This is a genomic window from Hymenobacter humi (genome assembly GCF_042665855.1).
GTDB lineage: Bacteria > Bacteroidota > Bacteroidia > Cytophagales > Hymenobacteraceae > Hymenobacter > Hymenobacter humi.
This window is the reverse complement of the sequence record NZ_JBHTEK010000001.1, coordinates 2,593,817-2,648,508: the sequence shown is the minus strand read 5'-3', so window position 1 is coordinate 2,648,508 and position 54,692 is coordinate 2,593,817. Positions and strand designations below refer to the sequence as shown.

Sequence of the window (54,692 nt, the reverse complement as noted above, 5' to 3'; positions counted from 1 at the left end):
CCTGCAGAACTACGACTACGCCATCAAGCTGGGCGGCGACCGGCCCCTATTGCGCAAGATATTCTCCGACCGCGCCGCGCTCGAAATCGAAGTAGGCCAGCCCGACGAGGCGCTGCGCAGCCTGCAGTACGCCGGCCCCTCCTACCAAAACGCCCTCAACCGCGGCCTGATTCTGGTGGGCCGCGAAGGCTACGAATCGGCCCTGGAGCAGTATAAACTAGCCCAGACGCTGCGCCCCACGGCTGCCGCACCGGTATACGGCATGGCCGTGGTGGCCGCCCGCCAGAAAGATGAGGCCACCATGGGCCAGCTGCTCAAGCAGGCCGTGGCGCTCGACCGCAACTACGCCCAGCGTGCCGTGGAGGACCTGGAGTTTCAGGATTACGCGCAGGGCAAGGTATTTCGGGAGGCGCTGCGCTAATCGTTGCCCATCCGCCCGGCTCATCGTAGCTTTGCCCAACGGCTCAAAACCGCTGTTTACCTAAAGAATATCATGCGTCAAATTCAATTTCGTGAGGCCTTACGCGAGGCCCTGTCCGAGGAAATGCGCCGCGACCCGCGGGTATTCCTCATGGGCGAAGAGGTAGCCGAATACAACGGCGCCTACAAAGTGAGCCAAGGCATGCTCGACGAATTCGGGCCGGAGCGAGTGATTGACACCCCGATTGCCGAGCTCGGCTTTGCCGGCATCGGCGTGGGTGCCGCTGCCAACGGGCTGATTCCGGTCATCGAATTCATGACCTTCAACTTCTCGCTGGTTGCCATCGACCAGGTAATCAACTCGGCCGCGAAGCTCTATTCGATGTCGGGCGGGCAGTACTCCTGCCCCATTGTGTTCCGCGGCCCTACCGGCAACGCCGGCATGCTCTCAAGCCAGCACTCGCAGAACTTCGAGAACTGGTACGCCAACTGCCCCGGCCTCAAAGTAGTGGTGCCTAGTAACCCCTACGATGCCAAAGGCCTGCTGAAAGCCGCCATCCGCGACCCCGACCCCGTGATTTTCATGGAGTCGGAGCTGATGTATGGCGACAAGGGTGAAGTGCCCGAAGAAGAATATATCCTCGAAATTGGCAAGGCTAACATCGTACGTCAAGGCAAGCACGTGACCTTGGTGAGCTTTGGCAAAATGATGAAAATTGCCTACGCCGCCGCCGATGAGCTGGCTAAGGAAGGCATCGAAGCCGAAGTAATCGACCTGCGCTCGGTACGGCCGATTGACTACGACACCCTGGTGGAGTCGGTGAAGAAGACCAACCGCATGGTGGTGATTGAAGAAGCCTGGCCCCTGGCCAGCATCTCGGGCGAGCCTGGCCTACATCGTGCAGCGCCGCGCCTTCGATTTCCTTGATGCCCCCGTCATCCGCATCACCTGTGCCGACGTGCCCCTGCCCTACGCTCCTACGCTCATCGAGGCCTCGCTGCCCAACGTGGCCCGCGTGGTGAAAGCCGTGAAGGAAGTGACCTACGCGAAAGCCTAAGCTTCGCATTTAAAATTAAAAAGCCCCATCCGATTAACCGGATGGGGCTTTTTCGTGCTCAATAATTGAGCTGATTTATTCCTGTGGCGCCTCGCTGGGCGGGCGCAACTGCCGGGCCGTATCTTCGGATAAGTACCAGCAGCCCCACAACCATCCCGCGGCCAGCCCCAGCACGGCCAGCCGCCTGACCGGCCTTCCGAGCTCTTTCCACCAAACCGTTGGCTGCCAGCTAGCGGCAACGGCGGTGAGCACCAGCAGGTGCAGCGGCAGCAAAAACCGACACTCCATGAGCGTGGGCAGCACCAATATGCATGGCAACAGTAACGCCAGCAACACCGCAGTGGCTGGCGTACGGCTAAACCCGCGTGGCTGGCCGCGGCGCCGCGCCGCCACGGCCAGCCACGCGCCCAAGCCCAGCAACGCATAGTTGAGCAGCCGGAGCGCTGCCTGTCCCGGCGGGTGCAGCTGCGTGGGATAAGGCGTGGGAAACCGGATATCCAGGCCGTTGAACAGATGACGAAAGTATCGCCAGGCCGTTGCCAGAGGGTGGTCTACCACAAAGCCGAGGTAAAAACCATAGTTCTTAAACACGCCATTTGGCTCAAGCGCCATTGCCCATTGGCCCCAGGGGTCGGCATACACCAGCGAGCGGGGGATTTCTGGAATCAGGCTTGATTCGTAGCGCTGAAATCTGGTGCCCCAGGTTAGCTGCTTTAGATATAGTGGCCGGCTCCCGGGCAGGCCCGCCAGCACCAGCGGCGTGTTTTGCCGGAAGTGGTGCTGGTTGATGCGCCACTGCGGCAGCAGGACCAGCGCGGCGCCCGCTACCACGGCCGCGAAGCGCAGCCCAAGCCGCCCGCCAGGCAGCGGCATCCGCCAGAGCAGCCACAGGCAGCCCGGCACACTGGCAATGTAAATCGGCCGTATGTTAATGGCCGCCGCCAGCAGCAGCCCGGCGAGCCCGGCCCAGGCCCAGCCCGAGCGCATAAGAGCGAGCATTCCCAGTCCTAGTAAGGTCAGGGCTGGCATGTCGCTCAGGGTGAAGTTGAAATAGTCCCGCCAAAAGAGAAACGAAAGGCCCACCACCATCAGCCACCGGCCCCCGCTCAGGGTGCGGCCCGAGGCATTGCTCCATAGCTCCGGAATAACCAGTCCAAAGAGCAGCGCGGCCCAGCACGCCCCAAGCACGCGGGCTCCGGTCAGCATCGACAAGCCCGTGAAGTGGCACAGCACCCGCGCTGGCAGTATGAGCAGCGGCCCCAGGTAGCCGCGCAGGGGCTCGTCGAACCCCAGCAATGAAAACCCTCCCGCCGGGGTGAACTTGAGCGAAAGCTCCCAGTATTCGGCGGCGTCGAACCTGAAATGGGCCTGGGTGTAGCCACTGAGCGGCAGGTAGACGGCATATAGGGCCAGCACCGCCAGCACCCGCCAGGGAGCGCGCCAAGGGGCACGTAGAATCGGTAAAATTTGGGCCATACCAGGCAAAACTAGGTCTGCCAGGAATAAGAAGTTCGTATAAGTAGATGGTGCAGGGTATGAAGACCCAAAGCACAGACGGAATTAAGCGGATTCCCGTACCTTTTGGCCCTGGCTCGGCAGTGGGCCCACCTTATCCTCCTACCCCCATGAATCACCGCCTCCATCTCAAATTTGAACAACTGGAACGGGCCACCGAGCGGTTGCTGGCGTCGGCCGAGGCGTTGGGGGCTGATAGTACCAAGGCACCCGCGCCGGGCCAGTGGTCGGCCGCCCAAGTGGTGCACCACTTGCTGTTTATCGAAAGCAACATCATTCAGTACGTGCAGAAAAAGCTGCACGCCAACGAACAGCTCCCCAAAGTGGGGCTGTTTACGCGGCTGCGGGCCCGGTTTGTGCGGCTGCTGCTGCGGGTGCCGGGCTTCAAATTCAAGGCGCCGCGCGGGGTAGCCACGCTCACCGACACCGGCCAGGTACCCACGCTGCCCGAACTGCGCCACACCTGGGAAGCCTCGCGCCGGCAGCTCGAACGCCTGCTCAACGAATATCCGGGGCGGCTGATGAACCGGGCTATTTTTCCGCATCCGCGCTCCGGGCGGATTACCATCGGGCAGGTGATGGAGTTTTTGCTCGACCACTTGCTCCACCACCAGCAGCAGTTAGACCGCATCACCGCGGCACTGCAGTCCCGTGCCGCGGCTCCTTCCCTGGCGAAGAAATAGATTAGCCGGCCGGGGCCACGTAATGAGGCAGGCAGTTGAAGGCGTCGGCCAGTTCGGCGGGTGGCACCGTGAGCTTGCGGCGGTCGAGGTCCAGCCACGCGCCGTCGACGGTGACCGTGGCGGCCACGCGGCCGTCGGCTTTGTAAATGGTGTGCACAATGGTCCAGCGGGAGCCATCGGGGGCGGCAGAAACCAACTGGCCGTCGACCCGGATTTCTTCGCCCATGTTAACTTCTTTGAGGTACTTGGTTTCCTCCCGGAACAGGATGGGCCCCATGCGCAGCTGCGCAAAGCGCGCCGCACCGTAGCCCCACGCCGCGAGCAAGGCCACACGCTGGTCGGCGGCATAATCGGCGTAGGCGGAGTGGCGCATGTGGCCATTCGGGTCCATATCGGCCCAACGGGTGCGGTAGCTGACAGCGTTATTCAAGGAAAGGGCTTCGTTATAAGGTGGAATTGGTGACTTAACGGTCGGTAAAATGCCTACGAAAACCGGCCAGCCTCGGTCATTTTTAAGGCCCGGCTCAACCACTATTTATACCCTTGCTAGCCCTGGGGTGTGAGGCGCACCAGGTACTGCTCGTCGTCGTCTTCGCCCAGGAATTCGGCGGTGTACCCGGCGGTTTCGGCGGCATCGTTGAGCAGGGCAGCATCCACAAACAGCCAGGGAAAAGAAGCGCCCTGCTGGCCCGCAAAGCTCAGGGAGTATTCTACTTCGCCGTAGTACGGGCCGTTGAGGTTGAGCATCAGGGCGCCGTCCTCGTCTTCGTAGAGGTAGCGCACGTCCGACGACGTCGCCAGAATCTGGCCGCCGGGGCCGAGCAGTGTGCGCGCGTGCACCAGGAATTTATCGAGCCCTTCGAGGGTGCCGGTCAGCCCCAGGCCGTTCATGAGCAGCAGGATGGTGTCGTAGGGCAGCTCGGTAGCGGGCAGCGGGTCGAACAAGTCGTGGCGGGCCACGGTGCGCACCCCGCGCTCGGTCATGACCTGCACGGCGCCGGCCGATACGTCCACGGCTTTCACGTCGAAGCCCCGGCTTTGCAGCTCCAGGGAGTGGCAGCCGGCGCCGGCGCCCAGGTCGAGCACGCGGCCCCGGCTTTCGTCGAGGGCCAGGCGCTCGAGTTCCGGCATTTGCAGCAGGGAGCGGAAGAAATAGGCGGCCGGCAGGGGCTCGTCGTCGGCCACGTTGCAGTGCACGGTCAGCGCCGCGTCGGGGTGGCCGTGGTGGTAGGCCAGCAGGGCCTTGCCCAGAATATCGGGGGCGTTGGTCGTCGTCATGAGAAAAAGGTCGGCGTGGCCGGAGCAGTTGGAGAAGGCAGGGCAATGCCTGCGCGGGTACGCAACCGCTACGGACCCGAAAAGTACCCAAAACTTCCCGGTGGTGGGCGGCGTTTGGGTAGCGGCTGCACTGCGCCTGCTCCCTTATGCTCCCCAAAAACTTCGCAAAGGGCAGCTGCCCACCAAAATCTGCGCTACCTGCGGCCGTCCCTTCGAGTACCGCAAAAAGTGGCGGGCCAACTGGGCGGAAGTGAAATACTGCGGCGAGAAATGCCAGCGCAACCGCCCGGCGGCCAGCGCCGCTGCCCCGGCCGCGTAAGCAGAGCCAAGCAAGGCCCGTATCTTTTCGGCGCCGTCGTCCGTTTTGGCAGCGGGCGGCACTGCTCCGTTTCTTTACTTATCATCCCTCCTCACCCTTGCATGGCTTCTAATCTCGACTACCTTGACCCCGCGTTGATTCCGCTGGAAGATAAAGTAAAGGCATTTCTGGAAACCGAAAAGGAATTGCAAAGAGCCAACGCAGCCCTCAAAAATGAGCCCTTGCAGGACCTGGAGCAAGCCCGGTCGGCTGCTCAGTTTGAGCAGCGCCCGCCCACCGGCAGCTTCGACCAGGACGAGTTTGAGCTCACCCAAACCATCGAGAATCTGCGCACCAACCTGGCCCGGCAGGAGCGCGAAATCATTGCCATGCTGCCCACCCGCAACGAATGGGTGAAGGTGAACCTCGGCTACGGCCCCAGCCGCGTAGGCGCCTGGCACGTGCCGGCCATGGCCGGCGCCCCCGAGCGCTACGAGTTGCGAGTCATACACTAGACGCAGCGCTAAAGCGCTGCTTAATGAAGAATTGGGAATGAGGAATGAGGAATTGAGAACAGCCAAGTTGAGCCAATTCTTCATTCTTCATTCCTCATTAAGCAAAGCGTCTAGTGGCCGGAGTCCCAGTCGTAGCCCAGTTCAGCCCAATAATCTTTCGGCCGGGTATCGGCGAAGGCGATGGTGCCGATACGCTTGAGGTGTTTGGTGCCGTATTTGAGCGGGGTAACGAGGCGTAAGGGCGCGCCGTGGGTGGCCGTGAGGGGCTTGCCGTTCATTTCGTAGCACAGCAGCGTTTGAGGGTGCAGGGCGCTTGGCATGTCGAGGCCCACATAATACTTATCGTCCGGCGTGCGCATGCCCACGTAGGGCGCGAGGTCCTGGGTTGAGCTGAGCGGGTCGGCCAGACGGCCGCTGCGCGTGGCCAGCGGATAGCGCGCCAGAAAATCCGACAGCCGGGCGCCGCCCCAGTGCACCACCGTGCTCCACCCTTCGATGCATTTGAGCTCGGTTACCATCTCCACCCTGGGCAGGGCTTGGATGTCGGCAAGCGTGAATTCCTGGGTTTGCCCCGTGCCGTAGGCCTGCACGCGCAGGCGCCAGGCCACCGGGTCCAATTCTTCAGCCAGCCCAACTTTCCCGTTTACCCGGGGAGTACGGGCGCGGATGCGGGCAAACTCTGGCGCGAGGCGGGTGGACTTGAAATACGCGCTGGACAGGCGGGCATTGGCGTCGAGCACCTTGCGCAGCGGCCGCGCAATGCCCTCGTCGTTGGGCTGCGAAACCAACCAGCCCCAGCCGCCGAGGCCGGCCAGCCCCGCCAAGCCCAGCCCAATAAATGCCCGGCGCGACCGCCGCCGGGCCTCGGCCAGCACTTCGGCTTCGGACGGCAACGGGCCGGGCGGGTTGGGGGAGCGGGATTGTGAGTCATACCGTACAAAAAGCGTTAATTGGGCAACAGGGACGAGTCGGCGGCCGGCAGCGAGGTTGAGTGGCCTTCATTTCGGGGAAGCCGGCGGCACTTCCACCACTTCAAACCCCGCCACCATGGCCCGGAAGTTATTCCAGCCCGCGCGCACGACCTGCGCGATGTGCACCACAAAAAACAGCACGTACCCAATAGTGAGCGCAAAGTGCAGGATGCGGGCAAACTCGTAGCCGCCCAGCAGGCCAGTGAGCCAGCTAAACTGCGTGGGCTTGTAAATGGCCAGCCCTGTCAGCAGCGAGCCCACCCCCATGAGGATGACGCTGGTGTAGGCAATTTGCTGGGCCCCGTTGAACTTGCGCACTGGCAGCGGCTCCTTGCGCAGCCCCAAATCGTGCAGCGTGACCTGAATGGCTTCCTTGAAAGAATGCCGATTGGGCAGCAGGTAGCGCCATTCGCCCGAAAACAGGGTGTACAGCACGTACAGCAGGCCGTTGAGAAAGAAAACCCACATCAGCACGAAGTGCCAGGCCATGCCCTGGGCCAGCTTGTGGTCGATGTGAAAGGCTTGGTAAAACGACTGCGGAAAGAACTTGAACAAGGTGGTGTCGCCCCAGCCCAAGCGGTACACGTCGTTGGCCCAATAAATCCACACGCCGCTCCAAATCATCAGGCTCAACACCGGGAAGTTTACCCAATGAAACCAGCGAATGGCAAGGGAGTGTTTTTCAACAAGTTGCTTCATACACTGCGGAGTAACCGGTTAATGAGCGCAAGGTACGCCGGGTGCCCCGCTCGGCGCAGGCCTTTGCTTGGCGCGCAGGACGAACATCTCCGGTGGGATAAAAGTCCAGAAGCAGGTAAAACGGCCATTCATTCCTTGCCTGGCAAAACCCATATAACCGCGTGGCGGGGCCACAACCGGGGTTTGTGGTTTCGGAAACTGAATAGATGCCTGCTTACTGAGCTATAACCGTTAATTATGGCAATAAGATTTAGCCACAAGGCCGTATAGTATATTATCAATATTATTTTATATATTTGGTATCACCAGTTACGCTGATAAGTTAACCAACCATAGGTTGACGATTACCAGAATTTCTCAATGGATGCCTGCACGGGCACCCATCGGCCGCCCCACATTTCTCCGCATTCTTTGAAGCGGAGCGCATTGCTTAATTTTTAAAGCAGAACTGAATGTGGAACAATTATAGTCTCCTGCTGCTCCTACTTGCCGGTAGCGGTGTGCAGGGTTGCACAAATGCCATCCCAGCCTTCGGCAACGTGAGTCAGGACAGAATAGGTTTGTCCCAGAGCAACTCCGGACGCCCAGGAAGCAAGCGGCATCGGTGCACTTATTGTGGTAAACTGTCAGAAGAAAACGCCTTCCCAAACGTGGAGATGTGCCCCCATAACACCGGGACTTTCAACTCAAGGCACTCATGGGGAGATGCGAATGATGCCGATGAGGCTAAGCTCACCTGCATACATTGCAACGCGCCTTTATTCAACACGACTGGCTCAATTGATAGCAGATGCCCAAAATCCGAAGCCGGGCACCGGTGGGGAAGCCGTCTTAGCGGCCTTTGATTTAGGACGATGCCCTTACTCACGAAAAAGGCTTACCACTCGGTAAGCCTTTTTCATTTGAGCCCTTTAGCCTTCAGGAAATTCTTGAATATTAAGCCACAAGCTTACGGCCAAGGCCCCGCGCCTTATGCGAAATTGTGCTGTTTTTCCGGGCAAACGGCATAAAAAAACAGGCCGGGAGAAACCCCGGCCCGTTCCATACCAAAACACCTTAAAAAAACTATTCTTTCACGGAGATAGCAACAACAATTGCTCCAAAAGATTCCGCGAAGAATAAATTTCTTAAAAAATCTTCTGTACTAAATAGCTAACGTTGAATACTTTCCTTGGCGAATAATGTATTATCGCTAATCTTATATTCATCAGCAAAAGGCGTCATTAAGCTGGTTTCTCCCATTTCCAGCGGTAGCTAAATGAGGCCTGAAACCGCCTTGGGCAGTGCCAGCGTCTGGTACTTTATTCCTTACGGCTTCTTCGCGGCGTGCGTCGCTATGGGGCAGCCTAACACTTCGGTGATGCGCAGCCAGCCAGCGCCGGTTGCGCAGGCAGCTCATTATTCAAAACATCAGGCAAAGCAGCTGTACTACCGCCGTTTCCACCGTGACCACGGCGGTCCCTTTCGTGGTGCACTACCCCACCGACAAGTTGGAAATGGGCTCCAAAAAGCCTGACCAATAGGACAGGCTTTTCCATTTTATGGGATACAACTACGCCATTGCCATGAGCCTACAGCAGCCCCGCCAAGACATTGATGCTCAAGGCAAGAATGGCGGTATTGAAGCCAAAGGACATGATGCCATGAAACAGCACCAGGCTGGCGCATGCGCAGCGTGGTTACCCCTACATCGGCCGTTTGGGCCGTCGTGCCAACCACAAAAGCGAAGTACACAAAATCCCAGTACACGGCCGGGGCTTCGCCTGCAAACTCCAGCCCCCCTGCCGGCGCTCGGGCACGGCACCCAGCAGCGGCATGAAATACATGTGGGCGTAATGCAGCGCAAACAGCGTGTGGAGCATCAGCCACGTGCCCACGATGGCCACGGCCGACACCAGAATATGCTCCAGGCGCTCCTCCAGCGGCAAAGTAAAAAGCTGCCGCAGCATCAGCATCACCGCCAGCAGGCTGATGGCCACCCCGATGAACGTAACCACGAGCAGCAGGCCCCAGGTGCGATTGGGGTGCAGCACCCGGGCCACGCGCTCGATATCGGCGGTGCTGGCCTGCAGGATGGTGAGCCAGGTGAGCAATAAAATGCTCACCAGAAATCCGTCCCAGGCCAACAGCAGGCTGGTGATGCGCTCGAAATCGGGCGGGGCCAGCCAATAGCAAAAGCTCCCCGCGGCCACCGCCAGCGCCACGCGCAGAAAGCGCGCCGGCAAGCCCAGCCGGAACAGGGCCGGAATAGCAGGCCTGGCGGGAGGATGTATTTCCATGGCGTAAGCAGCTTCTACACTGCTTACTACGCCCGGCCCGGCCCGGCGTTGCTTAGCGCATCATGCCGCCGGGGCCGCCCTTCATGCCGCCCATCATCTTCTGCATCTGGGCCATGCCGCCCTTGGTCTGGCTCATTTTGTTCATGGTGCGCATCATTTTGCGCATGTCATCAAACTGCTTCATCAGCGCGTTTACCTGCTGAATATCAGTGCCGGAGCCCTTGGCCAGGCGGCGCTTGCGCGAGCCGTTAAGGATGTCGGGATTGGCCCGCTCCTGCTTGGTCATGCTCTTGATGATGGCCTCGACGGGCTTGAAGGCGTCGTCGTCGATTTCCACGTCCTTCATGGCCTTGCTCATGCCCGGAATCATGCCCATCAAATCCTTGATGTTGCCCATCTTCTTGATTTGCTCGAGCCTGCGAGAGGAAGTCGTCGAAGTTGAACTGGTTTTTCCGGATTTTGGCGTTGATGCGCTTCGCTTCGTCCTCGTCGAACTGCATCTGCGCCCGCTCCACGAGCGAAATCACGTCGCCCATGCCCAGAATCCGCTGGGCCATGCGGTCGGGGTAAAACAGGTCCAGCGCGTCCATCTTCTCGCCCGTCGAGATGAACTTGATGGGCTTTTCCACAACGGCCCGGATGCTGAGGGCCGCACCACCGCGCGAGTCACCGTCGAGCTTGGTGAGCACCACGCCGTCGAAATTGAGCCGTTGGTTGAAGGTTTTGGCGGTGTTCACGGCGTCCTGGCCGGTCATGGAGTCCACCACAAACAGGGTCTCCGAGGGGTTGATGGCCGCCTTCACGGCTTCAATCTCGCGCATCATCTGCTCGTCGACGGCCAAGCGGCCGGCGGTGTCGATGATCACCACCTTTTTGTTGTTCTTTTTCGCATACTCAATGGCGTTGCGCGAGATTTCGACCGGGTTTTTGTTCTCGACTTCCGAGTACACTTCCACACCGATTTGCTCACCCAGCACCTTGAGCTGGTCGATGGCCGCGGGACGATACACGTCGCAGGCCACGAGCAGCACCGTGCGGTTCTGCTTCTTCACGTAGCTGGCCAGCTTGCCCGCAAACGTGGTTTTGCCTGAGCCCTGCAGGCCCGAGAGCAGGATAACGGCCGGGTCACCCTTGATGGTAATGTCCTTCTTCTCGCCGCCCATGAGCTCGGTCAGCTCGTCGTAGACGATTTTGACCATAAGCTGGCCCGGCGACACGGCCGTGAGCACGTCGCGGCCCATGGCAGCCTCCTTAATCTTGTCGGTTACATCTTTGGCAACCTTGTAGTTAACGTCGGCATCGACCAGCGCGCGGCGGATTTCCTTGATGGTGGCCGCGACGTTGATTTCCGAGATGCTGCCCTGGCCTTTGAGGGTCTTGATGGCCCGGTCGAGCTTGGTGGAGAGATTATCGAACATGAATCGCTGAGTTGAGCGGAATAAACAAAGGAGGCCGATTCGGGAACGGACGAGCCGCCCGCAATCAGGCTGTTACGGAACCCCAAAAGTAACCATAAATGCCCGAAAACCGGCAAACGGCGTACCTTCGCGCCCCGTTAGTTATCCGCTGCTTACGTGCCCCCCACTAGACCGCTCCGTCTGCTCGTTATCACCTACTACTGGCCGCCTTCGGGCGGGGCGGGCGTGCAGCGGTGCCTCAAGTTTGTGAAGCACCTGGGCAGCTTCGGCGTGGAGCCCACCGTGATAACCGTGGACCCGGCCGAGGCCACGTACCCCGTGCGCGACGAAAGCCTGCTGGCCGAAGTGCCCGCTGGCGTCCGCGTTATCCGCACCGGCACCTCCGAGCCGTTTGAGAGCTACAAGAAGCTGACGGGCCGGGCCGTGCCCTACGGCGGCTTTGCCAACGAGGGTAAGCCCGGGCTGGTGCAGAAAGCCATGCGTTTCGTGCGCGGCAACCTGTTTATCCCGGACCCGCGCCGGGGCTGGAACCGCCACGCCCTGGCCGCCGTGGAGGAGCTGCTGGCCGCCGGCGAAACGTTTGACGCCGTGCTCACGTCCTCGCCGCCACACTCCACCCAACTCATCGGCCTGGAGCTGAAACGGCGCCACGGCCTGCGCTGGCTGGCCGACCTGCGCGACCCCTGGACCGACATCTACTACTACAAAGACCTGCGCCACACGCCCATGGCCGCTTGGCTCGACGCGCGCTACGAGCGCCGCGTGCTCACGCAGGCCGACGCCGTGCTGGTGACGTCGCCCGAAACCAAGCGCCTGTTCCTGGCCAAACTCTCGGACCTGCCTTCGGCCAAATTCCACGTGCTGCCCAACGGCTACGACGAGTCGGATTTCCAACGGACCTCTGCCCCGCCCACCGACTGCCTGCGCATCACCCACACCGGCACCATCACGGAGCTCTACCACATCGAGCGCCTGCTCGAAGCGGTGGCCACCTGCGCTGCCCGCCACCCCGACGTGCCTTTACGGTTGCGTTTCGTGGGCCAGGTTTCAGCTCAATTACACGCCCAGATTGAGCGTGCAGGCCTGCTCTCGGTCACCGAATTTTTGCCGTTTGTGCCGCACAACGAATCAGTAGCGCACCTTTTGAATGCGTCGGCACTGCTGATGGCCATTCCCGACGTGCCGCGCAACTTCGGCATTCTTCCGGGCAAGGTGTTCGAATACCTTGCCGCCAACAAGCCCATTCTCTGCGTGGGCCCCGCCGGCTGCGACGCAGACAACCTGCTGCAGGAATGCGCTGCCGGCCACGCCCTGCCCTACCAGGACTACGCTTTGATGCTGGAAACCCTCGAAGGCATGGTAGCGCAATGGCGCCAGAATCCCAACCTGGACCTGCCGGCCATCAGCCACGAGCGGTACTCGCGGGTGTCGCTCACGCAACGGCTGGCGGAGTTGGTGCGCGCCAAGTGACAGATGCCTTCTGTCGGTCAGCTTCACCACTGTAGAACCTCACCCCCGGCCCCTCTCCCTATTAGCCTTTCTATCAGCAAGCCAGCCGTCAGAATCTAAAGCCGCTTTAAATCCCTGGCCAGTTGCTGACTGAATGCTTTACTCGCGGCCTGCTGCAGGTGGTTGCCATCGGTGGTAGCGTAGGGCTGCGTGCTATAGTCAAGGTAAGGCACTTGGGAGCTAGACGCCGTTTCGCGCATGAGCTGGTCGAAGCCGGGCTGATAAGTTTGCTCCAGCTGCAACAAGCCGGGCCCAACTGGGAGGCGTACCAGGTAGACGTGGCCGTGCGGCTTAAGTAGCTCAATAAGCTGGCGCAAGGCCTGCATGCGGCCCGCTGACAGGTGCTGCTGAGCGGCTAACCGGCGGTAGTCCTGCAATTTGCGGGCGGTGCGGGCGCGCACCTGGGCGCTGTCCGTGCCGATGTTAACTTCGAGCCAGCCGTCGGGGTGCAGGCGCTCGGTGGCGGTGGCATAGTCGAGCAGCAGGCGGTAGAGGGGCTTGGTTTGGTAGCGCGTGAGGTACGGCAGGTTGGGATTCTGGCTGACTTGCTTGAGCTGACCGATAAAGGAATTGTCTTCGGGATACGTGCCCTCGGGCCCGGTCAGGGAGAGCGACCACGGGTCCACTGCCACCACAAAAAGGCCGTTTTTTACCTCCGGGCGAAGCTTCCGCTGGATGCTGCGCACATAAGCCGGGCCATAGGGCGAGTGCGTGAGCGTGAACGCATAGTTGAGCAACGGCCCTTCAAAGTGCCCGTCCAACTGGGCGGTGAGCACGGCCGGCTGAATGCCCTGCGCCGCCCGCGAGGTCCCGAGCACCAGCGAGCCGGCCGGTGGGCTGGCAAACCGCCCATAAAACGCATCGACCTGCCCCTTAAGCACCACCGGCGCCAACGCCAGCAAGCCCAGCAGGGCCGAGCCCGCCAGCAGCAGCAGGCGCACCAGCAATCGAGACACAGCAGCTACCACGGGGCCATCAGAATTGAAAGTAAATGAAGCTGGTGCTGTTGAAAATGCCCAGGTAAAGGATGAGTAGCGTGAGGCCGATGTAGGCGGGCCAACGCACCCGGGCCGGTTGCGCCACCACCCAGTCCTGCAGGCTGCGGTTGCGGCCGAAATATTCCACCACCAGCATCATCCCCGTGGCGAAAACCGCCATGGCCAGCTCGGGCCGGTAATGCTGAGAGAATTCCAGGAGCAGCGCTCCGATTTTCCGGCCATTTAAATCATTCCACCCGCTCAGCAAGTGCTGGCTGATGTACAGGGCATCGCCGAGGGTATTGGCCCGGAAGAAAATCCAGGCGTAGGCTACCAGCCCAAACGTGACCAGCACGCCCAGCCCATGCCGCAGTCGCGGATGCGCGGCCAGGCCCGTGAATTGAGCCAGCCGCTCGCGGGCGGGCTTGGCCCAGGTGCTGAGCACCAGGTACGCTCCATGCAGGCCGCCCCAGACCAGGAACGTCCAGTTGGCCCCGTGCCACAGTCCGCTGATGAGGAACACGGCCATGAGATTAACGTAGGCGCGGGCCGGGGCCACGCGGCTGCCCCCAGCGGAATGTACACGTAGTCGCGGAACCAGCTTGAGAGCGAAATATGCCAGCGCCGCCAGAACTCGGGCACCGAAGCCGATAAATAAGGTTGTCGGAAATTCAGGTTGAAGTCAAACCCCAGCACGCGGGCTGCCCCCGGGCCATGTCGGTATAGCCCGAAAAGTCGCCGTAAATCTGGAAGGTGAACGCCAGCGTGGCCAGCACCAGCAAGGGCCCTTCGGGATGCTGCTGGGGGTTATTGAACACGGGGTTGACGAAGGGAGCCAGCCGGTCAGCCACCACCACTTTCTTAAACAAGCCCCAGGCCATCAGGCGCAGCCCGCTCACCACCCGCTGATAATCAAACCGATGGATGCGTCGGTACTGCGGCAGCATGTGGCCGCCCCGCTCGATGGGCCCAGCCACCAGCTGCGGGAAGAAGGCCACGAACAAAGCAAACCGACCAAAATTCTGTTCCCCTTCCAGCCGCCCCTGGTACACATCGATGATGTAGCCCACCGACTGAAACGTGTAAAACGACACCCCCACCGGCAGCAGCAGTTCCAGGGCCGGCCAGGAGGCGTGCGGCAGGTGCAGCGCGCCGGCCAGCTGCAAGGTGGCGTCCCGGAAAAAGTTAAAGTACTTGAATATGAACAACGTGCCGAGGTTGCTCACCAGGCTCAGGTAGAGGTAGGGCCGGCGCTCCGGTTTGGTGGGCAGCTGGCTCATACGGTAGCCGCTGTAGTAGTCTACCAGCGTGGTGGCCAGCAGCAGCAGGGCATAAGCTGCCCGCCAGCTCATGTAGAAGTAGTAGCTGGCCAGCAGGAGCATTGGCCCGCGCCACCGCGGCGGGAGGCCGTAGTAGAGCCCGACCACCACCGGGAAGAACACCAGAAAATGAAGGGAATTGAATAGCATTCGCAACGCGGAAGAAACTCCGGCGGCCAAAGGTCGGGAATGTAGCGTGGACTCTGCGAGTCCGCGCCTAAGCGCAGTTACCGAACCATGCGCGGACTCGCAGAGTCCACGCTACATTCCTGCAAGCTACTTTTGTGGTCCTATTCGGCTTCCCTTTTTCATGGCTCTCGACCTCAACCACAAATCCATCCTCGTTACGGGCGGCACCGGCTCGTTCGGCAAGCAGTTCGTGCGCACCGTTTTCGAAAAATTTCCGCAGGTGAAGCGCCTAGTCGTGTTTTCGCGCGATGAGCTGAAACAGTACGAAATGAGCCAGGAGTTTTCGCCCCTGAAGTACCCGGCCATTCGCTATTTCATCGGCGATGTGCGCGATGGCGAGCGCCTGCACCGCGCCTGCGAGGGCATCGACATCGTGATTCACGCCGCGGCCCTCAAGCAGGTGCCCGCCGCCGAGTACAACCCGATGGAGTGCATCAAGACCAACATCTTCGGGGCCGAGAACGTCATCAACGCCGCGCTCGACTGCGGCGTGAAGGAAGTAGTGGCCCTGAGCACCGACAAGGCCGCGGCCCCCATCAACCTCTACGGCGCCACCAAGCTCTGCTCCGACAAGCTCTTCGTGGCCGCCAATAACATGAAGGGTGCCCGCGACCTGCGCTTCTCGGTGGTGCGCTACGGCAACGTAATCGGCTCGCGCGGCTCGGTGGTGCCGTTTTTCCTGCAGCAGCGCCACACCGGCGTGCTGCCCATCACCCACCCGGACATGACGCGCTTCAACATATCGCTGGAAGAAGGCGTGGATTTGGTGCTGTATGCGCTGGAGCATTCGTGGGGCGGCGAAATCTTTGTGCCGAAAATCCCGAGCTACAAAATCACGGAAGTGGCCCGCGCCATCGGCCCGGAGTGCGAGCAGAAGATTGTGGGCATCCGCCCCGGCGAGAAGCTGCACGAAGCCATGATAACGGAAACCGACGCCCTGAGCACGGTTGAGCTGGACCGCTACTACGTCATCCTGCCGTCGATGCCCACCTGGGACGTGGACAAATTCATTGCCGAATTCAACGGCAAGCGGGTGCCCCTGGGCTTTCAGTACGACTCGGAAAACAACGAGGAATGGCTCAACGCCGAGCAGATTCGGGACGAAATCCGGCTCCACGTCGACGCCGACTTTGAGGCCTAGCCGCTAGCGGCGCACCTCCACCCAGCCTTTAATTCGCTGGCCGGTGGTGCGGTGGACGAGCTGGTAGAAGTACACCCCGTCGGGGTGGCCCTGGGCGGCCCAGGTGTTGTCGTACGGCTCCTGCCGGAAAACCTCCTGGCCCCAGCGGCTGAAAATGTGCACGTTCCAGTCGGGCGCATGGAGCCCGCGGAGCACGAAGTGCTGGTTGGCCGCGTCGCCATTGGGGGTGATGATGTTGGGCAGGGCGAGTCCGCACAAGCGGGTGCTGACAAGCACCGAGTCGCGGGCGGTGCAGCCTGCGGGGGTCGTTACCTCCAGGGTGTAGCGCCCGGGGCGCAGGGCACGGTAGGTGGAGTCGGCGCTGCCATCCTGCCAGCGGAAAACGGTACCCGGCGGCTGGGGCGTCGCGCTTAGCCACACGCCCTCCTCTTCGCACCCCAGCGTGTCGCGCGGGCTTAGGCGCACGCTTGGCGTTTCGCCGACCATTACTTCCTGGGTGCGGCGCACCACGCCCAAGCTGGTAGCCAGCGTCAGGGCCACGGTGTAGCGCCCGGCGCGGGCATAGCGGTGGCTAACGGGGTTGCCGGTGGCGTAATTGGCTGGGCCGGTAGTGGGGTCGCCGAAATCCCATTCCTCATTGCTGCCGGTTACCAAAAAGCCTTCGGCGCGAAAGGTGGCCGCCGTGCCGGCGCACAGCACGCGTGGAGGCACGATGCGCGTGGGCCGGGCCGGCTGGTTGGGAAGATTGGGAAGTCCGTAGAAGCTGCGACGGCCGCCCAGGTCCTGGCCGCCGGGCTGAAATAGGCAGCCCAACCCCACTACGTTGGGAAACGCGATTACGCCCAGAGCCCGGCTCTGGTATCGCGCCACGTAGATGCGGCTGTCGGGCCCGCGCTGCAGAAAGCAATAATTATCAGCCCCCAACAGAACGGAGCTCAGATTATTAAACAAGTCAATCTGATATAACCTGCTGGTCTCGGTAGCATACAAGACGTTATTATCGGCCGAAAATTCGAGCCCGTAGCCGCTGAATCCCGAAGCCAACGGCACCGGGATGGTGCGAGGATTGGAAACGCGGCCGGTAATGTTGTCGAAGCTGAAGAGCTCAACGCCCTGGTTGGGCACGCCGGCCGCCAGCCGCCGGCCATCGGGCGAGGCCCGCAGCGAAACCCGCCCATAAGGTGTTGCGGGCGGCCCCACCGGGCCGTGGGCGCTGCCCACCTGGCTGCGCACGGGCACGGGGTCGAGGCCGCTGGGCAGCAGCCGGTAGCTCAGAAACTCGTTGTTCTGCCAGCCGTGCACCACCACCCAGTAATCGGTGCCGTTGGCGTGCCGCACTCCGGTAAGAGCTTCGGTGAGCACGTAGTTTGGCGTGGGACCGGGCACCGGCAACGAGTTGGGCAACAGCACGTCGCCGAGCCCACCGTTCTGCGCCATGTCCACAATGGAGTAGCGCAGGCCCACACTAAAACTCAGGGCCGCATCGACAGTGAAGAGGAAGTAGCGGCGCCGGTGGCCGGGGTCCTGCAGCAGCAGCGGCCCCTGCGCCGCGTTGCTGCTGTTGCCGCTCAGCAACTGCCCGTTGGGCATTAGTCGGCCCTGGCTGTTCCACACCTGCTCGCCGTTGGTAGAGCATTGCAGCGTGCCCGCTGAGTCGGCCATTGACGCACAGCCTTCAATGGAATATGTGTTGTTGGATACTGCCGCCGGCGGGCCGTTGGCGGGTGTGGACGGAAACTGGAGGCCGGCCCGTTCGCCAAATCGCCAGGCGCTGAATTCGTACTGTGCCCAACTGCCGACGCTATGCCCCATCAGCAGGGCCAGCAGGAGCATTATTTTTTGAAACATTGGTTGGAAAGCTGGCCGTGCGAACTTCGCCGCGTGGGCTAAGGTAGCCCGGTTTATCTTTGCCCTTCATGCCTGACACCGCCTTCCAGCCCACCCGCCCCCTGCCCTACGGCCGCCAGAACATTACCGACGCCGATGTAGCAGCCGTTACGGCCGCCCTGCACGCCGACTACCTGACGCAAGGACCCCGCGTGGCTGAGTTTGAAAAGCAGTTTGCCGCTTATGTAGGAGCTCAATACGCGGTGGCCGTAAGCAACGGCACCGCCGCCCTGCACCTGTGCGCCCTGGCGCTGAATGTGCAGCCGGGCCAGCGTGTCATCACCACGCCGCTCACGTTCTCCGCCTCGGCCAACTGCGTGCGCTACTGCGGCGGCGAGGTGCACTTTGCTGACATTGACCCTGCTACCGGTCTCATCGACCTGCACAAGGTGCGGACGCTGCTGGAAGCACATCCCAAGGGCCATTTCACGGGCCTTATCCCCGTAGATTTTGCCGGCCTGGCCGTGGATATGGAAGCCGCCCGCCAGCTGGCCGACGAGTTTGGTCTTTGGATAATTGAAGACTCCTGCCACGCGCCGGGCGGCTTTTTCATGGACTCCCAAGGCCGGGAGCAGCGCTGCGGCAACGGCAGGTTTGCCGACCTGGCCATCTTCAGCTTTCACCCCGTGAAGCACATTGCCACCGGCGAGGGCGGCATGATTACCACCAACAGCGAGCCGTTGTATCACCACCTGCTGCGCCTGCGCACCCACGGCATCACCCGCGACCCGGCCGACCTGGTGCACGAGTCCGACGGCGGCTGGTACATGGAAATGCAGGAATTGGGCTACAATTACCGCCTGCCCGACCTGAACTGCGCCCTCGGCCTGAGCCAGCTCGCCCGCGCCGACGAAGGCCTGTCCCGCCGCCGCCAGGCGGCCGCCCGCTACGATGCGGCTTTCGCCCAGGTGCCCGGCGTGACGGTGCTGGCGCCCGGCCGCCCCGGCCACGCCTACCACCTCTACGTCATTGAGGTAGCCGACCGCAAAGGCCTCTACGACTTCCTCAAAACCCGGCAGATTTTTGCCCAGGTGCACTACATCCCCGTGCACCGCATGCCTTACTACGAAGGCCTGGGCTGGCGAGCCGGCGACTTCCCGTTGGTAGAAGAATACTATGCCCATTGCCTCAGCATCCCGCTTTTCCCAACCTTGACGGATGAAGAGCAGGACTACGTGGTGGCGTGCATCATTGAATTTTTGAGTGTTGAGGGGTGAATATTGAGTTTGCCAACGCTCAACGAGAGCCCAGCACTGAACTTCCCATTAATTCAACACTCAACCCTCAACACTCAAAACTCTTAAGCTTTGCATACCCAACAAGAGGATTTCTGGTCCGGCGATTTCGGCCGGGAATACACCGACCGCAACTCCCGCCCGCTCGATGAGTGGAACGAGTTTTACCGCGACCTCTACGGCCACACCAAACTGGAGATGAACGCCGAATTCCTCGGCGACCTGCCGCGCGACGCCCGCATTCTGGAAGTGGGCTGCAACACCGGCATGCAGCTAGTAGGCCTGCAAGCGGCCGGCTTCACCAACCTGTATGGCATTGAGCTGCAGCAGTACGCCGTGGAGAAGGCCCGCGATTTTGTACGGGGGTGAACATCCTGCAAGGCAGCGGCTTCGACTTGCCATTCAAAGACAATTACTTCGACGTGGTGTGCACCAACGGCGTGCTCATTCACATCGCGCCCGAACACCTGCCGCGCATCATGGGCGAAATGGTGCGCTGCTCGGGCCGCTACATCATGGGGTACGAGTACTACGCGCCCGAAACCACGCCCATCAAGTACCGCGGCAACGAAGGCTTCCTTTGGAAAACCGACTTTGCCCAGGTTTTCCTGAATAATTTCCCGGAGCTGCGCCTGGTAAAGCAGAAGCTTTATCCCTACATCAACGACGCCGAGCGTGGCAACCAGGATGTAGTGTACCTGCTCGAAAAAACCACTACCTGATGCAGCGCGCCGGTATCATTTCGCAGGTGCGGATGGGGAGCACCCGGCTGCCAAGCAAGGTGCTGCTGCCCGCCGCGGGCCGCCCGCTGCTCGACTACCACGTGGCCCGGCTGCACCAAAGCGGCCTGCCCGTAATTCTGGCCACCACCACCGAGCCGGCCGACAACGTGCTGGCGGCTTACGCAGAAACGCATAATCTCCCTTACCACCGCGGCAGCGAGGCCGATGTGCTGGCCCGCTACTACGAAACAGCACAGAAATTCGGCCTCGACGTAATTGTGCGCGTCACCAGCGACTGCCCGCTGGTAGACGGCCCCCTGATTGGGGCCGCCGTGGCGCGCTACCTAGAGGAAGGCAACCCGCTGGTGTACCGCTCCAATTCCATTGGGCGCACCTTTCCGCGGGGCTGGACTTTGAGATTTTCTCGATGGAGCTGCTGGCCGAAGCTTACGCCAACGCCGCCCTGCCCTACGAGCGGGAGCACGTGACGCCCTACATCAAGGCCAATCCGGCCACAGCCGGCCGGGTGATTTACCGCGACGAAGTATGGCCCGGCGGCGACTTCAGCCGCTTCCGCATCACGCTCGACACGGCCGAGGACTACGAGGTGCTGCGCCTGCTGATTGAGCAGCACCACGCCGACCAGCTCAACGTGGCCGACCTGCTGGCCCTGCTCGAAGCGCACCCGGAAATCATGGCCCTGAATGCGCACATCGAGCAAAAAACCACATGAACCTGCCCGATACCCTACGCCTGAACGAGTTTGGCTTTTACGAAATCAAGCAAAAGCCCACGCCAGAGGAGCTGAGCGACTACTACGCCCAGCGATACTACCAGGAAAACCTGACCACCTACCAGGCCAGCTACCCGCCCGAAGAGCTGGAGCACATAGAAGGCAAGCTGAAGCTACGGCATTGGGTGCTGGGGGATTTGCGCAGCCAGAGCACCAGCGCCACCGATTCAACTGCTGCTGAAGCAACGAATTTAGCTCAACTTTCCGGCGGGACTTTCCTCGACATTGGTTGCGGCGAAGGCTGGGCGCTGGATTATTTTAAGCGCCAGGGCTGGGAGGTACTTGGGCTGGATTTCAGCAGCTTCAGCCTGGAGAAGTTTCATCCGGCGCTGCGGACGCGGCTGCGCACCGGCGACCTATACGAGGAGCTGGAAAAGCTAACGCAGGCAGGCCAGCAATTTGACGTGCTGTGGCTCGACAACGTGCTGGAGCACGTACTCGAACCAGCTGATTTACTCCGCCTCTGCCGGGCGCTGGTGACGCCCAACGGCGTCTTGATGGTGGATGTGCCCAACGATTTTTCTGCTCTGCAGCAGCACCTGCTAGAAAGCGGCCACATCGACCGACCCTTCTGGGTAGTGCTGCCCGACCACCTATCTTATTTCAACCAAACCGGTCTGCGCAACCTGGCAGCAGCTACCGGCTGGCGTGTTTCGAAAATCATTGGCGACCAACCTATTGACCTCAACTTACTGAACCCGGCTACCAACTACGTAATGGACCGCGCGGCTGGTAAGGCTGCCCACCGTGCCCGGGTTGAACAGGACAACCTCCTGCTCCGGACAGCCTCCCTGCGCGCCATCGCTGCCTACTACGAGGCCATGGCCGGCGTGGGCCTGGGCCGCAGTATTGTCGCATTTTTGCAGCCTGAGTAGTTGTCAGTTGCTCGTTGTCAGTTGTCAGTTTGTGCTGATGAATGCTGACGGCGGAACGCTAACAACTGACAACTAACAACCAACAACTAAGATGTCAGCTATTTCCGTCCTCAGCGGAGCCTCCGCTCCCGAGCAGGCCCGCCGCGAAAACTTCGCCCAAACCCTGCGCGAGTCGCCCATTCCCAACACCGAGCCTGCTCAACAACCTGGGCCTGTACCTGAACCGGCAGACGTTTTCGCGCCTGCTGTTTTTCACCGAGCTCTACCAGCAAATCATTCCGGTGCACGGCGTGGCCATGGAGTTTGGCGTGCGCTGGGGCCAGAACCTGGCTTTGATGCACGCGCTGCGCGGCATCTACGAGCCCTTCAACTACAACCGCAAAATCATTGGTTTCGACACCTTCGGCGGCTTTCCGTCGGTAGACCCCAAGGACGGTGACCGGGTGAAGGAAGGCGACTACGGCGTGACCGAAAACTACCAGGAATACCTCACCCAAATCCTGGCCCTGCACGAAGCAGACAGCCCCATTCCGCATAAGCGCAAGTTTGAGTGGTGGCCGGCGACGCCTCCGAAACCGTGCCCCGCTACCTGAAGGACCACCCCGAAACCGTCATCGCCTTCGCTTACTTCGACTTCGACATCTACGCCCCCACCAAGGCCTGCCTCGAAGCCATCCGGCCCCGCCTGACCAAGGGCGCCATCGTGGCGTTTGATGAGCTCAACTGTCCGGAGTTTCCCGGCGAAACGCTGGCCTTTGACGAGGTGTTTGGCGTGGCCAACTACGCGCTGCGCCGCAGCCCGCTCAACCCGCTGATTTCGTATTTGGTTGTCTGATACTAATTAGGACGTCATGCTGAGCGCAGTCGAAGCATCTCGCGTGTGGTAGTAACTCAATCGATTGGATTACTGCTTCGAGCGAGATGCTTCGGCTGCGCTCAGCATGACGGCATTTTTACGGCCACGAATCTACCTTTTGCTTTGACTATCTACCGCCCCCTCCCCCAAGCCGAATACCGCTGGGAAAACTACCGGCTCATTCCCATTCGCTACGAAGACCGGGAGCCCATCCGGGCCTGGCGCAACGCCCAACTGGAAGTGCTGCGCCAGGCCGAGCCGCTCACGGCCGAGCAGCAGGATGCCTATTTCCAGCGCGTGGTATTGCCGCTGTTTGAGCAGGAAAAACCCGGGCAATTGCTGTTTTCGTTGCTGCACCACGATGGTGGTGGCCTACGGCGGCCTGGTGCACGTCTCCTGGCCCGACAGCCGGGCCGAAGTCTCCTTTCTGACCGAGCCGGCACGAGCCGCTGAGCCGGAAACCTACCGAAACGACTTTCTGGCGCACCTCCGGCTTCTGGGCCAGGCCGCTTTCGTTGGGCTGAAATTTAACCGCTTGTTTACGGAAACTTACGATATCCGCCCAGCGCACGTCGCCATTCTGGAAGAAGCGGGCTTTCGGCTGGAAGGGCGCCTGCGCCAGCACGTGCGCCTGGCTCCGGATACCTTTGCCGACTCACTGATGCACGGCCAGCTGGCCGCCGACTATGCCACAGCCTTTGGTTCTGCCCTTTAAACGAATTTTCATCAGCGGCGGCGCCGGCGTTATCGGCCAGGAAATGGTGCGCCGCCTGGCTGGTTTGCCCGCTGATATCCAGGTTTTGGTCGGCGACATCAAGCCCCGGCCAGCCGATTTTCCGGCCCGCTTCCAATACCGCCAGGGCGACCTGAACTTTCTGACTGAACAGGAAATCGGCACGTTCGGCCCCGATTTGTTTATCCACTTGGCGGCCACATTCGAACGCTCGACGGAAACCTACGGGTTCTGGGAGGAGAACTTTCAGCACAACGTGCGCCTCAGTCACCACCTCATGACGGTGCAGAAGGACCTGCCGTCGCTGCGGCGGGTGGTGTTTGCCTCCAGCTACCTTATCTACGACCCGGCGCTGTACAACTTCGCCGAGGTGCCGGCCCAGCCCGCTCGCTGCGCGAAGACGACCCCATCCTGCCCCGCAACCTGACGGGCATGGCCAAGCTGGCGCACGAAATTGAGCTGCGATTCCTACAAACCTTTCGGGCCGAGCAGTTCAGCACGGCCATTCCGCGCATCTACCGCGGCTACGGCCGCAACGGGCGCGACATCACCTCGCGCTGGGTGCGCATGCTGCTGGCCGGCGAAGAAATCACCGTGTATGGCGCCGAGTCATTCTTTGACTATCTCTACGCCGCCGACACGGCCGAGGGCCTGCTGCGCCTCGCCGCGGCCGAGAGCGTTACGGGCATCATCAACCTGGGCACCGGCCGCGCCCGCCGCGTGAGCGACGTGGTGGAGGTATTAAAGCAAAACTTCCCCGACCTGCGGGCCAAATACGTGGCGTCAGACATTCCTTTTGAGGCTTCGCAGGCCGATATGACGCTGTGGTCGAGCCAGATTGATTGGCTGCCGCCCACCACGTTGGAAGCGGCCATCCCGGAAATCATAGCCTACGAGCGCGCCCGGGCCAATGCACCAGCCGCGGCCAAGGCCCCGGGCCACGTGCTCATCAGCAGCGCGGCGGCCAAGGTGCCGCTGGTGCAAGCGGTGCGGGCAGCGGCCCAGCGCCTGCACCCCGACATGAAAGTGGTGGCCGGCGACATGAATCCAACTTGCCTGGCCCAACATTTCGCGGATGCTTTCTGGCAAATGCCCGCCACGACCGACGAGCATCTGGCCGACATCCTTGGATACTGCCACGCGCACGGCATCGGCCACATCATCCCGACCCGCGATGGCGAGTGGCCTTCTGGAGCCGGCACCGGGCCGCGCTGGCCAACGCTGGCATTGCCGTGCTGGTGAGCGCGCCCGAAGCCGTACACCGCTGCCTCGACAAGCTGGAATTCTCCACCTTCGGGCAGGAAGCCGGCCTGCCCATCATTCCAGCCTCGCTCAATCTGGAAGCACACTACCTCTTTGGCAACCAGGAAGCGGAAGTCAACAGCAGCTTTGTGGTGAAGGAGCGGTACGGCGCCGGCTCGCTTAGCCTTGGGCTAAACCTGCCGGAGGCGGCTGCCTTGGCCCATGCCCACACCTTGCAGGAACCTATCTTCCAACCTTTTGTGCACGGCCGGGAAATCAGCGTGGATGCGTATGTGGACCGCCGCGGCAACGTCCGGGGCGTCGTGCCGCGCACCCGCGACGTGGTAGTGCGCGGCGAATCGCAGGTGACCACCACGCTGGACGACCCGGCGCTGGTGGACCGGCTGGTCCCCATCGTGGAGAAATTGGGCCTCTACGGCCCGCTGGTGCTGCAGGCGCTGCTCACCGACGATGGCGGCCTGCACCTCATCGAGTGCAACTGCCGCTTTGGCGGCGCGTCCACCCTGGGCATCGCGGCGGGAGTCGACTCCTTTTTCTGGTTTTTGCAGGAAGCCGCTGGGGCTGATTTGGACCAGTTTCCGTTCCAGCCGGCAGCGGGGCCGTTGCGCCAGGTGCGGGCGGCCGTGGATATCATAATGAGGAATTTTGAATGAAGAATGAGGAATTAGCTCAACTACCAATTCCTCATTCCTCAATCTTCATTCCTCATTAAGCGCAGCGCCATGCCCGTTCTCGTTTTCGACCTCGACGACACGCTTTACCCCGAATTGAGCTATGTGCACAGCGGCTTCCGGGCGGTGGCCGAGTTCTTGAGCCCGCTGCTGGACGTGCCGGCCGAAACTCTGGCCGCCGGCATGATTGCGGAGGAAGCCACCCAGGGCCGGGGCCAGGTGTTTGATAACGTGCTGCGCCAACACAGCCGCTGGAGCAAAACCCTGGTAGCGGCTTGCCTGCGCACCTACCGTCAGCACCTGCCGCAGGCTGGCCTTGTACCCCGACGCCGAGCGCTGCCTTGCCCGCTTTGCAGAGTGGCCACTGTACCTCGTCACCGATGGGCACAAGGAAGTGCAGGCCCGCAAAGTGTTGGCGATGGATGTTGCGGCCACTGTGCGCCACGCGTACCTCACCAACCGCTACGGCCGCCACCGGGCCAAGCCCTCGCCGCACGTATTTGAGCTGATTTGTCGGCGCGAGGGCGTGACGGCGGGCCAAGTGATTTACGTGGGAGATAATCCTCGGAAGGATTTTGTGGGCATCAAGCCGCTGGGCTTCCGCACGGTGCGCATTCTGCGCGGCAACTACGCGCACCTGGAAGCCGATGAGGCCCACGAAGCCCACCGCCGCATTCACTCGCTGGATGAGCTGACGGAGGAGTTTGTAACCTCGCTCTGCATGCCCCCGCCGAGGCTGGCTAACTAAAGCCTATGGTTGAGGTGTGTGTTTAAATTACCGTTTCTTTGAACCCTCGCGCTTTCGTGCAGCAATGAAAATCCTCTGCTCAGCCGCCCGGTTTCTTTGCTTCCTCCTCCTGAGCGCGTGTTCTCAACAAAGACCCACAGAGGTGACCGTGGAGCCACCCAGCCCCCAGCAGACTCCCCCTCGCGGCCCCTATTTCCTCAACCGCACCGACTCGACCTGCCGCGCCGAACTCCAGCACGCGCAGGCCGATGCACAGCAGGGACAGCTCACCTATTTCCTCTTCCAGAAGGCCCGGTACGCCGCCGATTTGGACACGTTACTGCACGGCCACGGCATCCGTTTTCGCTACAACCCCATGAACTGCACGCAGCAGGAACGCTGCTACGCCCACTACATGGACAGCGTCATCACCCGGTTGCACGGCCCTGCCTTTCTGGAGCGAATCAAACAAGCCACCAGTCAGCGCTTTGTGTCGGCGTGGCGTACGCGCACCTACCGGGAGTGGGACCTCGATGTTCCGCCGCATGGGGGCATCCAGGACTTGGACGCGTACGTTACCGCGAACTTACCGCGCCCCCAGGGGTGGGACACGCGACCCAAACTGGGGATGTTTCAGGGCATTGCCGAGCGGCAGTTCCTATTCGCCGCCCTCACCGTGGAACGCAGCGGTCAGCTGGGAGAAATCAGCTTTCCCGCCGATATGCCCAGCAATGTCAACGCAACTAACCGCCGGTACCTGCCCTCCGTCAAACAAGAAATCCGTCGCTTGCTTCGCGCAGCGGGACCCTGGCAGGCAGGCCGACTCGCGGGCCAAAGGGTGAGCGCGACGCTCTATGTGGACGTGACGCTCAACCCAGAGCAAATGCCATGAGTGGCCATGGCAAGCGAAAACAAGCACTATGTATTCATTGAGTCTCCAGGAACCCTCGTTTAGCGATTCCGACCGTGGCTGTTGCAGAACGCGGCGAGTGCACGCATCGCCGAGCAACCGCAAGGGCGCTCGGCCGAAAGCGGGGCGCCAGGGGCTTATCCCAGTTGTTGATGAACCAGGAAACCGGTGGGGAGTGCCCGCTTCGGGAGTTCTGCAACAGCCACCACCCTTTCGCTAAACCGTGAGAGGCGCGTCGGATTAACGGCGGTGGCGGTTGAATGGCTAGGAAGTGTTAACAGTCACGGAGCCACAAAACGGTCGCCGCCAAATGAACAAAGGCCAAGAAATGCGCATCGAGCTTGTCGTAACGGGTGGCCACGCGGCGAAACTGCTTGAGGCGGCTGAAGAGTCGCTCGACGGGGTGGCGCTGGGCGTAGCGGGCCGCGTCGTAAGCCCGCGGGGTGCGGCGCTTGCACCGGGGCGGAATCACGGCGCAGGTGCCGCGGGCGGCGAGCGCGGCCACGAGCGGGTCGGAATCGTAGCCGCGGTCGGCGACGAGGTGCGTCGGGGCCAGCCCCTCGAGCAGCGGCAAGGCCTGCGGGGCGTCGTGGCGCTGGCCGGCTGTCAGCCGGCAGCGCACAAGCCGCCCCTGCGCATCGGCGGCCACGTGCAGCTTGCTGGTCAAGCCGCCGCGGCTGCGCCCGAGGGCTTGCGGTCCGTTTTTGCGCGCGCCGCTCGCGTGCTGGTGGGCCCGCACGGTGGTCGAATCGACCAGCAGCGTGTGCAGCGCGTCGTCCTGCTGCACGGCCGCCAGCACCCGGGCCCACACGCCGGACGCGGCCCAGCGCTGGAAGCGCGTGTACGTCGTGTGCCAGTTGCCCCATTCGGCCGGCAAGGCCCGCCAGCGGCAACCGTTGCGCGTCAACCAGAGCACCGCCTCCACGAAACGCCGGTTGTCGTGGCCCCGGCCCCCGCTCGTGCCTTCTCGACCCGGCAGCAGGGGCGCGATGCGTGCCCACTGCGCTTCCGTTAGCAGAAAATCCATGCTCCAATTTACTTCTCACTGTTAACACTTCCTAGGTAGTCTTTCTGGCAACGCTACCTTTTGCGGCCTTATGTTCTCCCCCGCTAAAACCATCGTCGTCCTCTTGGTGAGTCTGGTGCTCGCGGCCGCCCTTCTCACGCTCCCCACCGGAGATGCGCTACCGCGTCAGATGAGATTCACCTACAACTTGTTCTATAGCGTCGTATTCGGCTGGGCGTTCTACGTGCCCTTCGTTGCCGCTTACGCCGCCGCCGCTCGTCGCTGGCAGCTGACGCCTTGGTCGGCGCCAGGGCTGGGCTTAGTTTTAGCGGCGGGGGTCACGTCCCCGGTCTGGGCGAGCCCAAGCTTCCCGGCCTTTAGCGGCGTGCGCTTTTTTGATGGGCTGGGCTGGGCAGTTGGCGGGGCGTGCTATGCCTTGCTGCACCACTTCTGGATTGTACCCTCCCGCAGTCGATAGCCTAGTGCGTGACGATGCTAGTATAATTGGCTGACCCTTTGGCTGAACGCAGCTCTATAACTTGCGGGCACGATGAAAATAGTCTTGAGTGGCCTGTTGTTGTCCAATCTGCTGTGTTTCCTGCTCTTCGCCTGGGACAAACGCAAAGCCCAACGCGGCCAGCGGCGCATTGCCGAAAAAACGCTGCACTGGGCGACGCTGCCGGGCGCTGCGCCCGGCGCGTGGGCGGCGATGTGGCTGCTGCACCATAAAACCCGCAAAGCTGCTTTCTGGGGCGTGACCCTGGGGCTGACGCTGCTGCAAGGAGCGGTACTCTATTTCACGTGGCCTTCCTTCAGCTGAACGGCGTGCGTTTATGTTCATACCGTTTGGGTAAACTTCTAGGAGCAGGTATTACCGCTTAGCCAGTACTTTGGCTATAATAAATCTTCCTCACTTGTTTCCACTATTCCGTGCGCCCTCTATTCGGTTTGCTACTTCTGCTGCTTTTTATTGGTAACTCCGATGCCCTGGGGGATGCTGGGAAGCCACCACGCGCGCGGTTGCTTTCTCCGCCTGACACATTGGAACTGCCCCCGTCTTATTGGCGCAAAGCTGCGGCCTTGGTCGAACGCGCTGTCCAGGAAGAGGGCTGGCTGAATTTTAAGTACGCCGACACCGGGGGTTTCATTCCCTGAAGCAGTACCGCCGACAAGGCAGCTGCCGCATTGTTCCGGTGGCATACTTGTCGGCCGGACCGTTTCAACGCTACCAACCGGGCGAGGACCTCGGACAGTACTGGCGCTGGGACACGCTGCACTTCCAGGCCGTGGCGTATCAACGCCGCCGGCCCGTTGGGCTCTTGAGCTTCCGCGCGTCCCCTGAGATGTCCAGCGTCTTCTTCTCGTGCGCCGAGGTACCCGGCCCCGGCATCGCCCGGTATAAGCAGGGGCTGTTTCGCTTGTACGTGACGGCCTCTGTGGGGGCGTACTGCGTTCGGTCCAACGGGCGCGTGTGGGTGCTGGACCCGCGAACTGGTGGGCTGCAGACGGTGGACGCGTGGATGCAGGAACAAGGCGGGGTGGTAGCCGTCAAGCAGAAGGTGGCCTATTATTATTCTGATAACTAAAAACCTCCTTTCAGCGATTCAGACCCTTTCGATAAACTGCGTTTCCATGGCCTTATCTTGGCTAACCGTTGCCCGGTTCGTGCTTCGGATGAAGTGCTCTCGCGATGGAAGCTGCCAAAAAGGATAGGAACGACGTCCTAGCCTCCCACCTGCTCCTTACAGGGCTGGTGGCGATTTATCTCCTGCTGCTCGCCCGGTGGATGATGGGCTTTGCCCCGCTCAGGTCCACGCCGTGGCCTTACCTAATCCACCTCAGCACGGCCCTTTCCTTTGCGTTGATGGCGGCCCCCTACTACGCCGTGCGTTCTGGCAAGCGGTGGAGCCGAACCGTGGTCTTGGCGGTGGTGGCCGCAACCCTGTGGCTGAATTTCACCCAGCGCGAAAAAATCGCAAGCGACCCGTTGAATGTGCTGAGCTGGGTGGTGTATGCCGTCACCCACATTGGGGGCTTGGTGCTGCTGTTTTGGCGGCGGCAACGACGGCCTATCACTGACAGGCACCACAAGCCTATGTAACCAAACGCTTCTTCCGCCACACGGAGCTCGTTTCGGTTTCTTACCCTTTTAATAGACATGATTACTTTAAGCGGTTGGAGTCCCGGCCCGTGGCGGGTTAGGCGTAACGCCTTAACCTCGCTTACACTCCGGTAGCACCACCGTTAGCGCACGAGTACCAACCCAAGTGCCGACTGGCCGCTTCAGGCGCTAGTGGAGCGTTTTCTCAACCTGCGCGCTCCCCACGTAGCCAGCATCGCCGCGGTCATAAGGGCAAAGCACAGGCCAAAGGAAATGAGGTGGTTGAGGCGCAGGGTTGCCCCGGCTACAGCGAGCAGCGCGCCGACGACATTAAGCAGCAAAGAAAGCCGGGCTGGGTGCATAGTGCGAGGCTGAAGTGACAAAGGCGGAACGCAGCGTGCCGAAAGGTACTGTATTAGCCCGAACAGAGGCACCAATAACGCTCCTTCCAGCGGATCTGACCGTTTCGCTGAACGTAAGGGTGGTACCGCTACTTTCGCCTTTCCTCCTGCGGTCTTTTCGTGAAAACAACTCTTGTGCGGCTCGTTTACCTGCTCCTATCCGGGGTGCTTGCCGCTTGCGGCTTCTTGGGGGCGGGGTCGCACGTGTACTGCGAATCCGTGGTGGTGGCCTGTCCCAGCGAGGGCATTACTCAACGGCTCACGGCGCTCAAGGCCACGGGCCGCTTTGACGATACGCGCTCGTTTCCGGACGGACTAGGGGAGGAACCGAATGCGCCCCATTACTTTTATTTCTACGACCCGGAACACCAGTTTTTGGTGCTTTTAGAAGTGCCCCGTAACACTCCCACCCACACGGACGTGCACATAAACGCCATCAAGGACTTCACGGCTAGTACCGAATGGCAAGGCTTCAACAAGGACGTGGCGGAAGCGAAGAAAGAGGAGGTCTTGGCGTGGTTTGAACGGGTCATTCGGCCAAACTTGGCGTGCGCGACCTTACCATCGAAATCCAAGAGGGACGCCGTTTCGAAATAAGAATATCCTCGTTTTGTGATTCGGGCCCTTTCAGTAAACACTGGTTTCGCTGCTAGCACCTTGATTTGTGCCGTGGAAATAAAAACGAAGGAGTTGCTCCAAATCATGGTGCACCAAGCCACTACCTTTCTTACCGAAATGGAGGGGTTTTGGCCCTTTGGCGGGGTAGTCAACGGCGAAGGCTTCGTGGTCCCGCTAACAGCCTACCCGGGAGGGAATCAGCCCGATTCGGCGGACGTGCTGGCACTGCTTGAAAAAGGGATTGCCGCAAAATTTGGGAACGAAGAGATTACGGCCGCGGCGATCGTCTCGGACACAGATTATCGGGAAACGCCTGCCAGCGAACGCGCCCAAGCCTTAAAGATCAGGTTGTTGGTGCCCCCAGCCGCGCCAGAGGACCACTACTACCTCTACCGAGTAGAAGTTGGCCAGGTGGTGCTGTATGACTACATCATTCACCGCCCGGTATCTGGACCCTTTCGCTAAACTAGAAACAGGCCTTATCTACCTTTAGCTTAAGGCATCGTCCCGGTCCTATATGCCGCGCCTGCGCTGGCTTTTCTTGTTTCGCTCCTCGGCAGTTTTGGGGCCGTTGTACCAAGCGGCCTAGCATGGTCGCTAGGTCCACGTTCTGTTCCCGCACACCCGAAAGGAAAACACCGCCGGACCAAGCACGTAGCGCAAGGGAAGGCAGCCCACCCCTCTCCTTAAAACAATGAAGCAATTCGTACTTCTTTGGCTGGTGCTCAGTTGGTCAACGAGTCGCCTTTATGCCCAGCAGAAAACCATTACAGGACGATTGATTGATGATCGTCTTAGGACTTTATCATACTTTCCGATAATGATTAATGACACCATTATAGTTGGTAAAACAGATTTAGATGGGGCTTTTCAAATAGACGTCCCTGTTTCCGTGAAAAAACTATTGTTAATTGATATTGGAATGGAGCCAGCATCCATCGAACTTACCGCTGATTGTGATGACGTTGAGGTGGTCATGCTGTTAAGAAGTACTCATGATTTTATAACGCCCAAGCAGGTCGTTAGACGCCGAAGGAAAGAATTTAAGAAGTTACCGAAATTGCATAAAGCAGCCTTCGAGAAAGGACTGTTTAAGAAAGACAAGGGGTGTTACACACAGGAGTTTATTCCTTAATTATAAGAAAAAAGGCATCGCTGGACGTAGGCGGTACCTACGTCTTGAAGATTTCAACAAGAAAAGCTCATTCTATGAAGAACGGGCTTTCTTGTTTTTACCCTCCTTTCCCTGAACCGCAAACTAAACGGCCTGCAAGTTCCGTGAGGGCTTAGAATCGTCTTCCACCGCGTGTATTGAGTTTACGAAACTCGTCTACCAATCAAAGTTTACGAAACTCGTTTAGGCGATGAGTTTCGTAAACTCGGAACGGTTGCGCTAAACGTACCCCTTGCGTTGGTACATCTTTGGCAAAAACACACCTGGAAAGCCTCCTTCCGCGAAGGGCTACGAGTAATTGTCAGGCCTTGCCTGCGCGGAGCCCTACCTTTGCCGCCCTACTTCGCTTCCCGTCAAACATGACCGAAATTACCATCGGTGGCCGTCCGGTTGGCCCCGCCCACAAGCCATTTATCATTGCCGAGATGTCGGGCAACCACAACCAGAGCCTCGAGCGCGCCCTGGCCCTGGTGGATGCCGCTGCTGCCGCGGGCGTCGATGCCCTCAAGCTGCAGACCTACACCGCCGACACCATCACCATGGACACCGGCTTTGCCATCGACGAGGAAGGTCAGTCGCTGTGGGAAGGCAAAAATCTGTACAAGCTTTACGAAGAGGCACACACGCCCTGGGAGTGGCACGCCGAGCTGTTTGCCCGGGCACGGCAGCACGGCATGCTGGCCTTCAGCTCGCCGTTTGATGAGACGGCGGTAGACTTTCTGGAGCAGCTGGACGTGCCGGCCTACAAAATTGCCTCGTTTGAAAATGCCCACTGGCCGCTGCTGCGCAAAGTAGCCGCCACCGGCAAGCCCGTGATAGTGAGCACCGGCGCCGCCACACTGGCCGAAATAGACGACGCCGTGCGGGTGCTGCGCGAAGCCGGCTGCCGCGAGCCTGGTGCTGCTAAAATGCACCAGCACCTACCCCGCCTCGCCGGCCAACACCAACCTGCGCACCATTCCGGTGCTGGCCGAGACCTTCGGCTGCCCCATCGGCCTGAGCGACCACACCATGGGCGTGGGCGCGAGCGTGGCCGCCGTAGCGTTGGGTGCCTGCGTCATCGAAAAGCACTTCACCCTGAGCCGCGCCGAGGGCGGCGTAGACTCTGCCTTTTCGCTGGAGCCGCACGAGTTGAAAATGCTGGTGGAAGAAACCGAACGGGCGCATCAGGCCTTGGGCACGGTGCAGCTCTGCATCCAGGCCGGCGAAGAAAAAGCCGGCTCTACAAGCGCAGCATCTACGTGGCCAGGCCCATCGCGGCCGGCGAGGAATTCACAACGGAAAACCTGAAAATCATCCGGCCCGGCGACGGTCTCTGGCCCCGGAATTGGGAAATTGTACTGGGCCGCAAAGCCACCCGCGACCTGAAGCCCGGCACGCCCCTGACGTGGGAGGCACTATAAGCTGTTAGCTGTTGGCTATTAGCTAATAGCCTCTTTTTCAGGATGCGATTAGTAAACCGATTTGGTTAGCCCATTGTTATGATTTTAAAGTTAACGGCTATCAGCTAATGGCTAATAGCTCAATTCTTGCCCGCCTGCGCGATATTCTGCAGCTGCGCTTCACGGCGGTGTTTGCGGCGCTGCCGCCGGCCGCGCTCGCCAGCATCTCACCGGCCAATCCGCTGAAACGACTGGCACGGGTGCTGGGCTACGCGGGCCTGCGGCTGGTGGGCAACATCTTCCAGCCTATTAAAAACCGCGAGGACCTGCACGGTAAAGTGTGGTTGTACGTGGTAAGCGCCAACAACTACGACGCGCTGGAATTCATTAAACTAGCCCGGCCCGATGCGGTGCTGGTAGCGGGCCAGGCCAAGAACATTGGCCGGTATACTGCCACGGTAAACCGGCTATCGTTGCGCCGCAAGCTGCTGTACTACTGGCAATTTCCGCTGGCCTTTATTGGGCTTATTCGTACAGTCGGCAGCCGAGCCTGGCGGTTCTTCGACTTCATTTTTTACGCCATCGGCTACTACGAGGTGTACCGCCGCGCGCTGCGCCACTACCGGCCGCGGGCGGTGGTCTTTTCTAATGACCACAACGACGACACCCGTTCGCTGCTGCTGGCCTGCCGCGCCGAGGAGTGCCCACAGCCTACGTGCAGCACGCCAGCGTAAGCGCCAACTTCCCGCCCCTGGGCTTCGACCTCAGCCTGCTGGAAGGCCAGGACGCGCTCGACAAATACCGCCTCTGCGGCCCCGTGCAAGGCCAGGTTGAGCTGGTGGGCATGCCCAAGGCGGACGCCTACCTCGCCCGGCGCAACACCGCGCCGGCCGTGCGCCGCGTGGGCGTGGCCTGCAACATCCACGACCCACTGGGCCCGCTGACCGAGGCGCTGGTCTATCTGCTGCGCGAGCTGCCGGAGCTCACGTTCACGCTACGCCCCCACCCCAGCGACGGGCGCGACTTTGAGCCGCTGCGCAAGCTGCTGCCGGCGCTACAGTGGTCGAGCGCCCGGCAAGAAAACGTGTTTGACTTTCTACTGCGGCAGGATGCGCTGGTAGCCGCCGACACCTCCACGCACCTTGAGGCCACGCTGCTGAACGTGGCCAGCATCTACTACCGCTTCGGCACCAACCCGCTGACGGACGATTATTACGGTTACGCGGCCCAGGGCTTGGTTGAACGGGCCAACAGCCCAACGGAACTAGCCGAGGCGCTGCGACGGTACGCCCGCCACAAGCCCGCCGACCTCTACCGCCGCGCCGCTTACTACAACGCCACCCTGGGTACGCCCGACGAAGGCCGCAGCCAGCTCCGCACGCTGGCCTTGCTCAACCAATGGCTCGAAGCCCGGCCCTTGCCCAAGTGAGCACGGGCAAGCCCCGCCGTACTTTTACCGCAATGCCCGCCGTTGCTCCCTCGTCTTCCCTGCCGCCGCTCGTGGCCGCGCCCGTCTCGGTCGAGGCGCGACTAGCCTACGTGCTGCAGCATTTCAGGCTGGCGTATGACAACGTATCGGCGGTAAGTATTGGCTACGCGGCCACGCAGCCAGCCATTGAGATAAAGGACGGCGCCGGCGATTTTTTCCGCCAGGACCAGCCTTATCCACCGGCGCCCAATTGGCGAGAATGGCAGGGCACGGACGTACCGTTTTTCTTCGATGCGGCCCCTGAGGCATCGCTAATTGAGATAAAACCCGGCCGCGCCACCATCAACGCCGACATCATTTCGGCCGCCTTCTACCTCCTCAGTGGCTGGCAGGAGTTCTACTCTGATGGCCGTGACCGGCACGGGCGGTTTCCCTATGCGGCCAGTGTGCAAAAGCAGCATGGCTTTGTAGCACTGCCGGTGGTCAATTACTATTTCGACGTGCTTAAAACCGCCATTGAGCACGTAACCGGCCAGGCGGTCCTCCCTCGGTATTGGGCTGAAAAGGCCCCTTTTGCAGCCTTCATCAGCCACGATATCGACAACCTGCGCAGCGCCTGGAAGGCACCTGCCAAAGCTGCGCTGCAGCAGCGGCAACCGGCAAAGTTCGGCCAGCTGTTGTGGCGACATCTGACGGAGGCCGATGCCTGGGACAATTTAGAAAACGTAGCGGCCGCCATGGCTCCATACGGAGCGAAATCCACATTTTTTATCCTTCCAGCCCACCAACCCGGAGTTGATGGCACACCTAATGCCGATTACGAGTGACTCCAAAGCTGCAGCAGCGCCTGGCGGCGCTGCGGGCGCAGGGCCACGAGGTGGGCCTGCACGGCAGCATCGGCACAGCCACTGATGCCCAGCGCCTGGCCCAGGAGCGGCACATTTTAGCTCAAGCAACGCAAGGACTGCGCTTTCACTACCTGCGCTGGGAGCCCAGAAACACGCCTGCTTGGATTGAGAAGGCTGGCTTTCAGTACGACGCTACGCTGGGCTTTGCCGAGCATTTCGGCTTTCGCAACTCCTACTGTCATCCGTTTTATCCCTTCAACTTTGGCACCGGCACGGCCCACGATTTCCTGGAAATACCGCTGAACGTGATGGATGCCACGCTGCACCATCCCAACTACCTGCAGCTGGGCGCCCACGAAATCCTGCCCGCGCTAACCCCGTTATTTGCCGAAATTGAAAAGTTTGGGGGCGTGGCTTCGGTGCTGTGGCACAACGAAAACTTCGACCCCGCCAATACCACTACCGGCCCCCGGCAGTTTCACGAAATCATGCGGCAGTTGAGCCAGCGCGGGGCGGCTTTCCTCACGGGCCACGAAATTTCGCGGCATTACCCGGCCTAGCCCACCTACTTCACTCAGTCACTCTCCCACTCAGTCACTCTTTTGGGCATCGTTCAGCGCCAGGGCATTCGCAACACCCTGATTTCTTATGTCGGCCTGGCCATTGGCTTTGCCAATACCATTCTGATAATGCCGCGGCTGCTCTCGCCAGCGCAGATTGGCCTGACGGGGGCCGTGCTGGTGCCGTTGGCTACCATTGCCGCGCAGGTGTCGTCGTTTGGGTTGGCCAGCACGGGCATGCGGTACTTCCCGTTTTTCCGGAACCAGGGCCGCAACCACGCCGGTTTTTTCCCGCTGCTGCTGGGGCCGCCCGTGGTCGGGTTTCTGCTGGTGGCGCTGCTGCTGTGGGCGGGCAAGCCGCTGGTGCTGCAGTGGTACGCCAAGGGCGACGATGCCGCGCTGCTATCCTCGCACTACCTGGTGGCCATTGGGCTGGCGGGCTGCATACTAATGGGCTCGTTGCAGGACGCCTACCTGCGCTCGCTGTTTCATACCTCGTTTTCCTCGTTTTCGCAGGAGATTTTGCTGCGGCTGATGCTGGTGGGGGCCGCCGTGGCCTATAGCCAGCACTACCTCAGCTTTCACGGGTTTGTGCTGGCATATGCGGGCGCCTACGCCGTGGTGGCGCTGCTGCTGGCGGGGTACCTGGCAGCCATTGGCGAGCTGCACCTGCGGCCCACACGCGCGTCGCTGCGCATCAAACCCCTGGGCGAAATGCTAGGCTTTGGCGCGTTTATGCTTTTGAGCAACATTTCCGGCACCATCCTGCTCAACATCGACACCATGCTGGTGGGCACCAAGCTGAGCCTTGCGGCGGCGGGCATTTACCTCATTGCCACCAACATCAGCACAGCCCTGGTCCTGCCCTTTCGCGCCCTTTATAAAACGGCCTTCTCGCTGATTGCCGAGTACTGGAAAGAAGGCGACATGGCCAAAATGGCCGATTTTTACCGGCGAAGCACGCGCATCAACACCTTGCTGGGCTGCTACCTGGCCCTGGGCATCGGCCTGAATCTGGACTTCATCTACGGCCTGATTCACCGGCCCGAATACGCCGTGGGCACCACGGCGGTGCTGCTCCTGCTGGCCGGCCGGCTCGTCGATGGTATCACAGGCGTCAATGGCATCATCGTGGCCACCTCGCCGCGGTTCCGGTTCGATTTGATATTCAATATTTCCCTGGCCGCCGCCGTGGTTGGGCTGAATTGGGTACTGATTCCGCGGCTGCAGCTAGCGGGCGCGGCCCTGGCCTACTGCATCGCGCTGGTCAGCATCAACGCGGTTCGCACGTGGTTTGTGTGGCGCAATTATGGCCTGCAGCCGTTTGATGGCAGCATTGCGCGCATTCTGGCCGTGGCGGCCGTGGCCGGCACCCTCGCCTGGCTGATGCCCACGCTGTCCAACGCCTGGCTCACACTGCTGCTGCGCGGCGGGGTGCTCACCCTGGTGTACGGGGCGGGTGTGCTGCTCACCCGAACCGCGCCGGAGCTAATGCCGATTATAGCTGGCATTAGGGCCCGTATTGCTAAAAAATAAGGGCAATGAAAAACGGTCATGCTGAGCGGGGCAACCTCACCCCCGGCCCCTCTCCAAAGAGAGGGGAGCCACGGCACACGGTTTGGCTCAATTCATAACAACAGGAAGGTCCCGGCTCAATTGAGTGGGACCTTCCTGTTTGTCGGTAAACGTCAGGCTCCCCTCTTTTTGGAGAGGGGCCGGGGGTGAGGTTCCCGCTGCGCGCTGCTTGAGCGTTCTTTTATCAGGCACCGACGCTAGCAGCAGCCGCCACTGGCCGCTTCTCCCGAGGCTTTGGCTGCTGCGGGCACCGGGCCGCAATCAAACAGGCCGAAGTGCCGGCTCTTATCGCCCACCACCTGGAAATAAGGCGCGTAGCGCGTTCGGCTCAGCATATCGGCGGTGTTGCCGCACACCAGCATGGGCCGGCCGGTTTCGAAGGTGTGGTGGTCGTCGAGCACAAACTGCGTAGGCTGGCCGGGCACGGTGCCCAGGTAGGTAGCCACCTGCCCGTGGTCTTCGCAACGGTCTTCGAGGTCGAGCTTGAAGGCGCGCACGGTGAATGAATAGAAGCCGATGTTGCCCACTTTTGCTTCAATCTCGGGGTTGTTGATGGTGAGGCGGCGGCTGGAAAACAGGCGGTAATCGTGCACGCCCAAGCTTAGCAGCAAGCGGCGGAAATCCTCGGTGTACATCGCCCCGCTCAGGCATTCGCCGTAGAGAATGGGGTCCTGACGCAGGGCTTCGGGCACGCGGCGGTCGGCAAATACGTCGGCGATGAACAGCTCGCCGCCGGGCTTCAGCACCCGGAAAATCTCGCGGTAGGTGGCTTCCTTGTCGGTGCTCAGGTTGAGCACGCAGTTGCTCACCACAATGTCCACGCTGTTGTCGGGCAGGCCCGCGGCTTGCAAATCCTCGATGTAGCCGTGGCGGAACTCCACGTTGGGCTGGGCGTAGCCAAACTTTTCGGTGTGGAAGGCAATGTTTCGGCGGGCTACGTCCAACTGAGCCTCGGTCATGTCCACACCGATGACGTGGCCGGTTTCGCCCACCAGCTTCGAGAGCAGGAAAGCATCGCGGCCCGAGCCGCTGCCCAAATCCAGCACCGTGCAGCCTTCGATGGCCTCGGGAATGCACACGCCGCAGCCGTAGTATTTGTCCAGCACTTCGGGCGCGAGTTGAGCCAGAATACGGCGGTGCGCCAACGGAATGTCGTCGGTGCAGCAGGCGTTGGTGAGCAGGTCCTGGCTGGTTTGCAGCTGGGTGCCGTAGTAGTCTTGCACCTGGGCGTGGGTTTCGGTATGGGCCATGGGGAGGGTTGAGAAGTCTGGAACAACCGGGCGTCCGGCTCGATGTTCCGGGGCGCGGCTGCGAAGGCATGTACGGGACTCAGGACTTACCCCGATTGCTGAAAGAGCCGGGATATTTATTTTGGACAGCTCGTCGGTATTGTAAAGGGCCCACCTGCCCGCTGCATCCTTAAAAAAGCCGGGCCTAGTCGTCCTCGTAGTCCAGGCCGAGGCAGCTGTTCAGGGCCTGCAGCAGCTCGCTGGCGGCGTGCTGCTGGCCTGCCGACCGGGCCACTTTCAGGCCGGTGCGGTAAACCTTTTCGGCTTCGTCCTTCTTATTAAACTGCTCCAACAGCTTGCCGGCGTGGTAGTACGTGCCCACGTAGTCAGGGTGTTCGCTCAGTAGTTTTTGATAAAATTCCCAGGCCCGCTCCGGCTCCTGGGCCCGGTATTCAGTAGCCAGGGCATATATCGTGAAGGCATCGGTTGGGTCGTCTTCATAGAAAGCCAATAACTGCTGCAAACGGGTGGCCGGAGTGTTCATCAGGGAGGGAGTTTTGTTTACCTTTGGGGCAAAATTGCGGCTTTTCCAGCGTATATCTGTTTATAGGGTTCGCTGCCCAAAGCCGGAAGGTTCCCGCAGGTTGTTATGCATGCAGCCTTTTTCCTGATTTTCGCTCACACTAAGCCCGTTTAGATGAAGTTTCTGGTTTGTATTTCCAACGTGCCCGACACGACCACCAAAATTACCTTCACTCCTGATAACAAGGAGTTTAACAAGGCCGGGGTGCAGTTCGTTATTAACCCTTGGGATGAATACGCCCTCACCCGCGCCATTGAGCTGAAAGAAGCCGCCGGCAGCGGCACCGTTACCGTCCTCAACGTGGGCGAAGCCGACACCGAGCCCAACATCCGCAAGGCCCTGGCCATTGGCGCCGACGACGCCATCCGGGTGAACGCCGCGCCGCAGGACGCCTACTTTGTGGCCGAGCAAATTGCGGCCATCGCCAAAGAAGGCGCCTACGACGTGATTCTGATGGGCAAGGAAAGTATCGACTACAACGGCTTCCAGGTGCACGGCATGGTGGGCGAAATGCTCGGCATCCCCACGGTGGCACCGGCCATGAAGCTGGACATGAGCGGCAACACCGCCACGCTGGAGCGCGAAATCGAAGGCGGCAAGGAGATTGTAACCGTGAACACGCCCTTCGTGGCCTCGTGCCAGCAGCCCATGTGCGAGCCCCGCATCCCCAACATGCGCGGCATCATGACGGCCCGTACCAAGCCCTTGAAAGTAGTTGAGCCGGTAGGAGAGCCCGCCCGCACCCAGGTTACCGAGTTTGCACTGCCGCCCAAGAAGCAGGGCGTGAAGCTCATCCCGGCCGAAAGCGCCGGCGACCTGATTAAGCTGCTGCGCAACGAAGCCAAGGTTATCTAATGAAGAATGAAGAATGAGGAATGAGGAATTGGCGTTAGGCCTGTTCTTCCGTTTGCTCATTCTTCATTCTTAATTCCTCATTCTTCATTAAGAAAAGATGTCTGTATTAGTTGTAGTTGAATGCGCCGACGGCGAAGTAAAAAAGTCGTCGCTGGAAGTCGCCTCTTACGGCGCCGAAGTGGCTGCCATGCTGGGCACCACCGCCACGGCCATTGCTGTGGGCGAAGCCACCCAGGCTAACCTGGCCACGCTGGGCGAGCAGGGCATCACGAAGGTGCTCTACGATGCCGAGCCCCGCCTCAAGGATTTCGTAAACAACGCCTACACCAAGCTTATCGCCACGGCGGCCGAGCAGGAGCAGGCCAAGGTGATTATCCTGGCCAATTCCAACATTGGCGCGGCCGTAGGCTCGCGCCTGTCGGTGCGGCTCAAGGCCAGCCTGGCCACCAACGTAGTGGAGCTGCCCAAGTCCACCGACGGCCAGTTTATCGTGCGCCGCGGTGCTTTCTCGGGCAAGGCGTTTTCGGACGTGGTGCTGAGCGGCGACCGCAAAATCATTGCCGTCAAGAAAAACTCGACCGAAGCCAAGCACGAAGCCGGCAAAACTGCCGAGGTGGTGAGCTTCACGGCTCAACTTTCGGACGCTGACTTTGCCGATGCCCCCACGCAGGTGGTGATGCAGGACCAGGCCGGCGGCATCCTGCTGCCCGAAGCCGACCGCGTGGTATCCGGTGGCCGCGGCATGAAAGGGCCCGAGAACTGGGGCCTAATTGAGGACCTGGCCAAAGCCCTGGGCGCGGCCACGGCCTGCTCCAAGCCGGTGTCGGACGTCGACTGGCGCCCTCACCACGAGCACGTGGGCCAAACCGGCATCACCGTGTCGCCGAACCTGTACATCGCCTGCGGCATTTCGGGCGCCATCCAGCACTTGGCCGGCGTGAACAGCAGCAAGGTGATTGTGGTCATCAACAAAGACCCGGAAGCGCCCTTCTTTAAGGCGGCTGACTACGGCATTGTGGGCGACGTGTTCGACGTACTACCCAAGCTGACGGCGGCCGTAAAAGAACTGAATTAATATTTTTTCAAGCATTTGGGGACTTAGACGTCGGGTTTTCGTAGGGAAATCTGACGCCTAAGTCCCCAAATCTTTTTAAGGCGGTGCGCAGCAACTCAATTTCGCGCCGGTTAGCCGGACATTTGTTTAATTGCACCTACATCCACCAGCCCGACAGCTCCGGCGTGCCGCCCTTTTCAACCTCGTCTGTAAGACACCCACTCCCCTAGTACCTTGAAAAAATCCAGCTTGAAATCCTGGGCCTTTCGTCCAGCCAGTCCCAATCTGGCTCCTTTGCGCTGATTTTGGGCGAAAAGGGCGGCAACCGCCGTTTGCCCATCATCATCGGCATGTTCGAAGCGCAAAGCATTGCCATCCAAATCGAGAAAATCAGCCCCAACCGTCCCCTCACCCACGACCTGTTCAAATCGTTTGCCGAGCACGTGCACGTGGTGATTCTGGAAGTGGTGATTTCTGATTTGAAAGAGGGCGTGTTCTACTCGCGCATCGTGTGCTCCGATGGCGCCACCACGTTCGACATCGACGCCCGCCCTTCCGATGCCATTGCCATCGGCCTGCGCTTCGGCGTGCCCATCTTCACCGTCGAGAGCGTGCTCAGCGAAGCCGGCATCATCCTTTCTGACCTGGACGAAGCCGAAAGCGAGGCCGAGGAAGAGGAGGACGACGAAGACGAGGATACCGACAGCGACTTGCCGCGCCCCAGCCGCTCCCAGCCCGAGGCGCGCGAGCCCAGCGGCCAGGTGTCGCTCGACGAGCTGACGAAAATGCTGGCCCAGGCCCTCGAAAAAGAAGACTACGAGAAAGCCGCCAAAATCCGCGACGAATTGAACAAGCGCAACGGGTAACGCGGCGCTTTGCTCAATGAGCAATGAAGAATGAGGAATTGGGAATTTGCTTCCAATTCCTCATTTTTTTGTGGTCAAGCCTGCTGCTTCATTCCTCATTCTTCATTCGAAACAATGGACCTCAGCTATCCCATCGGGCATGCCCAATTGCCGGAGGGCGCCCTTTCCCTGACCGAACGCACGGCGCTGATTCAGCAAATTGCCGAGCTGCCAGCCCACCTCACGGCCGTGGCCAAAGCGGTGGGCGGCGTGGCCCTGGAGCGCCCATACCGCCCGGGCGGCTGGTCGGGCCGCCAGGTTATTCACCACCTCGCCGACTCGCACATGAACTGCTACTTCCGCTTCCGGCTGGCCCTGACGGAAGAACACCCCACCGTGCGCCCCTACGACGAAAAAGCCTGGGCGGAGCTGCCTGATGTGGCCGCCACCCCCATCACGGTGTCTCTGACGCTGCTTGAGGCCCTGCACACGCGCTGGGTCACGCTGCTGCACCACCTCAGCGAACAGCAATGGCAACGTACGTTTTACCACCCCGGCACCAAGCGCGATTTTACCCTGGACCAGGCCCTGGCCCAATACGCCTGGCACGGGCAGCACCACCTGGCGCACCTCCAGGCTCTGCAGGCATAAAAAGGCCCGTCCGGCAATGCCGGACGGGCCTTTGAGTTAGCTGGCCTGATGTAGAGACGCTTACTTGCGTCTCATAGTTGAACGACGCGCGCTGGACAGTTGCTATTGGGAATCAACCATGTGGCGCGGACACCGAGACGCAACTATGCGTCTCTACATTACTCCAAAAAACAGCTCAACCGGCTTCAGGGTGGCAGATTGGGCTAAATGCCGCCGCCGTAGGTTACGCCTTCGGTAATGGCGGCCAGGCCGCCTTCCGACTCGTCGTCTACTTTCTTGGCGGCGCGCACCAAGGCGCTGCTGAAGATAAACTCTTGCAGCTCGGGCACCTCGGCGTTCAGGATTTCATCCTTGGTGCCGTCCCACAGCTTTTTGCCCTGGTGCAGGAAGATGATGTGCTCGCCAATCTCAATCACGGAGTTCATGTCGTGGGTCACGATGACGGTGGTGATGCCGTACTCGTGGGTGATTTCGCGAATCAGGCTCGTCGATTTTGATGCTGGTGGCGGGGTCGAGGCCGGAGTTTGGCTCGTCGCAGAACAGGTAGGTACAGTGCGGGGCAATGGCCCGGGCAATGCCGACGCGCTTTTTCATGCCGCCCGAAATCTCGGCGGGCATCTTATCGCCGGCCGCTTCCAGCCCAACGCGCTTGAGACAAAACTCCACCCGCTCGCGCCGCTCTTCGGGCGTCATTTCGGGCGTGAGCATCTGCAGCGGAAACTCCACGTTCTGGGCCACCGTCATCGAGTCGAACAGCGCCGAACCCTGAAACAGCATGCCGATTTTGCGGCGTATTTCCTGCCGGATGTCAATCTTGCTGTTGGTGTACACCGTGCCGTCGAAGGTGATGGAGCCAATGTCGGGCTTCATCAAACCCACGATGCACTGCAGCAGCACGCTTTTGCCCGTGCCCGAGCCGCCGAGCAGCAGGTTGCACTTGCCGGTTTCAAACACGCACGAGATGCCCTTGAGTACCGGCGTGCCGTCGAACGATTTTTCGATATTGGATACTTCTATCATAAGAGTTTCTGGTTTCTGGTGGCTCGTTTCTGGTTGTCAGTCCGGCTACAGGGCAAGCAAGTAACGAGAAACTAGCAACCCGAAACACAATCACAGCAGCAAAGCGGCCAGGGCAAAATCAGCGATGAGAATGGCAATGATGGAATTGGTAACGGCACCCGTGCTGGCCGCTCCCACTTCCAGGGCGCCGCCGGTGGTGTAGTAGCCTTTGAAAGCCGAAATGCCCGACACCAGGAAGGCAAAAACCACGGCCTTGATGAGGGCAAATACTATGTTGTAGGGAATAAAATCGGTCCGGATGCCTTCGATGTAGTCCTGCGCCGTCATCACGCCGGTGAGCGTGCCGGCCAGGTAGCCGCCCAGAATGGACAGGCCCATTGCCAGAATAACCAGCAGCGGGAACATGAGCAGGGCCGCAATAATGCGCGGCAGCACCAGGTATGACGTGGAGTTAATACCCATTACTTCCAGCGCCGAGACCTGCTCGGTGATGCGCATGGTGCCCAGGCCGCCGGCAATGCTGCTGCCCACCTTGCCCGCCAGCACGATGCTGGTGATGGTGGGGGCCAGCTCCAGAATGGTCATTTCGCGCACCATGTAGCCGATGGTGGACTGCGGAATGAGCGGGTTGGTGAGGTTGTAGGCAATCTGCACGCAGGTTACCGCCCCAATGAACGCCGACACGATGGAAACGATGACGATGGAGTCGACCCCGATGAGCATGGCCTCTTCCATGGTCCGGTTCCAGAGCACACTGAAGCGCTCCGTGCGGGACACCATACCGCGCAGAAAAAGGACAAACGTGCCGAAAGTTTTAAGCATTGGGGAGTTGTTGGGAATAAAAACCGAAGTTTGGGCGGCCGTGTTGCTACAGACGAGCATCTGCTCAACGCGCCACCTTACGTAAAATAACCCTAAGACAGTGCAAACGAGCGAAAAATTAATTGTTGTGACTGGCGGCAGCAAAGGTATCGGACGCGCCGTAGTGTCGCGCTTCCTGCGCGCGGGTTATCCGGTGGCCACCTGCGCGCGGTCGGCGGCCGATTTAACTGCTCTCACAACCGAATTGACCGCCGATGTTCCCGGCGCCGTGCTCCACACCCTGCCCGCTGACCTGAGCCAGTACGAAGACTGCGCCCGCTTTGCCGCGTTTGTGCTGGGCCTGGGCCTGCCGGTGGAAATCCTGGTAAACAACGCCGGTGCCTTTATCCCCGGCCGCCTGCAGGACGAACCGCTCGATGGCTCGCAGCTGCGCCAGATGCTGGCCGTGAACATGCTCAGCGCCTACGACGTCACCTTGCCCCTGCTGCCGGGCTTAATCGCCCAGGGCCGCGGCCACATCTTCACCATCTGCTCCACCGCCAGCATCACGGCCTACCCCAACGGCGGCTCCTACGGCATTGCCAAGCACGCGCTGCTGGGCTTCACCAAAAACCTGCGCGAAGAGCTCAAGCCCAGCGGCGTGCGCGTGACGGCGGTGCTGCCCGGCCCCACGCTCACGGCCAGCTGGGAAGGCGTCGACTTGCCCACTGACCGGTTTGTGCAGTCCGAAGATGTAGCGGACGTGGTGTTTTCGGCCTACTCCCTCTCGCCGCAAGCCGTGATTGAGGAAATCCTCATTCGGCCGCAGGCTCGGTGACTTAGGGTAGCTCAATTTTCCAGCTCAGAAGCTGTTTAGAAAGTCGCCTATTTCCAGCAGAACGTCATGCCGAGCGTAGCCGAGGCATCTCGCTCGCGCCGCCAGTCATGCTCATCTGGCGTCCCGAAGGAAGCGTCTTATCTGGTCAGAACCACTCGTTGAGCCGTGAGAAGATGCTTCGCAGGCGGACGCTACATGAGCATGACAGACGATTGAGTTACCACCACACGCGAGATGCCTCGGCTGCGCTCGGCATGACGGACTTCCTAAACCGCTTCTCACTATTAAATCGAGTTACTTCCTACTCCGCTTTCGCCTGGCCTTTGCCCGTCAATTTAATGTCGGTATAAACAGGATTGCCGCTGTAATAGAGGGTGCCGGTGCCGCCCACGGTGCCGCCCACGGCCTGGCTGGCCCGCACGTGCGCATCGCCGTCGCTGTCGCGGGTCAGGTTGAAGTAGCAGCGGCGGGCGTTCAGGTTCTGAGCATATAGCCGGCCGGCGCCACCCAAGGTGAAGACCATCTCCTCGGTGCTGCCACGCAGGGTCACATCGCCCAGGCTCGTATAAGTCCAGGTGAACCTGCCGGGCCTTGACGGTCAGGTCAAAGTCGCCCGCGCCAATCAGGTGGAAGAAAATAGTATCCTTTTCAAAGTGCCCAACAGTGCTCACGTTGCCCTGCCCGCGCAGAAATACATTCGTGATGGTGGGCAGGTGCAGGGTGACTTCGCGGGGCGAGTCGTAGCTGCGGGCCCAGTTGCAGCGGCTGGTGTTGGCAATTTCCAGGTGGTTGCCTTTGCGGGTAAATTCGATGTCGTCAATCAGGTTTTTGCCAGCCCTGACTTCGGCGTAAGTCTGGGTATCCTGCACGATGCGCACGTCCACGTTGTCGTACGCCGTGACGGTGAGCAGGTCGGGGGCCACGTCGCGCCGCTGGGTAATAATTGCGCCGGTGCTTTTGAGGCAGTCGCCCCCGTGGCCCGGCCCGCAAGTACTCAGGCCCGCGGCCAACCCCAGTCCCAGGCCGGTGCGAGCCACTACATTCAACACCCCGAACCACCCCTTGCCGCTAACTTGCGGCCGCAAACTCGTATAGCGCATTTGCAATCTTACTTTTCCCAAAGATAAATGGACCTCACCGGTAAAGTCGCCGTCGTTACGGGCGCCAGCAAAGGAATCGGGCGCGCCACCGTAGAAGCCCTGCTGGCCCGCGGGGCTACCGTAGCAGGCTGGGGCCGCACCGCTCCCGAAGGCCTGGAGCACGACCGTTTTCAGTTTTTTGAGTGCGACGTGCGCGACGAAATTGCCGTGGCCGAAGCCCTCACCAATACCCTGCGCGAGCTGGGCCCCGAAATCCACGTGCTGGTGAACAACGCCGGCCTGGGCATCGCCGGTCCCGTCGACGGCTTCAAAAGCGAGGACTGGAAGCTGATGTTTGACACCAACGTGCACGGCACCTTCTTCTGCTCGCGCGCCGTGCTCCCGCAGATGAAGCGCCAGCAGCGGGCCACATCATCAACATTGCCAGCATCGCCGGCACCACCGGCATCGAGAACATGGCTGGCTACTGCGCCAGTAAATTTGCGGTGCGCGGTTTTTCGCAGTCCTTGTTTAAGGAGGTGCGCAACGACGGCATCAAGGTCACCTGCCTGTATCCTGGCTCAACCCAGACCAATTTCTTCGACGACATTCCCGGCAGCGCCGCCAACGACTCGATGATGAAGCCCGAAGACATTGCCAGTGCCATTATCTACTCTATCGAAACGCCTTTCAACTTTCACATCGTGGATATGGAAATGCGGCCGCTGCAGCCAAAAAGTAGGAACCCGCCTTGGCGCGTTCTGTCGTTGAATGAATCTTAGAGTGAGTAAGCCTGCCGTCGAACGCGCCAAGGCGCGTTCCTACAACTAATACATGGTAGAAATAGAGCACCTGACCAAAACCTACGGCACCCAAAATGCCGTGGACAACATCAGCTTCACGGCGGGCAAGGGCGAAATCGTGGGTTTCCTGGGGCCGAACGGCGCGGGCAAGAGCACCACGATGAAGATTGCCACCGGCTACCTGCCTCCTACTTCCGGCACCGTGCGCGTGGCTGGCCACGACGTACTCACCGAGAGCCTGGCCGTGCGGCGCCACGTGGGCTACCTGCCCGAGCACAACCCGCTGTACCTCGACATGTACGTGCACGAGTACCTCGAATTCATCGGTTCGGTGCACGGGCTGCGCGGCTCCGGCCTGCGCACCCGCGTGGCCGAGCTGGTGCGCCGCGTGGGCCTGAGCCGCGAGCAGAACAAGCAAATCGGCGCGCTCAGCAAAGGCTACCGGCAGCGCGTTGGGCTGGCCCAGGCCCTCATCCACGACCCGGACGTGCTCATTCTCGACGAGCCCACCACCGGCCTCGACCCCAACCAGATTCTGGAAATCCGCCAGCTAATCCGGGAAGTGGGCGAAGACAAAACCGTCATTTTCAGCACCCACATTCTGCCCGAAGTCACGGCCTTGTGCTCCCGTGTGCTCATCATCAGCCGGGGCAAGCTGGTGGCCGACAGCCCCGTGGCCGAGCTGGCGGCCCGCGCCGCCGGCGAAACCGTGGTGCGCGCCGAGTTCGAAGGCGCCGTGGACACGGCCAAACTAGCCCAGCTGCCCAACGTGCGCCACGTTGAGCTGGCCCCGGACGGCGCCGTCCTGCTCCGCACTGCTCCCGGCACCGATGTGCGCGCCGCCGTGTCGCGTCTGGCCGGCCAGGAGGGCTGGATACTGCTCGGCCTGCGGCAGGAGCACCAGAGCCTGGAAGAGGTGTTTGGGGAACTGACGAAATGAATAGTGACAAGTTCCGTGACAGCAGGCAAAAAGAAAGTCATGCCGAGCGGAGCCGAGGCATCTCGCGTGTGATAGTGACCCAATCGTTCAACGACGCGAGCGAGATGCTTCGGCTCCGCTCAGCATGACGTTCGAGTGAGTCTAATAAGACGGTTAAAAAACCATATGCTAACCATCCTTCAAAAAGAATTCAACTCCTTTCTGAACTCGCCCGTCGCTTACGTGGTGCTGGGCGTGTTCCTGATTGCGACCGGCCTGTTCGTGTGGGTGTTCCCCGACAGCAGCGTGCTGGACTACGGCTTTGCCGACCTGCAGACGCTGTTTACGCTGGCGCCGTGGATATTCCTGTTTCTGATTCCGGCCATCACCATGCGCACGTTTGCCGAGGAAAAAAGGCCGGCACCATTGAGCTGCTGCTAACCCGCCCGCTCACCGACTGGCAAATAATTGGCGGCAAATATTTTGCGTGCTTTCTCTTGGCCTTGCTGGCCCTGATTCCCACGCTGCTCTACTACTACTCGGTGTACAAGCTGGGCAGCCCGGAAGGCAACATCGACTCGGCCGCCACGGTGGGCTCCTACCTGGGGCTGGCTTTCCTGGCGGCGGTGTTTGCGGCCATCGGCATCCTGGCATCGGCCCTCACGCGCGACCAGATTATTGCCTTTCTGGTGGCCGTGGTGGGGTGCTTCCTGATTTATTCAGGTTTTGATTCGCTGGCCTCGGTGCTGGAAGGCAGCCCCGCCTACTACGTCAGCCAGCTGGGCATTGCGGCCCACTACCGCGACCTGAGCAAGGGTTTGGTTGACTCCCGCGACTTAATTTATTTCATCAGCGTGGTTTGGCTGGCTTTGCAAGCCACCCGGCTGGCCTTACGTAGCCGGAACTGGTAATGGAAAACACGCTCACGAACTCGCCGGTGGCTCCCCTGGCTCCTGCCTCGCGCAAGCGGCACGACTTAACGGTATTTGCGGCGGTGGTAGCGGGGCTCCTGCTGCTCAATTTTGCGGCCCAGCGCTTGTTTTTCCGGCTCGATTTAACGGAAGAGAAGCGTTACACCATGTCGCCGGCCACCAAAACGCTGCTGCGCGACCTCAAGCAGCCGGTCACCATCACGGTGTATCTCACGGGCGACTTTCCGCCGGCTTTCCGCCGCCTGGAGCAGGGCGTGCGCGAAACCCTCACCGAATTCCAGGTCTACGGCGGGGCCAACCTGAACTACATCTTCATCGACCCCAGCGCGGCCAGCACCGAAGCCGCCCGCAACCAGTTCTACGCCTCGCTCTTCAAGAAAGGCCTGAAGCCCACCAACCTGGGCGCCACCGAAAACGGCAAGCGCGTCGAGAAAATCATCTTTCCCTGGGCCGTGGTGAGCGTGGGCGGCCAGGACCGCAACGTGCTGCTGTTGCGTGGCAACCAGGCTGCCCCGGCCGACGTGCGGCTCAACCAGAGCATCGAAGGACTGGAATACGAGCTAGCCAGCACCATCCGCACGCTCACGCCCAGCCTGCGCAAGCGCATCGGCGTGATTGAAGGCCACGGCGAGCTCACCAACGCCCAGGCCGGCGACATGCTCAGCACCTGGCAGCAGCAATACGACGTGTATCGCGTGACCCTGAGCAAAGTACCCGACCTGCGCGCCCTCGACGCCGTGGTGGTGGCCCAGCCCAAGACGCCCTATTCTGAAACCGACAAGTTCAAGCTCGACCAGTTTATCAATCAGGGCGGCCGGGCCCTGTTCTTCGTCGATGCGCTGCGCGTGGACCTCGACAGTGTGAGCCGCAACGGTGTGGCCCTGGCCACGCCCTACAACCTCAACCTCGACGACCTGTTATTCAAATACGGCCTGCGCCTCAACCAGAACCTGCTGCTCGACCTCAACTGCGGCCAAATTCCGCTCGTGACCGGCATGGACGGTAATAAGCCCAAAATTGAGCCCATGCCCTGGCAGCTGTACCCGCTCATCAACAAGTTCAGCGCCCACCCCATCACCCGCAACCTCGACGCGGTGTACCTGAAGTTTACGGGCAGCCTCGACACGGTAAAGGCCCGCGGAATTCGCAAAACCCCGCTGCTGAGCACCTCCCGCTACACCCGCGTGCTGCCCGCGCCCGTGCCCATCAATTTCAACGACGCGCGCCTCGAGCCCAATCCCAAGCTGTATAAAAACGGCTTTCAGCCTGTGGGCTACCTGCTCGAAGGCCAGTTTACGTCTTTGTTTGCCAACCGCGCCCGGCCCGGCACCCTGAAGTTTCAGCCCGAAAAATCGCCCAACGCCAAGCCCTCCAAAATCGTGGTGCTGGCCGACGGCGACTTCATCCGCTCGGAAATCGACCCCAAAACCGGCAACCCCTTCCGCCTGGGCTTCGACCGCCTCGCCAACACCGAATTCGCCAACCGCGAGCTGGTAATGAACGCCACCGACTACCTGCTCGACGAAACCGGCCTCATCGCCGTGCGCGGCAAGCAAATCACCCTCCGCCCCCTGGATAAGGTGAAGCTGGCCGAGGAGCGCCGCCGCTGGCAGTTGCTCAACATCGGCGCGCCGCTGGTGCTGCTGGGGCTGTTTGGGGCCGTGCGAGCGTGGCGGCGCAAGCGGCGCTATGCCAGTTTTGCTGCCTAACAATTAGCTGCTTCATTGTTTGCTTGAGCTGGCTAAGGGACGACACAACCGTGGCTTCGGCCCACTTAGCTCAACTATAAAATTCGCCTTTTTGAGATACACCCGTTGGGCCTTCCAAAGCCCAACCCCGCCGCGTATCTTTGCCCTCCCTCACCCAAAACCTAGCCTTGCACCATGAAATTCATTGTTTCGTCTTCCGCGCTGCTCAAGCAGCTGCAAAGCATCAACGGCGTGGTTACGAACAACCCCGTGGTGCCCATTCTGGAGAACTTTCTCTTTGAGATTGAGGCCGGTAAGCTGACGATTACGGCCTCGGACCTGGAGACCAGCATGATTACCGAGCTGCCGGTAGAAGCCCGCGATACCGGCCGCATTGCCGCCCCGGCGCGCATCCTGCTCGATACCCTGAAGAACCTCCCCGACCAGCCCGTGACCTTCACGCTGGACGAGGAAACCTACACCATCGAAATCAGCTCGGCTAATGGCCGCTATAAACTGGCTGGCGAGAATGCCGCCGACTTCCCCCGCGTGCCGGTGGTGAAAGGCTCGTCGCCTATTGAGATGCCGTCGTCGTCGCTGGCCCGGGCTATCAACAAAACCATCTTCGCGGTGAGCACCGACGAGCTGCGCCCGGCCATGACCGGCATTCTGGTGCAGCTGGCCGATAACCAGGTCACCTTCGTGGCCACCGATGGCCACCGCCTGCTGCGCTACCGCCGCCAGGACGTGGGCGCCGGCCAAACCGCCAACCTCATCATCCCGCGCAAAGCCTTCAACCTACTGAAAGGCACGCTGCCCTCCGAGGCCACGCCCGTGACCATGGAGTTCAACCAGAGCAACGCCTTCTTCAGCTTCAACCAGATGCGCCTTGTGTGCCGCCTGATTGACGAGCGGTACCCGGACTACGAGAACGTAATTCCAGTGAGCAACCCCAACAAGCTCATCATCAACCGCGCCGAGCTGCTCAACTCGGTGCGCCGCATCAGCATCTACTCCAACAAAACCACCCACCAGGTGCGCCTGCGCCTGGCCGGCTCGGAATTAGTGGTTTCGGCCGAGGACCTCGACTTCAGCAACGAAGCCAAGGAAACCCTCACCTGCCAGTACGACGGCGAGGACATGGAAATCGGCTTCAACGCCCGCTTCCTACTCGAAATGCTCTCCAACATTGACTCCGAGGAAATCACCCTGGAGCTGAGCACGCCCAACCGCGCCGGCCTGCTCATGCCCACCACGGCCGATGAGAACGAGAACATCCTGATGCTGGTGATGCCAGTGATGCTCAACAACTACGTCTAACCACTGATTAGCGCGGATTTTAGCGGATTTCACGGATTTTGTAGCTGGCATTTTCACGGGCCAGCTACAACACCTGATTTGCTGCTCCGCGTTGAGCTGTTACGGCGCCGTTACGTCCTGAGCCCGGACAACCTCATCCTTTGAAATCCTGGCGAAATCCTGGCGCCAACCCACCCTATTATTCAGACGAAAGCCAGGGAGAATACCTCAATCGTCTACAAAATCCGTGAAATCCGTTAAAATCTGCGCTAATCAGTGATTAAGAAATCAGAAATCCGCTTCAGCATCGCCCTCGACGAGAACAAAATCCCGGAGGCCATCAGCTGGTCGGCCACCGATGCGGGGCCGGACATTCACTTCGCCAAGGCCATCAACATTGCGCTGTGGGACCGCGAGCAAGTGGGCACCATGAAAATTGACCTTTGGACCAAAGACATGCCCGTGGACGAAATGAAGCGCTTCTGCGTGGACAACATCGGCTCGATGGCCGAAAACATCGTGACGGCCACCGACGACAAGGAAATGGCGGCCAAGATGCGGGCCCTCTGCAAAGAGCTGTCGGAGTACCTGGACAAGCAGGAACAGGGCCGCTAAGCAGCTCAACTTCTCAAAAAAAGCCCCGTCGCGATTTGCGACGGGGCTTTTTTGTGTGGTGTTATTCTAAAAACTAGCGGGCATTCCGGCCAAGATTACCAGCCGGGGCGTTAGCCGGCTTGGGCTTCGTGGGCCCGACAGTAGCATCGTTAGCCCGGGCCGGAGCGGGATTCTGCACGGCATCGGCTAAGAGAATGCTGGCCGATTGCGAAGCGTAGTCCTTGTCAGCCTTGTAATACGCAGCACGCGCGCTGAAATAGCTGCTGTACTGGTCGTTGCTGAGCACGGAAACCAGTTCCTTGTCGCGCTCCTTGCAGACGCCGGCGCATTGCTCATCGATAAGCTTCTGGTTGCCGGCGTTCTTGCGTTCGATGGCGGCCATCTTGGCAATTTTATCGGCGTTGATGGCGCGGAGCTTGGTAGTCTGGTAGCCGTTGAGGCGCAGGTCGCGCGACATCCGGTAGCTCAGGCGGTCGGCCCGGGCTTCTACCGGATTGAGCCGGGGCTTGATTGCGTTTTGTCCCGCACTTCAACGATGGATGCGCGGGAAGCTTGCTGAGCAGAAGCAGCGTTGGCAAGCAAGGCAAAAGTCAGGGCAGCAAAAGCGGTTTTCATAGTCATCGTCGTAGGAGTTTTGGTAACGCACTTACGCAAGGACCGGGCCAATCGAATGGGCCTCAGTTGCCAGGTTAAACGCAGAAAAGAGCCTTACGGTTCGAAAAATGCAGGCCGAATAGCTGCCGCAGCTCAGGCTACCACTTGTTTTTCCACATCATCGACTCCACCGGTTTATCCGTCCGGTCGTTGTATTTAGCGCTCTGCTTGCGGTTGTACATGGTGGCCACGTCGCCCTGCACCATGAAGTAAATCAGCTGGCCGATGGGCATGTGGCGGTACACCCGCACCGGCATCGACACGCTGATTTCCAGGGTCCAATGGTTGCAGAAGCCCACGTCGCCCTTGCCCGCCGTGGCGTGGATGTCGATGCCGAGGCGGCCCACGCTGCTCTTGCCTTCCAGGAAGGGCACGGTGGCGTGCGTTTCGGTATACTCCTGAGTCACGCCCAGGTAGAGCGTGCCGGGCTGCAGGACAAACCCCTCGTTTTCAGGAATTTCAAAGGTGTCGATTTCGTTGTGCTTGCGGGCGTCCAGCACCGCGTCGCGGTAGGTGGAAAGGTATTTCCCGAGGTGGACGTCGTAGGAATTGGTACCCAGGCAGCTGCGGTCGTACGGCTCGATGATGATGGTGCCTTTTTCTATTTCCGCAAGAATTTGCTGGTCGGTTAATATCATTAGAATAAGTTGGGCTGAATATGGAAGGCTGCGCTCCTCCGCGGGTGCAAACGCTGGGGTTAGTCGTCGTCGTGGCGGGACGGGTCGGCGCGCTCGTAGTCGTCTTCGTCCTCGTCGTACCGGTCTTCGCGCAGGCCCTGCGAGCGGGTAGGCC

General features: G+C 60.6%; 64 protein-coding genes and 6 pseudogenes (2 of these 70 running past the window's edge). 48 read left to right on the top strand and 22 right to left on the bottom strand.

The annotated features are described in order from the left end of the window. The 3 genes and pseudogenes from ACFQT0_RS14905 to ACFQT0_RS14895 form a co-directional block, all read left to right on the top strand. A protein-coding gene (locus ACFQT0_RS14905; protein WP_380203895.1) for a hypothetical protein crosses the window boundary here: on the top strand, nt 1–95 show its final stretch. 1,066 nt of this gene lie to the left of the window's left edge; only the last 95 of its 1,161 coding nucleotides appear in the window; the start codon falls outside the window, past its left edge; it ends in the stop codon at nt 93–95. Then, nucleotides 50–421 carry a hypothetical protein gene (locus ACFQT0_RS14900; protein ID WP_380203893.1) on the top strand — a complete coding sequence of 124 codons (372 nt, stop codon included), beginning with the start codon at nt 50–52 and terminating at the stop codon, nt 419–421. Before ACFQT0_RS14905 ends, ACFQT0_RS14900 begins: the two co-directional genes overlap by 46 nt. A gap of 72 nt (nt 422–493) precedes the next feature. Further along, a pseudogene (locus ACFQT0_RS14895) lies at nt 494–1,478 on the top strand (pyruvate dehydrogenase complex E1 component subunit beta). Between the two features lie 75 nt (nt 1,479–1,553). Here ACFQT0_RS14895 and ACFQT0_RS14890 read toward each other — a convergent pair. Next, the gene (locus ACFQT0_RS14890) at nt 1,554–2,954 is read right to left on the bottom strand and encodes a hypothetical protein (protein WP_380203891.1); all 1,401 of its coding nucleotides are present in this window, start codon (nt 2,952–2,954) and stop codon (nt 1,554–1,556) included. 149 nt (nt 2,955–3,103) lie between these two features. Here ACFQT0_RS14890 and ACFQT0_RS14885 point away from each other — a divergent pair, with 149 nt between their 5' ends. Continuing rightward, nucleotides 3,104–3,676 (top strand): DinB family protein, encoded by a 573-nt coding sequence (locus ACFQT0_RS14885; protein ID WP_380203889.1) that lies wholly within the window; start codon nt 3,104–3,106, stop codon nt 3,674–3,676. Nucleotide 3,677: 1 nt separating this feature from the next. On the opposite strand, the gene ACFQT0_RS14880 is transcribed toward ACFQT0_RS14885, so the two are convergent. Together ACFQT0_RS14880 and ACFQT0_RS14875 are read right to left on the bottom strand one after the other, a co-directional pair. Then, entirely contained in the window at nt 3,678–4,106 is a 429-nt protein-coding gene (locus tag ACFQT0_RS14880; protein WP_380203887.1) for a thioesterase family protein, read from the bottom strand. 116 nt (nt 4,107–4,222) lie between these two features. After that, a complete protein-coding gene (locus ACFQT0_RS14875) occupies nt 4,223–4,954 on the bottom strand; it encodes a class I SAM-dependent methyltransferase (RefSeq protein ID WP_380203885.1) in 732 nt (243 codons plus the stop codon). 100 nt (nt 4,955–5,054) lie between these two features. On the opposite strand from ACFQT0_RS14875, the gene ACFQT0_RS14870 reads away from it, so the two are divergent. Both ACFQT0_RS14870 and ACFQT0_RS14865 read left to right on the top strand, forming a co-directional pair. Continuing rightward, the gene (locus ACFQT0_RS14870; protein ID WP_380203883.1) at nt 5,055–5,273 is read left to right on the top strand and encodes a DUF2256 domain-containing protein; all 219 of its coding nucleotides are present in this window, start codon (nt 5,055–5,057) and stop codon (nt 5,271–5,273) included. 101 nt (nt 5,274–5,374) lie between these two features. Then, a complete protein-coding gene (locus ACFQT0_RS14865) occupies nt 5,375–5,767 on the top strand; it encodes a hypothetical protein (RefSeq protein ID WP_380203881.1) in 393 nt (130 codons plus the stop codon). Nucleotides 5,768–5,877: 110 nt separating this feature from the next. Here ACFQT0_RS14865 and ACFQT0_RS14860 read toward each other — a convergent pair whose 3' ends face one another. The 4 genes and pseudogenes from ACFQT0_RS14860 to ffh form a co-directional block, all read right to left on the bottom strand. Beyond that, on the bottom strand, nt 5,878–6,660 hold the full coding sequence (locus ACFQT0_RS14860) for a molybdopterin-dependent oxidoreductase (protein WP_380203879.1): 783 nt from the start codon (nt 6,658–6,660) through the stop codon (nt 5,878–5,880). A gap of 105 nt (nt 6,661–6,765) precedes the next feature. Then, nucleotides 6,766–7,437, bottom strand: coding sequence for a cytochrome b/b6 domain-containing protein (locus tag ACFQT0_RS14855; RefSeq protein WP_380203877.1), 672 nt, complete (start codon nt 7,435–7,437; stop codon nt 6,766–6,768). A 1,539-nt stretch (nt 7,438–8,976) separates the two neighbouring features. Beyond that, nucleotides 8,977–9,716, bottom strand: a pseudogene (locus tag ACFQT0_RS14850) (DUF1345 domain-containing protein). Nucleotides 9,717–9,768: 52 nt separating this feature from the next. Further along, a pseudogene (gene ffh / locus ACFQT0_RS14845) lies at nt 9,769–11,134 on the bottom strand (signal recognition particle protein). Nucleotides 11,135–11,290: 156 nt separating this feature from the next. Here ffh and ACFQT0_RS14840 point away from each other — a divergent pair. Beyond that, nucleotides 11,291–12,604, top strand: coding sequence for a glycosyltransferase family 4 protein (locus ACFQT0_RS14840; protein ID WP_380203876.1), 1,314 nt, complete (start codon nt 11,291–11,293; stop codon nt 12,602–12,604). Between the two features lie 95 nt (nt 12,605–12,699). Here the strand turns inward: ACFQT0_RS14840 and ACFQT0_RS14835 are convergent, their stop codons facing one another. The 3 genes from ACFQT0_RS14835 to ACFQT0_RS14825 all read right to left on the bottom strand — a co-directional run bounded on the left by ACFQT0_RS14835 (nt 12,700) and on the right by ACFQT0_RS14825 (nt 15,089). After that, nucleotides 12,700–13,599: a hypothetical protein gene (locus ACFQT0_RS14835; RefSeq protein ID WP_380203874.1), complete on the bottom strand. Its 900-nt coding sequence runs from the start codon at nt 13,597–13,599 to the stop codon at nt 12,700–12,702. Between the two features lie 19 nt (nt 13,600–13,618). After that, nucleotides 13,619–14,179, bottom strand: coding sequence for a hypothetical protein (locus tag ACFQT0_RS14830; protein WP_380206170.1), 561 nt, complete (start codon nt 14,177–14,179; stop codon nt 13,619–13,621). A 112-nt stretch (nt 14,180–14,291) separates the two neighbouring features. After that, nucleotides 14,292–15,089 carry an MBOAT family O-acyltransferase gene (locus ACFQT0_RS14825; protein ID WP_380203872.1) on the bottom strand — a complete coding sequence of 266 codons (798 nt, stop codon included), beginning with the start codon at nt 15,087–15,089 and terminating at the stop codon, nt 14,292–14,294. Between the two features lie 160 nt (nt 15,090–15,249). Between ACFQT0_RS14825 and pseB the strand changes: the two genes are divergently transcribed. Beyond that, on the top strand, nt 15,250–16,269 hold the full coding sequence (pseB, locus tag ACFQT0_RS14820) for a UDP-N-acetylglucosamine 4,6-dehydratase (inverting) (protein WP_380203870.1): 1,020 nt from the start codon (nt 15,250–15,252) through the stop codon (nt 16,267–16,269). 3 nt (nt 16,270–16,272) lie between these two features. On the opposite strand, the gene ACFQT0_RS14815 is transcribed toward pseB, so the two are convergent. Continuing rightward, a complete protein-coding gene (locus tag ACFQT0_RS14815) occupies nt 16,273–18,081 on the bottom strand; it encodes a T9SS type B sorting domain-containing protein (protein WP_380203868.1) in 1,809 nt (602 codons plus the stop codon). Nucleotides 18,082–18,185: 104 nt separating this feature from the next. On the opposite strand from ACFQT0_RS14815, the gene pseC reads away from it, so the two are divergent. From pseC to ACFQT0_RS14750, 13 genes are all read left to right on the top strand, one after another. Further along, entirely contained in the window at nt 18,186–19,373 is a 1,188-nt protein-coding gene (pseC, locus tag ACFQT0_RS14810; RefSeq protein WP_380203866.1) for a UDP-4-amino-4,6-dideoxy-N-acetyl-beta-L-altrosamine transaminase, read from the top strand. Between the two features lie 90 nt (nt 19,374–19,463). Further along, a complete protein-coding gene (locus ACFQT0_RS14805; protein WP_380203864.1) occupies nt 19,464–19,760 on the top strand; it encodes a hypothetical protein in 297 nt (98 codons plus the stop codon). Beyond that, on the top strand, nt 19,757–20,113 hold the full coding sequence (locus ACFQT0_RS14800; protein WP_380203862.1) for a pseudaminic acid biosynthesis-associated methylase: 357 nt from the start codon (nt 19,757–19,759) through the stop codon (nt 20,111–20,113). The genes ACFQT0_RS14805 and ACFQT0_RS14800 overlap by 4 nt, the downstream gene beginning before the upstream one ends. Next, entirely contained in the window at nt 20,113–20,601 is a 489-nt protein-coding gene (locus ACFQT0_RS14795) for a cytidylyltransferase domain-containing protein (protein ID WP_380203860.1), read from the top strand. Before ACFQT0_RS14800 ends, ACFQT0_RS14795 begins: the two co-directional genes overlap by 1 nt. Further along, a complete protein-coding gene (locus ACFQT0_RS14790) occupies nt 20,541–20,846 on the top strand; it encodes a hypothetical protein (protein ID WP_380203858.1) in 306 nt (101 codons plus the stop codon). Before ACFQT0_RS14795 ends, ACFQT0_RS14790 begins: the two co-directional genes overlap by 61 nt. After that, entirely contained in the window at nt 20,843–21,781 is a 939-nt protein-coding gene (locus ACFQT0_RS14785) for a class I SAM-dependent methyltransferase (protein ID WP_380203856.1), read from the top strand. Before ACFQT0_RS14790 ends, ACFQT0_RS14785 begins: the two co-directional genes overlap by 4 nt. A gap of 281 nt (nt 21,782–22,062) precedes the next feature. After that, entirely contained in the window at nt 22,063–22,374 is a 312-nt protein-coding gene (locus ACFQT0_RS14780; protein ID WP_380203854.1) for a hypothetical protein, read from the top strand. After that, nucleotides 22,359–22,616, top strand: a complete 258-nt coding sequence (locus ACFQT0_RS14775) for a hypothetical protein (RefSeq protein ID WP_380203852.1) — start codon at nt 22,359–22,361, stop codon at nt 22,614–22,616. The genes ACFQT0_RS14780 and ACFQT0_RS14775 overlap by 16 nt, the downstream gene beginning before the upstream one ends. Nucleotides 22,617–22,760: 144 nt before the next feature. Then, nucleotides 22,761–23,090 (top strand): hypothetical protein, encoded by a 330-nt coding sequence (locus tag ACFQT0_RS14770; protein WP_380203850.1) that lies wholly within the window; start codon nt 22,761–22,763, stop codon nt 23,088–23,090. Further along, nucleotides 22,999–23,352 (top strand): hypothetical protein, encoded by a 354-nt coding sequence (locus ACFQT0_RS14765; RefSeq protein WP_380203848.1) that lies wholly within the window; start codon nt 22,999–23,001, stop codon nt 23,350–23,352. Before ACFQT0_RS14770 ends, ACFQT0_RS14765 begins: the two co-directional genes overlap by 92 nt. Further along, nucleotides 23,336–23,797 (top strand): NAD-dependent epimerase/dehydratase family protein, encoded by a 462-nt coding sequence (locus tag ACFQT0_RS14760; protein ID WP_380203846.1) that lies wholly within the window; start codon nt 23,336–23,338, stop codon nt 23,795–23,797. Before ACFQT0_RS14765 ends, ACFQT0_RS14760 begins: the two co-directional genes overlap by 17 nt. Nucleotides 23,798–23,802: 5 nt before the next feature. After that, nucleotides 23,803–24,612, top strand: coding sequence for an NAD-dependent epimerase/dehydratase family protein (locus ACFQT0_RS14755; protein WP_380203844.1), 810 nt, complete (start codon nt 23,803–23,805; stop codon nt 24,610–24,612). Beyond that, nucleotides 24,552–25,286 carry an ATP-grasp domain-containing protein gene (locus tag ACFQT0_RS14750; RefSeq protein ID WP_380203842.1) on the top strand — a complete coding sequence of 245 codons (735 nt, stop codon included), beginning with the start codon at nt 24,552–24,554 and terminating at the stop codon, nt 25,284–25,286. The genes ACFQT0_RS14755 and ACFQT0_RS14750 overlap by 61 nt, the downstream gene beginning before the upstream one ends. Nucleotides 25,287–25,331: 45 nt before the next feature. Here ACFQT0_RS14750 and ACFQT0_RS14745 read toward each other — a convergent pair whose 3' ends face one another. Further along, a complete protein-coding gene (locus tag ACFQT0_RS14745; protein WP_380203840.1) occupies nt 25,332–25,604 on the bottom strand; it encodes a hypothetical protein in 273 nt (90 codons plus the stop codon). Nucleotides 25,605–25,620: 16 nt separating this feature from the next. Here ACFQT0_RS14745 and ACFQT0_RS14740 point away from each other — a divergent pair, with 16 nt between their 5' ends. Together ACFQT0_RS14740 and ACFQT0_RS14735 are read left to right on the top strand one after the other, a co-directional pair. Continuing rightward, complete coding sequence (locus tag ACFQT0_RS14740; protein WP_380203838.1) at nt 25,621–26,052, top strand: HAD family hydrolase; 432 nt, start codon at nt 25,621–25,623, stop codon at nt 26,050–26,052. Between the two features lie 64 nt (nt 26,053–26,116). Then, a complete protein-coding gene (locus ACFQT0_RS14735; RefSeq protein ID WP_380203836.1) occupies nt 26,117–26,923 on the top strand; it encodes a hypothetical protein in 807 nt (268 codons plus the stop codon). 292 nt (nt 26,924–27,215) lie between these two features. Here the strand turns inward: ACFQT0_RS14735 and ACFQT0_RS14730 are convergent, their stop codons facing one another. Further along, nucleotides 27,216–27,968 (bottom strand): IS5 family transposase, encoded by a 753-nt coding sequence (locus ACFQT0_RS14730; RefSeq protein WP_380199736.1) that lies wholly within the window; start codon nt 27,966–27,968, stop codon nt 27,216–27,218. Between the two features lie 70 nt (nt 27,969–28,038). On the opposite strand from ACFQT0_RS14730, the gene ACFQT0_RS14725 reads away from it, so the two are divergent. The 13 genes from ACFQT0_RS14725 (at nt 28,039) to ACFQT0_RS14655 (ending at nt 37,996) form a co-directional block, all read left to right on the top strand. After that, complete coding sequence (locus tag ACFQT0_RS14725) at nt 28,039–28,425, top strand: hypothetical protein (protein WP_380203834.1); 387 nt, start codon at nt 28,039–28,041, stop codon at nt 28,423–28,425. 72 nt (nt 28,426–28,497) lie between these two features. Further along, nucleotides 28,498–28,767, top strand: a complete 270-nt coding sequence (locus tag ACFQT0_RS14720; protein WP_380203832.1) for a DUF1294 domain-containing protein — start codon at nt 28,498–28,500, stop codon at nt 28,765–28,767. Nucleotides 28,768–29,140: 373 nt separating this feature from the next. Beyond that, complete coding sequence (locus tag ACFQT0_RS14715; protein ID WP_380203830.1) at nt 29,141–29,533, top strand: hypothetical protein; 393 nt, start codon at nt 29,141–29,143, stop codon at nt 29,531–29,533. Between the two features lie 167 nt (nt 29,534–29,700). Continuing rightward, entirely contained in the window at nt 29,701–30,048 is a 348-nt protein-coding gene (locus ACFQT0_RS14710; RefSeq protein WP_380203828.1) for a hypothetical protein, read from the top strand. Between the two features lie 521 nt (nt 30,049–30,569). After that, nucleotides 30,570–31,046, top strand: a complete 477-nt coding sequence (locus ACFQT0_RS14705; protein WP_380203826.1) for a hypothetical protein — start codon at nt 30,570–30,572, stop codon at nt 31,044–31,046. Nucleotides 31,047–31,061: 15 nt separating this feature from the next. Continuing rightward, nucleotides 31,062–31,532, top strand: coding sequence for a hypothetical protein (locus ACFQT0_RS14700; RefSeq protein ID WP_380203824.1), 471 nt, complete (start codon nt 31,062–31,064; stop codon nt 31,530–31,532). A 229-nt stretch (nt 31,533–31,761) separates the two neighbouring features. Further along, nucleotides 31,762–32,202 (top strand): hypothetical protein, encoded by a 441-nt coding sequence (locus tag ACFQT0_RS14695; RefSeq protein ID WP_380203822.1) that lies wholly within the window; start codon nt 31,762–31,764, stop codon nt 32,200–32,202. 398 nt (nt 32,203–32,600) lie between these two features. After that, nucleotides 32,601–33,644 carry an N-acetylneuraminate synthase family protein gene (locus ACFQT0_RS31665; protein ID WP_449272066.1) on the top strand — a complete coding sequence of 348 codons (1,044 nt, stop codon included), beginning with the start codon at nt 32,601–32,603 and terminating at the stop codon, nt 33,642–33,644. Between the two features lie 107 nt (nt 33,645–33,751). Further along, on the top strand, nt 33,752–34,357 hold the full coding sequence (locus ACFQT0_RS14675; protein WP_380203820.1) for a hypothetical protein: 606 nt from the start codon (nt 33,752–33,754) through the stop codon (nt 34,355–34,357). Then, complete coding sequence (locus ACFQT0_RS14670) at nt 34,324–35,052, top strand: hypothetical protein (protein ID WP_380203818.1); 729 nt, start codon at nt 34,324–34,326, stop codon at nt 35,050–35,052. Before ACFQT0_RS14675 ends, ACFQT0_RS14670 begins: the two co-directional genes overlap by 34 nt. A gap of 71 nt (nt 35,053–35,123) precedes the next feature. Continuing rightward, nucleotides 35,124–35,879, top strand: coding sequence for a DUF7033 domain-containing protein (locus ACFQT0_RS14665; RefSeq protein WP_380203816.1), 756 nt, complete (start codon nt 35,124–35,126; stop codon nt 35,877–35,879). Further along, complete coding sequence (locus ACFQT0_RS14660) at nt 35,876–36,460, top strand: hypothetical protein (protein ID WP_380203814.1); 585 nt, start codon at nt 35,876–35,878, stop codon at nt 36,458–36,460. The genes ACFQT0_RS14665 and ACFQT0_RS14660 overlap by 4 nt, the downstream gene beginning before the upstream one ends. Nucleotides 36,461–36,502: 42 nt before the next feature. Next, nucleotides 36,503–37,996 (top strand): oligosaccharide flippase family protein, encoded by a 1,494-nt coding sequence (locus ACFQT0_RS14655; protein WP_380203812.1) that lies wholly within the window; start codon nt 36,503–36,505, stop codon nt 37,994–37,996. Nucleotides 37,997–38,232: 236 nt separating this feature from the next. Here the strand turns inward: ACFQT0_RS14655 and ACFQT0_RS14650 are convergent, their stop codons facing one another. After that, nucleotides 38,233–39,285 carry a methyltransferase domain-containing protein gene (locus ACFQT0_RS14650; protein WP_380203810.1) on the bottom strand — a complete coding sequence of 351 codons (1,053 nt, stop codon included), beginning with the start codon at nt 39,283–39,285 and terminating at the stop codon, nt 38,233–38,235. Between the two features lie 184 nt (nt 39,286–39,469). Next, nucleotides 39,470–39,808 (bottom strand): tetratricopeptide repeat protein, encoded by a 339-nt coding sequence (locus tag ACFQT0_RS14645; RefSeq protein WP_380203808.1) that lies wholly within the window; start codon nt 39,806–39,808, stop codon nt 39,470–39,472. 153 nt (nt 39,809–39,961) lie between these two features. Between ACFQT0_RS14645 and ACFQT0_RS14640 the strand changes: the two genes are divergently transcribed. The 4 genes from ACFQT0_RS14640 to ACFQT0_RS14625 all read left to right on the top strand — a co-directional run bounded on the left by ACFQT0_RS14640 (nt 39,962) and on the right by ACFQT0_RS14625 (nt 43,252). Then, entirely contained in the window at nt 39,962–40,702 is a 741-nt protein-coding gene (locus ACFQT0_RS14640) for an electron transfer flavoprotein subunit beta/FixA family protein (protein ID WP_380203806.1), read from the top strand. Nucleotides 40,703–40,799: 97 nt separating this feature from the next. Further along, a complete protein-coding gene (locus ACFQT0_RS14635; protein ID WP_380203804.1) occupies nt 40,800–41,777 on the top strand; it encodes an electron transfer flavoprotein subunit alpha/FixB family protein in 978 nt (325 codons plus the stop codon). A 284-nt stretch (nt 41,778–42,061) separates the two neighbouring features. Continuing rightward, the gene (locus tag ACFQT0_RS14630) at nt 42,062–42,622 is read left to right on the top strand and encodes a bifunctional nuclease family protein (RefSeq protein ID WP_380203802.1); all 561 of its coding nucleotides are present in this window, start codon (nt 42,062–42,064) and stop codon (nt 42,620–42,622) included. Between the two features lie 114 nt (nt 42,623–42,736). Beyond that, the gene (locus ACFQT0_RS14625; RefSeq protein WP_380203800.1) at nt 42,737–43,252 is read left to right on the top strand and encodes a YfiT family bacillithiol transferase; all 516 of its coding nucleotides are present in this window, start codon (nt 42,737–42,739) and stop codon (nt 43,250–43,252) included. Between the two features lie 203 nt (nt 43,253–43,455). Here ACFQT0_RS14625 and ACFQT0_RS14620 read toward each other — a convergent pair. Together ACFQT0_RS14620 and ACFQT0_RS14615 are read right to left on the bottom strand one after the other, a co-directional pair. Beyond that, nucleotides 43,456–44,272: pseudogene (locus ACFQT0_RS14620) on the bottom strand (ABC transporter ATP-binding protein). Nucleotides 44,273–44,362: 90 nt separating this feature from the next. Next, complete coding sequence (locus ACFQT0_RS14615; RefSeq protein ID WP_380203798.1) at nt 44,363–45,094, bottom strand: MlaE family ABC transporter permease; 732 nt, start codon at nt 45,092–45,094, stop codon at nt 44,363–44,365. A 127-nt stretch (nt 45,095–45,221) separates the two neighbouring features. Here ACFQT0_RS14615 and ACFQT0_RS14610 point away from each other — a divergent pair, with 127 nt between their 5' ends. Further along, entirely contained in the window at nt 45,222–45,911 is a 690-nt protein-coding gene (locus ACFQT0_RS14610; protein WP_380203796.1) for an SDR family oxidoreductase, read from the top strand. Nucleotides 45,912–46,212: 301 nt separating this feature from the next. Here ACFQT0_RS14610 and ACFQT0_RS14605 read toward each other — a convergent pair whose 3' ends face one another. Together ACFQT0_RS14605 and ACFQT0_RS14600 are read right to left on the bottom strand one after the other, a co-directional pair. Beyond that, a complete protein-coding gene (locus ACFQT0_RS14605) occupies nt 46,213–46,434 on the bottom strand; it encodes a GIN domain-containing protein (RefSeq protein ID WP_380203794.1) in 222 nt (73 codons plus the stop codon). A gap of 58 nt (nt 46,435–46,492) precedes the next feature. Continuing rightward, nucleotides 46,493–47,011 (bottom strand): annotated as a pseudogene (locus tag ACFQT0_RS14600) (GIN domain-containing protein); the annotation flags it as partial. 27 nt (nt 47,012–47,038) lie between these two features. Between ACFQT0_RS14600 and ACFQT0_RS14595 the strand changes: the two are divergent. From ACFQT0_RS14595 to gldC, 7 genes and pseudogenes are all read left to right on the top strand, one after another. After that, nucleotides 47,039–47,772, top strand: a pseudogene (locus ACFQT0_RS14595) (SDR family oxidoreductase). A gap of 52 nt (nt 47,773–47,824) precedes the next feature. Then, on the top strand, nt 47,825–48,733 hold the full coding sequence (gldA, locus tag ACFQT0_RS14590; RefSeq protein WP_380203793.1) for a gliding motility-associated ABC transporter ATP-binding subunit GldA: 909 nt from the start codon (nt 47,825–47,827) through the stop codon (nt 48,731–48,733). Between the two features lie 165 nt (nt 48,734–48,898). Next, on the top strand, nt 48,899–49,153 hold the full coding sequence (locus ACFQT0_RS14585) for a hypothetical protein (protein WP_380203791.1): 255 nt from the start codon (nt 48,899–48,901) through the stop codon (nt 49,151–49,153). Next, on the top strand, nt 49,069–49,623 hold the full coding sequence (locus tag ACFQT0_RS14580) for an ABC transporter permease subunit (RefSeq protein ID WP_380203789.1): 555 nt from the start codon (nt 49,069–49,071) through the stop codon (nt 49,621–49,623). Before ACFQT0_RS14585 ends, ACFQT0_RS14580 begins: the two co-directional genes overlap by 85 nt. After that, entirely contained in the window at nt 49,623–51,353 is a 1,731-nt protein-coding gene (gene gldG, locus ACFQT0_RS14575; RefSeq protein ID WP_380203787.1) for a gliding motility-associated ABC transporter substrate-binding protein GldG, read from the top strand. Before ACFQT0_RS14580 ends, gldG begins: the two co-directional genes overlap by 1 nt. Before the next feature lie 174 nt (nt 51,354–51,527). After that, a complete protein-coding gene (gene dnaN / locus ACFQT0_RS14570; RefSeq protein ID WP_380203785.1) occupies nt 51,528–52,652 on the top strand; it encodes a DNA polymerase III subunit beta in 1,125 nt (374 codons plus the stop codon). Nucleotides 52,653–52,907: 255 nt separating this feature from the next. After that, nucleotides 52,908–53,246 (top strand): gliding motility protein GldC, encoded by a 339-nt coding sequence (gene gldC / locus ACFQT0_RS14565; RefSeq protein ID WP_380203783.1) that lies wholly within the window; start codon nt 52,908–52,910, stop codon nt 53,244–53,246. Nucleotides 53,247–53,319: 73 nt separating this feature from the next. Here gldC and ACFQT0_RS14560 read toward each other — a convergent pair whose 3' ends face one another. The 3 genes from ACFQT0_RS14560 to ACFQT0_RS14550 all read right to left on the bottom strand — a co-directional run. Beyond that, nucleotides 53,320–53,703, bottom strand: a complete 384-nt coding sequence (locus tag ACFQT0_RS14560; RefSeq protein WP_380203782.1) for a hypothetical protein — start codon at nt 53,701–53,703, stop codon at nt 53,320–53,322. Nucleotides 53,704–53,998: 295 nt separating this feature from the next. Then, nucleotides 53,999–54,538, bottom strand: a complete 540-nt coding sequence (gene dcd / locus ACFQT0_RS14555) for a dCTP deaminase (RefSeq protein WP_380203780.1) — start codon at nt 54,536–54,538, stop codon at nt 53,999–54,001. Nucleotides 54,539–54,597: 59 nt separating this feature from the next. Then, on the bottom strand, nt 54,598–54,692 hold the 3' end of the coding sequence (locus ACFQT0_RS14550; RefSeq protein WP_380203778.1) for a hypothetical protein. It continues 781 nt past the right edge of the window; only the last 95 of its 876 coding nucleotides appear in the window; its start codon lies off the right edge, out of view — the gene reads right to left on this strand; it ends in the stop codon at nt 54,598–54,600.

What these genes read in the sequence shown, in the direction of transcription:
- pseC (WP_380203866.1), top strand. Translation starts at nt 18,186, where the DNA reads ATGCCTGACACCGCCTTCCAGCCCACCCGCCCCCTGCCCTACGGCCGC.
- ACFQT0_RS14785 (WP_380203856.1), top strand. Translation starts at nt 20,843, where the DNA reads ATGAACCTGCCCGATACCCTACGCCTGAACGAGTTTGGCTTTTACGAA.
- dnaN (WP_380203785.1), top strand. Translation starts at nt 51,528, where the DNA reads ATGAAATTCATTGTTTCGTCTTCCGCGCTGCTCAAGCAGCTGCAAAGC.
- ACFQT0_RS14765 (WP_380203848.1), top strand. Translation starts at nt 22,999, where the DNA reads ATGGTGGTGGCCTACGGCGGCCTGGTGCACGTCTCCTGGCCCGACAGC.
- ACFQT0_RS14795 (WP_380203860.1), top strand. Translation starts at nt 20,113, where the DNA reads ATGCAGCGCGCCGGTATCATTTCGCAGGTGCGGATGGGGAGCACCCGG.
- gldA (WP_380203793.1), top strand. Translation starts at nt 47,825, where the DNA reads ATGGTAGAAATAGAGCACCTGACCAAAACCTACGGCACCCAAAATGCC.
- ACFQT0_RS14885 (WP_380203889.1), top strand. Translation starts at nt 3,104, where the DNA reads ATGAATCACCGCCTCCATCTCAAATTTGAACAACTGGAACGGGCCACC.
- ACFQT0_RS14645 (WP_380203808.1), bottom strand. Translation starts at nt 39,808, where the DNA reads ATGAACACTCCGGCCACCCGTTTGCAGCAGTTATTGGCTTTCTATGAA.
- ACFQT0_RS14890 (WP_380203891.1), bottom strand. Translation starts at nt 2,954, where the DNA reads ATGGCCCAAATTTTACCGATTCTACGTGCCCCTTGGCGCGCTCCCTGG.
- ACFQT0_RS31665 (WP_449272066.1), top strand. Translation starts at nt 32,601, where the DNA reads ATGACCGAAATTACCATCGGTGGCCGTCCGGTTGGCCCCGCCCACAAG.
- ACFQT0_RS14790 (WP_380203858.1), top strand. Translation starts at nt 20,541, where the DNA reads ATGGAGCTGCTGGCCGAAGCTTACGCCAACGCCGCCCTGCCCTACGAG.
- ACFQT0_RS14585 (WP_380203791.1), top strand. Translation starts at nt 48,899, where the DNA reads ATGCTAACCATCCTTCAAAAAGAATTCAACTCCTTTCTGAACTCGCCC.
- ACFQT0_RS14855 (WP_380203877.1), bottom strand. Translation starts at nt 7,437, where the DNA reads ATGAAGCAACTTGTTGAAAAACACTCCCTTGCCATTCGCTGGTTTCAT.
- gldG (WP_380203787.1), top strand. Translation starts at nt 49,623, where the DNA reads ATGGAAAACACGCTCACGAACTCGCCGGTGGCTCCCCTGGCTCCTGCC.
- ACFQT0_RS14720 (WP_380203832.1), top strand. Translation starts at nt 28,498, where the DNA reads ATGAAAATAGTCTTGAGTGGCCTGTTGTTGTCCAATCTGCTGTGTTTC.
- ACFQT0_RS14675 (WP_380203820.1), top strand. Translation starts at nt 33,752, where the DNA reads ATGGCTAATAGCTCAATTCTTGCCCGCCTGCGCGATATTCTGCAGCTG.
- ACFQT0_RS14695 (WP_380203822.1), top strand. Translation starts at nt 31,762, where the DNA reads ATGAAGCAATTCGTACTTCTTTGGCTGGTGCTCAGTTGGTCAACGAGT.
- ACFQT0_RS14625 (WP_380203800.1), top strand. Translation starts at nt 42,737, where the DNA reads ATGGACCTCAGCTATCCCATCGGGCATGCCCAATTGCCGGAGGGCGCC.
- dcd (WP_380203780.1), bottom strand. Translation starts at nt 54,538, where the DNA reads ATGATATTAACCGACCAGCAAATTCTTGCGGAAATAGAAAAAGGCACC.
- ACFQT0_RS14875 (WP_380203885.1), bottom strand. Translation starts at nt 4,954, where the DNA reads ATGACGACGACCAACGCCCCCGATATTCTGGGCAAGGCCCTGCTGGCC.
- ACFQT0_RS14560 (WP_380203782.1), bottom strand. Translation starts at nt 53,703, where the DNA reads ATGTCGCGCGACCTGCGCCTCAACGGCTACCAGACTACCAAGCTCCGC.
- ACFQT0_RS14865 (WP_380203881.1), top strand. Translation starts at nt 5,375, where the DNA reads ATGGCTTCTAATCTCGACTACCTTGACCCCGCGTTGATTCCGCTGGAA.
- ACFQT0_RS14815 (WP_380203868.1), bottom strand. Translation starts at nt 18,081, where the DNA reads ATGGGGCATAGCGTCGGCAGTTGGGCACAGTACGAATTCAGCGCCTGG.
- ACFQT0_RS14640 (WP_380203806.1), top strand. Translation starts at nt 39,962, where the DNA reads ATGAAGTTTCTGGTTTGTATTTCCAACGTGCCCGACACGACCACCAAA.
- ACFQT0_RS14730 (WP_380199736.1), bottom strand. Translation starts at nt 27,968, where the DNA reads ATGGATTTTCTGCTAACGGAAGCGCAGTGGGCACGCATCGCGCCCCTG.
- ACFQT0_RS14650 (WP_380203810.1), bottom strand. Translation starts at nt 39,285, where the DNA reads ATGGCCCATACCGAAACCCACGCCCAGGTGCAAGACTACTACGGCACC.
- ACFQT0_RS14755 (WP_380203844.1), top strand. Translation starts at nt 23,803, where the DNA reads ATGGCCAAGCTGGCGCACGAAATTGAGCTGCGATTCCTACAAACCTTT.
- ACFQT0_RS14635 (WP_380203804.1), top strand. Translation starts at nt 40,800, where the DNA reads ATGTCTGTATTAGTTGTAGTTGAATGCGCCGACGGCGAAGTAAAAAAG.
- ACFQT0_RS14735 (WP_380203836.1), top strand. Translation starts at nt 26,117, where the DNA reads ATGAAAATCCTCTGCTCAGCCGCCCGGTTTCTTTGCTTCCTCCTCCTG.
- ACFQT0_RS14605 (WP_380203794.1), bottom strand. Translation starts at nt 46,434, where the DNA reads ATGGTCTTCACCTTGGGTGGCGCCGGCCGGCTATATGCTCAGAACCTG.
- pseB (WP_380203870.1), top strand. Translation starts at nt 15,250, where the DNA reads ATGGCTCTCGACCTCAACCACAAATCCATCCTCGTTACGGGCGGCACC.
- ACFQT0_RS14825 (WP_380203872.1), bottom strand. Translation starts at nt 15,089, where the DNA reads ATGCTATTCAATTCCCTTCATTTTCTGGTGTTCTTCCCGGTGGTGGTC.
- ACFQT0_RS14615 (WP_380203798.1), bottom strand. Translation starts at nt 45,094, where the DNA reads ATGCTTAAAACTTTCGGCACGTTTGTCCTTTTTCTGCGCGGTATGGTG.
- ACFQT0_RS14725 (WP_380203834.1), top strand. Translation starts at nt 28,039, where the DNA reads ATGTTCTCCCCCGCTAAAACCATCGTCGTCCTCTTGGTGAGTCTGGTG.